Below are 55,362 nucleotides of genomic sequence, written 5' to 3' on the forward strand. Positions count from 1 at the left end.
TGTTGTCGGAAATGACGGTGGCGGATATTCGCAACAACCCGGTGATTTCCTATGAAGAGGACTGCGTCACGCGTCTGATTCAGGACGACGTCAACGAAACGGCTTATAACCGCATTAAGCACTGGAGCATCAGCGAGCTGCGTGAGCACGTGCTGAGCGATGAAACCTCGGTTGATGATATTGCCTTTACGCGTAAAGGGTTGACCTCGGAAGTGGTCGCGGCGGTGGCGAAGATCTGTTCTAACGCCGATCTGATCTACGGCGGCAAGAAAATGCCGGTTATCAAAAAGGCCAACACCACGATCGGTATTCCGGGCACCTTTAGCTGTCGTCTACAGCCGAACGATACCCGTGACGATGTGCAGAGTATTGCCGCACAAATCTACGAAGGACTCTCTTTCGGTGCCGGCGATGCGGTGATTGGCGTCAACCCGGTGACCGATGACGTGGAGAACCTAAGCCGTGTACTCGACACGGTTTATGGGGTGATCGACAAGTTCAACATCCCGACCCAGGGCTGCGTGCTGGCACACGTCACTACGCAGATTGAAGCTATTCGTCGCGGCGCGCCGGGCGGACTGATCTTCCAGAGTATCTGCGGCAGCGAAAAAGGCTTAAAAGAGTTCGGCGTGGAACTGGCCATGCTGGACGAAGCGCGTGCGGTGGGGGCGGAGTTTAACCGCATCGCCGGGGAAAACTGCCTGTACTTCGAAACCGGACAGGGTTCGGCGCTCTCCGCCGGGGCGAACTTCGGCGCGGACCAGGTGACGATGGAAGCCCGTAACTACGGTCTGGCGCGCCACTACGATCCGTTCCTGGTAAACACCGTGGTGGGCTTTATCGGGCCAGAGTATCTCTACAATGACCGGCAGATCATTCGTGCCGGCCTGGAAGACCACTTTATGGGCAAGCTGAGCGGCATCTCGATGGGCTGTGACTGCTGCTACACCAACCATGCCGATGCCGATCAGAACCTCAACGAAAACCTGATGATTCTGCTCGCCACTGCGGGCTGTAACTACATCATGGGTATGCCGCTTGGCGACGACATCATGCTCAACTACCAGACCACCGCTTTCCACGATACCGCGACCGTACGCCAGTTGCTGAATCTGCGCCCGTCGCCGGAATTTGAACGCTGGCTGGAAACAATGGGCATTATGGCAAATGGTCGCCTGACCAAACGGGCGGGCGATCCGTCACTGTTCTTCTGATGACGCGGGGATGACAAACAATGGATCAAAAACAGATTGAAGAAATTGTACGCAGCGTAATGGCGTCAATGGGACAGACCGAGCCGCAGACCGCCGCCCCGTCGGCGCAGTCCTGCGGCCAGTCACAGTGCGCGGCACCGTCCAGCGCAGAAAGCTGCGCGCTGGATCTGGGCTCCGCAGAAGCGAAAGCGTGGATTGGCGTGGAGAATCCGCACCGTGCCGAAGTGCTGACTGAACTGCGGCGCAGTACTGCGGCGCGCGTCTGCACCGGCCGTGCCGGTCCGCGTCCGCGCACTCAGGCGCTGCTGCGCTTTCTTGCCGACCACTCGCGCTCGAAAGACACCGTACTGAAAGAGGTGCCGGAAGAGTGGGTGAAAGCCCAGGGACTGCTGGAAGTGCGTTCGGAAATCAGCGATAAAAATCTCTACCTGACGCGCCCGGATATGGGGCGCCGACTGAGCCAGGAAGCCATTGACGCGCTGAAATCGCAGTGCGTCGCGAACCCGGATGTCCAGGTCGTGGTGTCTGACGGTCTGTCTACTGATGCGATCACCGCGAACTATGAAGAGATCCTGCCACCGCTGCTGTCCGGTCTGAAGCAGGCCGGGCTCAAGGTCGGGACACCGTTCTTTGTTCGCTATGGCCGCGTGAAGATTGAAGACCAGATCGGCGAAATCCTCGGCGCGAAGGTGGTGATTCTGCTGGTCGGTGAACGTCCGGGGCTGGGGCAATCAGAAAGTCTCTCCTGCTATGCGGTCTATTCACCGAAAGTGGCGACCACCGTTGAGGCCGACCGTACCTGTATTTCCAACATCCACCAGGGCGGCACGCCGCCGGTAGAAGCGGCCGCCGTGATCGTGGATTTGGCCAAACGTATGCTGGAGCAGAAAGCGTCCGGCATCAACATGACCCGTTAAGGAGGCATCATGCCAGCATTAGATTTGATTCGACCCTCGGTCAGCGCGATGCGCGTGATTGCTTCCGTGAACGACGGGTTTGCGCGCGAACTTAAATTACCGCCGCATATACGTAGCCTCGGTCTCATCACGGCAGATTCTGATGACGTCACGTATATTGCCGCAGACGAAGCGACAAAACAGGCGATGGTCGAAGTGGTATATGGTCGTTCGCTGTACGCCGGGGCGGCTCACGGGCCGTCACCGACGGCCGGTGAAGTATTGATCATGTTGGGGGGACCGAACCCGGCGGAAGTGCGCGCCGGTCTGGATGCGATGGTCGCCCATATTGAAGGCGGCGCGGCGTTCCAGTGGGCGAATGATGCAGAAAACACGGCGTTTCTGGCGCACGTGGTCTCGCGCACCGGTTCTTATCTCTCGTCAACGGCAGGCATTGCGCTGGGCGATCCGCTGGCTTATCTGGTGGCACCGCCGCTGGAAGCGACGTATGGCATTGATGCGGCGATGAAATCTGCCGATGTACAACTGGTGACCTACGTGCCGCCACCGTCGGAAACCAACTACTCGGCGGCATTTTTGACCGGCAGCCAGGCTGCCTGTAAAGCCGCCTGCAATGCCTTTGCCGATGCGGTTCTGGATATCGCCCGTAACCCTGTTCAGCGCGCGTAACGGAGGTCATCGATGATCAATGCACTGGGGTTACTGGAAGTGGAGGGCATGGTTGCCGCCGTTGACGCGGCGGATGCCATGCTGAAAGCCGCCAACGTCAACCTGCTGAGCCATGAAGTGCTTGACCCGGGCAAGGTGACGCTGGTGGTGGAAGGCGATCTGGCGGCGTGCCGCGCGGCGCTGGATGCCGGAAGCGCTGCGGCGCAGCGGACAGGTCGCGTCATCAGCCGCAAAGAAATTGGTCGGCCAGAAGACGACACCCAGTGGCTGATCGGCGGATTTAAGCGTGCGTCGAAACCCCCTGAGCAGAAGAACGCGCCGAAGCCTGAAGCGCCTGCACGGTCTGAGTACGCCGACGCGCTGTTGGCACAGCTCGCCACAGTGCGTCAGGGCATGACGGCAGGAGAAGTCGCTGCGCACTTTGGCTGGCCGCTTGAAGAGGCCAGAAACGCGCTGGAACAGCTCTTTACTGACGGGGCGTTGCGTAAACGCAGTAGTCGCTATCGCTTAAAAAATTAACCTGTCGGAGGGCCGGGCGTCTTACCAGGCGTCCGGCATAAAAGATCATGAAAAAGACCCGTTCAGCCAGTTTGCACCATCTTTATCATGAAGCGTTACCCGAAGACGTTAAACTCACGCCAAAGGTTGAAGTGGATAACGTTCACCAGCGGCGGACCACGGATGTTTATGAGCACGCCCTGACGATCACCGCCTGGCAGCAGATTTACGATCAGCTGCATCCGGGGAAATTTCATGGCGAATTCACGGAAATCCTGCTCGATGACATTCAGGTTTTTCGCGAATATACCGGGCTGGCGCTTCGTCAGTCTTGCCTGGTATGGCCGAACTCGTTCTGGTTTGGCATTCCGGCCAGGCGAGGGGAGCAGGGATTTATTGGCGCGCAGTGTCTTGGCAGCGCCGAGATTGCTACCCGCCCGGGCGGTACGGAGTTCGAGCTGAGCACGCCGGATGATTACACGATCCTCGGGGTAGTTATCTCGGAAGATGTGATTTCCCGACAGGCACAGTTTTTACATAATCCGGAGAGGGTGCTGCATATGCTGCGCAACCAGTCGGCGCTGGAGGTCAAAGAGCAGCACAAGGCGGCGCTGTGGGGCTTCGTCCAGCAGGCGCTGGCGACCTTTAGCGAGAACCCGGAGAATCTTCATCAACCCGCAGTGCGTAAGGTGCTGGGGGATAATCTGCTGTTGGCGATGGGGATGATGCTGGAGGACGCGCATCCCATCAACTCGGCGGAAAGTATCAGCCATCAGGGCTACCGCAAACTGCTCTCCCGGGCACGGGAGTATGTGCTGGAAAATATGTCGGAGCCGTTGACGGTACTCGACCTCTGCAACCAGCTCCACGTCAGCCGTCGTACGTTGCAGAATGCATTTCACGCCATTTTAGGCATTGGGCCGAATGCGTGGCTGAAGCGGATCCGCCTGAATGCGGTGCGGCGAGAATTAATCAGCCCGTGGTCGCAGAGTACCACGGTCAAGGATGCGGCAATGCAGTGGGGGTTCTGGCATTTAGGGCAGTTCGCCACCGACTACCAGCAACTGTTCGCCGAGAAGCCGTCGCTGACGTTGCACCAGCGAATGCGCCAGTGGATGTAGTGGCGTGCCTGATGGTGCTTCGCTTATCCGGCCTACAAAGCCAGGCTCCGTAGGCCGGATAAGGCGAAGCCGCCATCCGGCAATCACACCCACTCGCGTACCTGAATAAAATCGTGCAGGGCAGCCTCCGGGCTGTCGGCGTCCGGCTGCCAGTCATATTCCCAGCGCACCAGCGGCGGCATTGACATCAGAATGGATTCGGTGCGCCCGCCGGTTTGTAGCCCGAACAGGGTGCCGCGATCCCATACCAGATTAAACTCCACGTAACGACCACGACGATAGAGCTGGAAGTTACGCTCACGTTCACCCCAGCTCATCGCCTGGCGGCGCTCAACGATCGGCAGATACGCCTCGGTATAACCTTGACCAACGGCCTGCATGAAGGCAAAACAGCGGTCAAAATCTGGCGTGTTCAGATCGTCGAAAAAGAGCCCGCCGATGCCGCGCTGCTCGTTGCGATGTTTGAGGAAGAAATAGTCGTCGCACCACTTTTTGTAACGCGGATAGACATCGTCGCCAAACGGCTGGCACACATCGCGCGCGGTGCGATGCCAGTGAACGGCATCTTCTTCAAAGCCGTAGTAGGGCGTTAAGTCGAAGCCGCCACCAAACCACCAGACCGGATCGGCACCCGGCTTTTCGGCAATAAAAAAACGGACGTTGGCATGGCTGGTAGGAATATAAGGGTTGAGGGGATGCACGACCAGCGAGACGCCCATCGCTTCAAAACGGCGTCCCGCCAGTTCCGGGCGATGCGCGGTGGCTGACGCTGGCATAGCGTCACCGTGTACGTGCGAAAAATTGACCCCCGCCTGTTCGAAGATACCGCCGTTACGTAGCACCCGACTGCGTCCGCCGCCGCCCGCGTCACGCTGCCAGCTATCCTCAATAAACTCTGCGCCGTCAATGGCGGTGAGCTGCTGGCAAATGGCATCCTGCAGGTTCAGCAGGAACTGTTTTACGCGTAGAGCATCGGGTTTCATGATTAACGTTTCTTCGAGTGTGCTTTCTGATTATCAAACCAGTGGAAATAGCTGATCACGCCGTTGGCGATGGCGGTGGCAATCTTCTGGCGAAACGCCGTGGTGCCCAGCAGTCGCTCTTCTTCCGGGTTGGTGATGAACGACGTTTCCACCAATACCGAGGGGATTGACGGTGATTTTAGCACCACAAACGCCGCCTGTTCCGTATTGCGACTGTGCAATTTATGTACGGGTTTGATCTTCCTGAGAATATGCGACCCCAGCGTCAGGCTGTTTTTGATGGTATCCGTCTGCACCAGGTCAAATAACACCTGTTGCAACAGGTGATCTTTGTCGGTCGCTTTCTTGCCTGCCGCTTCGTCGGCGCGGTTTTCGCGATCGGAAAGGTATTTCGCCATGGCGCTACTGGCCCCGCGATTGGAGAGGGCAAACACCGACGCGCCCGCCGCGCTGGGATTGGTAAAGCCGTCGGCGTGGATCGACATAAACAGATCCGCGCCGTGCTTATGGGCGATTTCAACGCGATCGTACAGGGGGATAAAGGTGTCGCCCGAACGCGTCAGGCGGCAATAGATCCCCTGACTGCGTAAAATAGAACGCACATTTTTCGCAATCGCCAGCACGACGTGCTTTTCTTTGGAGCCGTTGCGGCCAATAGCGCCGGTGTCGATACCGCCGTGTCCGGGGTCCAGCACGACAATGCGCTTGCCGCCCGATTTTTTCGTGGGCTGACTGTGACCATTGCTGGTTTTCAGTGGGGCTTCTTTGGCTGTGGCGTTCGACATCCCTGTTAATGTCAGCGCCGCCAGTCCGGCTTTCAGCACCTGGCGGCGCGAGGTGAGAGTTTTTAGCGGTTTAAAAGTGCTCATACGGCCTGAGTTGTAAAAAAAATAATCCTGATGTTATATCGTATCGCGTAATCCGTTACGACGCTTGATGTTGAGAATTGTTTTACTTTTCATTTCAATACGTGACAATTCGCTATTATGCCATTTTTTCCGCCGTTTCGCGTCAGATATTGGCTAAATCAGTTGTTCACGCCATAATCACTATTTTTAAGGCTAAAAGGGTCTCAATACCATGGAGATACGCGTTTTTCGCCAGGAAGATTTCGAAGAGGTGATCACCCTCTGGGAGCGCTGCGATTTGCTGCGGCCGTGGAATGACCCGGAAATGGATATCGAGCGGAAGGTGAATCATGACGTCAGCCTGTTTCTCGTCGCGGAAGTGAACGGGGAAGTCGTGGGGACGGTGATGGGCGGTTACGACGGTCATCGCGGGTCGGCCTATTATCTCGGCGTGCATCCGGAATTTCGCGGTCGCGGCATCGCCAATGCGCTGCTTAACCGACTCGAGAAGAAACTCATTGCGCGCGGTTGCCCGAAGATTCAGATCATGGTGCGTGAAGATAACGATGTCGTGCTGGGGATGTATGAGCGACTCGGCTATGAGCATTCCGACGTGCTGTGTCTGGGAAAACGCTTGATCGAAGATGAAGAATACTGAGTTTCATCCCGCTGATTACGACAGTCACGGTCATTTGCGTCTGCCCTTTTTATTCTGGTTTGTGCTGCTGCTCCAGGCGCGAACCTGGGTGCTGTTTGTGATCGCGGGTTCCTCTCGCGAGCAGGGCACCGCGCTGCTAAATCTGTTTTATCCCGATCACGACAACTTTTGGCTGGGACTGCTGCCCGGCATTCCGGCGGTGCTGGCGTTTTTGCTGAGCGGGCGACGTTACTCCTTTGTGCGTCTGTGGCATGCGTTGCGACCGTTGCTGATCGCGGCTCAGGTGGCGCTGCTCTGTTGGCAGCCCGTGTTGTGGTTAAATGGCTCCCCTGTCAATGGCGTAGGTCTGGCGCTGGTGGTGGCGGATATCGTGGCGCTTTTGTGGCTATTGACCAACCGACGGCTGCGCGCCTGTTTTGCTCTGGAAAAAGAATAACGGAACTTTTTGCTGAAGCCGGACTCCAGGTAACGTTGAATATTAATGAAAGGAAGTGAGATGAAATCGCTGCGTATCATGTTATGTGCCATGCCGCTGGCGCTGACCGGCTGTTCGACGCTGTCGTCGGTAAACTGGTCTGCCGCTAATCCGTGGAACTGGTTTGGTTCATCGACAGAAGTGACCGAGCAGGGCGTTGGTGCACTCACGGCGTCGACGCCGCTGGATGAGCAGGCTATTGCCGATGCGCTGGACAGCGACTATCGCCTGCGTAGCGGCATGAAAACCGAGAACGGCAATGTGGTGCGCTTTTTCGAAGCCATAAACGGTGACAAGGTGGCGATGGTCATCCACGGTGAGCAGGGTCACATCAGCCGCATTGATGTCCTGGATAGCGAAATTCCTTCCGAGGCCGGTGTTGAGGTTGGCGCACCGTTTAGCGATCTCTACAGCAAAGCGTTTGGCCATTGTCAGCCTGCCGCTGGTGACGATCCCGGTACTGTGGAATGCAAAGCCGAAGGCAGCCAACATATTAGCTATCTCTTTACCGGTGAATGGAAGGGACCGGAAGGATTAATGCCGCCGGACGATACGCTGAAAGCGTGGAAGGTGAGCAAAATTATCTGGCGTCGTTAATTTGCGTCTGAACAAACCCTCGAGCATAAAAAGAGGGTAAAATAACGCCCATCAATGCCACGATTGCGTGGCATTCTCATTTTTCAGGAGGAATGATGTCTCAGGTTCAGAGTGGCATTTTGCCAGAACATTGCCGTGCGGCGATTTGGATTGAAGCGAATGTGAAAGGCGACGTTGACGCCCTGCGTGGGGCCAGCAAAGCGTTCGCCGATAAACTGGCGACCTTCGAAGCGAAATTCCCTGACGCTCATCTGGGCGCGGTTGTGGCGTTCGGCAACAAAACCTGGCGCGCCCTGAGCGGCGGGGTCGGGGCTGAAGAGCTGAAAGACTTCATCCCTTATGGTAAAGGTCTGGCTCCGGCCACGCAGTACGACGTGTTGATCCACATTCTTTCTCTGCGTCACGATGTCAACTTCTCTGTCGCCCAGGCGGCCATGGAAGCCTTTGGCGACTGCATTGAGGTACAAGAAGAGATCCATGGTTTCCGCTGGGTGGAAGAGCGTGACCTCAGCGGCTTTGTCGACGGCACAGAAAACCCGGCAGGTGAAGAAACGCGCCGCGACGTGGCGGTAATCAAAGACGGTGTGGATGCTGGCGGCAGCTACGTCTTTGTTCAGCGCTGGGAACACAATCTGAAGCAGCTCAATCGTATGAGCATTCACGATCAGGAGATGATGATCGGGCGTACCAAAGAAGCCAACGAAGAGATCGATGGCGACTCCCGTCCGGCCACATCGCACCTGAGCCGTGTGGATTTGAAAGAAGACGGTAAAGGGTTGAAAATTGTTCGCCAGAGCTTGCCATACGGGACGGCCAGCGGCACTCACGGTCTCTATTTCTGTGCTTACTGTGCGCGTTTGCACAATATCGAACAACAATTGCTGAGCATGTTTGGCGACACCGACGGCAAGCGTGACGCCATGCTGCGCTTCACCAGGCCGGTGACTGGCGGATATTACTTTGCGCCGTCGCTGGATCGTTTGCTGGCGCTGTAATGTTTGCCGGATGATGGCTTTGCCTTATCCGGCCGACAAATACAACGTCTGTTCCTGGAACTCCACGTAGGCCTGATAAGCGTAGCGCCATCAGGCGTGAATGCGTTGTTGTACCGGTTGATGGCTTCGCCTTATCCGGCACAACAGTGAAAAATACCAATCCCCGCCTTGGCGGGGATTATTTTTACCTAAGATTTACCTTAATTAGTGAGCTGTTACTCAGCACTTATCTGTTTTTACTGTATTTTCAGTGTTAATGGAGTGTGAGACTCCATTTTCACAAGGAGAGCATTGAAATGGGTAAACTCACGGGCAAAACAGCATTGATTACGGGCGCATCACAGGGCATTGGCGAAGGTATCGCCAAAGTATTTGCACGTCATGGCGCGAACTTAATCTTGCTGGATATCTCCGATGAGATTGAAAAGCTGGCCGATGAACTGGGTGGCCGCGGGCATCGCTGTACCGCAGTGATTGCGGATGTGACCAATCCCGCGTCTGTAGCAGCGGCGCTGAAGAAAGCGAAAGCGGTGGAAGGCCGCATCGACATTCTGGTCAACAATGCGGGCGTTTGCCGTCTGGGAAGCTTCCTCGACATGAGTGACGAAGACCGCGACTTCCACATTGATGTGAACATCAAAGGCGTCTGGAACGTGACCAAAGCCGTTCTGCCGGAGATGATCAAGCGTAAGGACGGGCGCATCGTGATGATGTCATCGGTTACCGGTGATATGGTGGCCGATCCGGGGGAAACCGCCTATGCGTTATCGAAAGCGGCAATCGTGGGACTGACCAAATCGTTGGCGGTTGAGTATGCCCAGGCGGGGATTCGCGTGAATGCGATTTGCCCGGGCTACGTGCGTACTCCGATGGCGGAAAGCATTGCGCAGCAGTCAAATCCCGCCGATCCGGAATCGGTACTGAGCGAAATGGCGAAGGCTATTCCGCTACGCCGACTGGCCTGTCCGCTGGAAGTGGGGGAACTGGCGGCCTTTCTCGCGTCCGATGAATCCAGCTATCTCACGGGCACGCAAAACGTGATTGATGGCGGCAGTACGCTGCCGGAGACCGTCAGCGTCGGGGTCTGACAACCGCATAGCCCCTTCTGACACTCAGGAGGGGTTTTCTCTTATTCCCTTTTCAACTTTCAAATCAGCAAACGGTATATAAAACCGTTACTCCTTTCACACTCGTTATAAATATTATGGCTATTAGAAAGTCATCAAATTTATAAGGGTGCGCAATGGCCGTTAACTTACTGAAAAAAAGATATCTGACGCTGATGGCGTCGCTGTTACTGGTCGGTCAGGCGCAGGCGACGGAGCTATTGAACAGCTCCTACGACGTCTCCCGAGAACTGTTTGCCGCCCTCAACCCGCCGTTTGAACAGCAGTGGGCGAAAGATAACGGTGGCGATAAGCTGACCATTAAGCAGTCGCACGCGGGCTCCTCAAAGCAGGCGCTGGCGATTTTGCAGGGGCTGAAAGCCGACGTCGTGACCTACAACCAGGTGACTGACGTGCAGATCCTGCATGACAAAGGCAAGCTGATCCCGGCCGACTGGCAAAGTCGTCTGCCGAACAACAGTTCACCGTTCTACTCCACGATGGGATTCCTGGTACGTAAAGGCAACCCGAAGAACATCCATGACTGGAACGACCTTGTCCGCACTGACGTGAAACTGATCTTCCCGAATCCGAAAACGTCTGGTAACGCGCGTTACACATATCTGGCCGCATGGGGTGCCGCTGATAAAGCGGACGGCGGCGATAAAGCCAAAACCGAACAGTTCATGACGCAGTTCCTGAAAAACGTCGAAGTGTTTGATACCGGCGGTCGCGGCGCCACCACCACGTTTGCCGAACGCGGACTGGGCGATGTACTGATAAGCTTCGAGTCTGAAGTGAACAACATTCGCAAACAGTATGAAGCGCAGGGTTTTGAAGTCGTTATCCCGAAAACCAATATTCTGGCCGAGTTCCCGGTCGCCTGGGTGGATAAAAACGTCCAGGCTAACGGCACCGAGAAAGCGGCGAAAGCCTACCTGAACTGGCTGTACAGCCCGCAGGCGCAAACCATCATCACGGACTACTACTATCGCGTGAACAACCCGGAAGTGATGGACAAGCTGAAAGACAAATTCCCGCAGACCGAACTGTTCCGCGTGGAAGATAAATTTGGCTCCTGGCCTGAGGTGATGAAAACCCATTTCACCAGCGGTGGTGAACTGGACAAACTGTTGGCGGCGGGGCGTAAGTAATGTTTGCAGTCTCCTCCCGACGCGTGCTGCCCGGCTTTACCTTAAGCCTGGGCACCAGTCTGCTGTTTGTGTGCCTGATTTTGCTGCTGCCGCTCAGTGCGCTGGTGATGCAACTGGCGCAGATGAGCTGGGCGCAATACTGGGAGGTGATCACCAATCCGCAGGTGGTCGCCGCCTATAAGGTGACGCTGCTGTCGGCGTTTGTGGCGTCGATTTTTAACGGCGTGTTTGGCCTGCTGATGGCGTGGATCTTAACCCGTTATCGTTTCCCGGGGCGGACGCTGCTGGATGCGCTGATGGATCTACCGTTTGCCCTGCCAACGGCAGTCGCAGGTCTGACGCTGGCCTCGTTGTTTTCCGTTAACGGTTTCTACGGCGAATGGCTGGCGAAGTTTGATATCAAGGTCACGTACACCTGGCTCGGTATCGCGGTGGCGATGGCGTTCACCAGTATTCCGTTCGTGGTGCGTACCGTGCAACCGGTGCTGGAAGAGTTGGGCCCGGAATACGAAGAAGCGGCGGAAACGCTGGGGGCCACGCGGCTGCAAAGCTTTCGCAAAGTGATACTGCCGGAACTGTCGCCGGCGCTGGTGGCGGGTATCGCGCTGTCGTTTACCCGCAGCCTCGGCGAGTTCGGCGCGGTGATTTTTATCGCCGGCAACATCGCCTGGAAAACGGAAGTCACCTCGCTGATGATTTTTGTCCGTTTGCAGGAGTTTGATTATCCTGCCGCCAGCGCCATTGCTTCGGTGATCCTCGCAGCATCGTTGCTGCTGCTGTTTTCGATTAACACCCTGCAAAGTCGCTTTGGCCGACGTGTGGTAGGTCACTAATGGCGGAAGTTACTCAATTGAAGCGTTATGACGCTCCCCGCATTAACTGGGGAAAATGGTTTCTGATTGGCACCGGCATGCTGGTGTCGGCATTCATCCTGCTGGTGCCGATGATCTACATCTTCGTCCAGGCGTTCAGCAAAGGGTTGCTGCCCGTGCTACAGAATCTGGCCGATCCGGATATGCTACATGCTATCTGGCTGACGGTGATGATCGCCCTGATTGCGGTGCCGGTGAACCTGGTGTTTGGCATTCTGCTGGCCTGGCTGGTGACCCGTTTTAACTTTCCAGGACGCCAGTTATTGCTGACGCTGCTGGATATTCCCTTCGCCGTCTCGCCGGTGGTAGCGGGGCTGGTATATCTGCTGTTCTACGGCTCCAATGGTCCGCTGGGCGGCTGGCTGGACGAGCATAACCTGCAAATAATGTTCTCCTGGCCGGGGATGGTGCTGGTCACTATCTTCGTCACCTGTCCGTTTGTGGTACGTGAGCTGGTGCCGGTGATGCTCAGCCAGGGCAGCCAGGAGGATGAAGCGGCGATTTTACTGGGCGCATCCGGCTGGCAGATGTTCCGTCGCGTGACGTTACCGAACATCCGCTGGGCGCTGCTGTATGGCGTGGTGCTGACCAACGCCCGTGCGATTGGCGAGTTTGGCGCGGTGTCGGTAGTGTCCGGCTCGATTCGCGGCGAAACCCTGTCGCTGCCGTTACAGATTGAATTACTGGAGCAGGACTACAACACCGTCGGCTCTTTTACCGCCGCCGCGCTGCTAACGCTGATGGCGATTGTTACCCTGTTTTTGAAGAGCATGTTGCAATGGCGCCTGGAAAATCAGGAAAAACGCGCGCAACAGGAGGAAAATCATGAGCATTGAGATTGCCAATATTAAGAAGTCTTTTGGTCGCACCCAGGTGCTGAACGATATCTCACTGGATATTCCTTCAGGTCAGATGGTTGCCTTGCTGGGGCCGTCCGGTTCCGGTAAAACCACGCTGCTGCGTATTATTGCCGGGCTGGAGCATCAGTCCAGCGGCCATATTCGCTTTCACGGCACCGACGTCAGCCGTCTGCATGCCCGCGAACGTAAAGTCGGTTTTGTGTTCCAGCACTATGCGCTGTTCCGCCATATGACCGTATTCGACAATATCGCCTTTGGCCTGAACGTCCTGCCGCGTCGTGAACGCCCCAATGCGGCGGCGATCAAAGCGAAAGTGACGAAACTGCTGGAGATGGTGCAACTGGCACACCTGGCGGATCGCTTTCCGGCACAGCTTTCAGGGGGGCAAAAACAGCGTGTCGCTCTGGCCCGTGCCTTGGCCGTTGAACCACAAATTCTGCTGCTGGATGAACCGTTCGGCGCCCTTGATGCGCAGGTGCGTAAAGAGCTGCGTCGCTGGTTGCGTCAACTGCATGAAGAGCTGAAATTCACCAGCGTCTTTGTGACACACGACCAGGAGGAGGCCACCGAAGTGGCAGACCGCGTGGTGGTGATGAGCCAGGGCAATATTGAACAGGCCGATGCGCCGGATCAGGTCTGGCGTGAACCGGCGACCCGCTTTGTGCTGGAATTTATGGGCGAAGTTAATCGTCTGCAGGGCACGATTCGCGGCGGACAGTTCCATGTTGGCGCGCACCGCTGGCCGTTGGGCTATACGCCTGCGTATCAGGGGCCGGTGGATCTGTTCCTGCGTCCGTGGGAAGTCGACATTAGCCGCCGTACCAGTCTGGATTCGCCGTTGCCGGTACAGGTCATCGAAGCCAGCCCGAAAGGGCACTACACCCAGTTAATCGTGCAGCCGCTCGGGTGGTATCACGAACCGCTGACGGTGGTCATGCAGGGGGATGATGCCCCGGTGCGCGGCGAACGTCTGTTTGTCGGCCTGCAAAACGCGCGGTTGTATAACGGTGAGCAGCGTATTGAAGGTATTGTGCAGTTTGAACGTGAACTGTTTGAACAATCAGCTTAATCATTTCGATCTTCTCTTTTAAAGGCTCACCCGGTGGGCCTTTTTTATTTTATAGCCTCTTCCCCCTCACGAATTATTAAGAAAACTGACGATAATGTCACAGCGAGTTACGCATCAGTGCCATTTTTGCGTAATGACTTGGCATCGCTATTACTGTCTAATAAAACGATACCGCAAGGATATCATGTCTGTTAAACGTAAAGATATAAGCTGCGTATCTTGGGGGAGTAATGGTTGATATCAAACAGTGTGAAGATTTTTTTCCCTCAGATGCTCATGCGTTTTGTGTTTTTATGCTAAACAACCAGTCAATGGCTGATTTGCACGGACATGAGTTTGATGAACTGGTGATTGTGCGTGGCGGCAGTGGTTTTCATATTGTTAACGATCATGCTGAGATGATCCGTCGCGGTGATTTCTTTTTTGTGACAGCGAATGATGTCCATTATTATGAGTCAACCAGTGAGCTTTGTCTTATTAATATTTTAATTCATCGGGGGCGTAATTTTAAATATATTAAAAATATCGATGATATGATTGATGCACTCAGTATTAGTACTCATCCTTTTAATGATCATTATCAGCCCCTGGTCGATGAGTTGTTGAATTCGGTAGTGATGCTGGCAGAAAGCATCAGCCAGCGTCGGGATGACGCTTTTGATGCGCTCTACTTTTCTGGTACGGAATCTTCATTCTTGAAAATATTAACCATTCTGTGCCAGTGTGTGATGGAATACAAAGGAATACCTATTGAAAGCAAAGGGAAATTTTATCTTCTGGATCAGGTCAGGCAAAAGTATGCGCAGGAGATCAACTGGAAAAGCGTCTGCGAAGAGAGCGGTATTGCCTTACGTACGCTGTACCGTTTTTTTCATGAAATGACCGGGCAAACCCCCGAGAAATTTCAACAGGTGTACCGTCTGTTAAAAGCACAAGAGTTATTGCGAACCACTGATATTCCTGTGAGTCGGATTGCGACATCGTGCGGGTTTTCTAATCCTACGCGTTTAACCGAGGCTTATCGCCGCTATTTTCGACGCACGCCTTCGCGGGAGCGACAGATGAGTTTATCTGTTCAGTCTGATTCATAATGATTTAACTGATTTTTGCCAGTAATGACTTAAAGGTGTTCAGACTTTGAGTTGGCTGACTTTTGCCTGGGGTACGAGAGTGATATTCAGCATTTTTCATTCAGGAGTCTGTTTATTCGTTAATTAACATAAATGGAGTAACTATAATGCCTGAGATAAAAAAGCAGAATCCCTGGTATATTGGTGTGATATCGGGGATGGCCTCCTATATTGATTCTGCAGCCATTGTCTCTAATGGTACTGCGCTGGTTATTTATCAAAAGTCGCTGGGAACGACATCAACTGAAATTGGCACGCTTTCTGGTGTATTGACATTGTGTATAGCTCTGGGCGCTTTTTTTGGTGGTCGCCTTGGCGATTATTACGGACGACGTAACGTTTTTATTATCACCATGGCAATGGTTCTGGCGGGTTCTTTATTATTAGCCTTTGGTCCGAGCTTCACGTTATTACTGATTGGCACTATTTTTGTCGGGCTGGCGACCGGGGCCGATCTGCCCGTCTCTCTGGCCACTATCTCAGAGGCGGCTTCAGATAAGAATCGGGGCAAAATTATCGGTCTGTCGAATTTACTCTGGTTTGCCGGTATTTGCTCGACCATGGCGCTTTCTGCCCTGATCGGTGGTTGGGGGAAGCCTGGCGCGCAAATTCTTTATCTGCATGTTGGCGTTGTCGCCGCGCTTCTGCTGATCTTGCGGTGGTCTTTGCCGGAGTCGCCCATGTGGTTGATCGCGCGTAAAGAGCGACTAAGTGGAAAAGCGACGGTGCGGGCGCAAAAGAATTCTTATGCGGATTTGCTTCGCGGAAAGTACCTGTGGCCCTTTGTGGCACTCTGCCTGTTCTATATGTTCACTAATCTTGCGGCTAATACCGGCGGCCAATTTGGGGCTTACGTGGCGGTGAATGTGGTGGGTATCACAGTTGAAAAGAACGCACTGTGGAATTTACTGCTGATGCCCGTGGGGATGCTATCTGGGCTGCTGTTTATGAAGATGGTGGACACCGAAAAAAGGATGCGGGTGTTTATTATCGGCGCCTGCTTTTTTGCCGGGGGCTTCTTTATGCCGGTATTGCTGCAATTTTCGCCGGTGTCGTGGTTCTGCTGTCTGCTGTTCACCGCGATGGGCAGCGGGATGGCGTTTGAAGGGATTATGAAGGTCTGGTCGCAGGAATCTTTCCCGACCATGCTGCGCGCCACGGCGCAGGGCGCGATTGTCGGCCTTGCGCGGCTGACCTGCGGCGTGCTGGCCTTTGTCACGCCGGTGCTGCTCGATGCAGGCCCGATTGTTCTCTACACCATCCTTTCCGCCGTTGTGGCTTCAGGCATGTTAATTGGCTGGTTTTGTTTTCATGGCAAATCACGCAATGAGTTTTTGAGTGAGTCAGAGACGATTCAGGAAGCCACCTCACAAACTATGCCGGTCCCCGTGCGTACCTCTGTCCCCCATTAATGTTATCCGCAAGGAGAATTGAATCATGCTGTCAGTCAGTCAACTTACTTTGAATGGAGAAACGGCGTTAACCGGCGTGGATAGGCTGCCGCTTATCGGCTGGAAGATGCAGAGTACGCAACGCAACGTTTTGCAGCGTTCATGGCACTTGCAGTGCAGTACCCGGGCTGATTTTTCAACGCTGGCTTTTGATAGCGGTGTTGTGAATAGCGAGACGTCGAATAATATCGAATTGAACGAATTCACGCTTCGGCCTTCTACGCGCTATTTTCTGCGGGTGCGTATTACCGCCAACGACGGCGATCGCAGCGAGTGGAGTCCGATGGCACAGTTCGTCACGGGGTTACTGGATTTCCCCTGGAAAGGGACGTTTATCTCAGCGGAAACGCCGCAGGACAAGGAGAACTCAAAAGCCACACTGCTGCGAAAAGTCTTTTCAGTGACGGCTGAAAAGAAGGTGGCTAGCGCTTATGTGCATGCCACGGCATTAGGCATTTATCAGCTCTTTCTGAATGGGCAGCGAGTGGGAACGGATGAACTCACGCCGGGCTGGACCAGCTATCGATACCACCTTTTGTACCAGACGTACGATATTACGGGGTTGTTGAACAGTGGGGAGAACGTAGTTGGTGCGGAGCTTGGGGCGGGCTGGTTCAAAGGGGATATGGGGTTCAGTCGCCACCGCAACTACTACGGGGAGCAGACGGCGTTATTGTGCCAACTGATGATTGAGTATGAAGACGGTTCTCAGCAGAGCGTGGTCAGCGACCTGTCATGGTGCGGCAGCGATTCTGCACGCCAGTTTGCCGAAATCTACGATGGTGAACGCTATGATGCCTCTCTGAATCTACAGGGCTGGCAGCGGCCGGACTTCAATGACTCGGCCTGGCGCAACGTTTCGGTGATTCCCTGGGAGAAAAACGCTCTGGTTGCCCAGGGGGCGGGCACCATCAAACAGATCGAACGTCTTCCTGTTGCTGCACTGATTGTGACGCCCCAGGGCGACAATGTGCTGGATTTCGGCCAGAACATGAGCGGTTGGGTGGAATTCCGGGTGAGGGGCAAGCCCGGTGACAACGTGGTGTTGCGTCATTTTGAGACGCTCGACGCCTGCGGCAATGTCTATCTCGACAATTTACGCAGCGCGAAGCAGCGTGTGGAATATACATTGAGCGGTGAGGGGGAAGAAGTCTGGCATCCTCGTTTTAGCTGGCAGGGATTCCGTTATGTGAAGGTTGAGGCGTACCCGGGCGAGCTCAACCCGAACAATTTTACCGCCATTGTCATTCATTCTGCGATGCAGGCAACCGGGCAGTTTGCCTGCTCAAATCCGGACCTGAATCAGCTTCACCACAATATTCTTTGGGGGTTGAAAAGCAATTTCGTCGATGTACCGACCGATTGTCCGCAGCGCGATGAACGTCTGGGCTGGACGGGCGACGCGCAAATCTTCTGTCGTACGGCCAGCTATCTGATGCAAACTCGTACCTTTTTTGCCAAATGGCTGACGGATCTGAAGTATGACCAGACGCCAGAAGGCGGGGTGCCGCATGTGATCCCGGATATTCTGACCGGGCATTGCCGTCAGGATAAATTCCTCGCAGAAGGTGGAACGCACTCAGCGACAGGCTGGGCGGATGCCGCCGTGATCAATCCGTGGACGATGTATCTGATGTACGGCGACAAGCGCATCCTGCAAAATCAGTATGCCAGTATGAAAGGTTGGGTCGATTTTATGCAGGCTCATGCTGACAATGATATCTGGCGCTATAAGCTACAGTTTGGTGACTGGGTGGCGCTGGATGCGCAGGAAGGCAGCTACTTCGGCGCCACGCCGGAAGACCTGCTGTGTACAGCCTGGTATGCTTTGTCGACGTCATTGTTTGCTAAGGCGGCAGAGGTGTTGGGCCACGAAGACGATCATCGATATTACAGCGCACTACAGGCCAGAATTGTGAAACGCTTCCATGCGCGTTTCTTCACGCCAGAAGGCAATCTGACGGCGCAGACGCAAACGGCGCACATTGTCGCGCTTTGTTTCGATCTGACGCCCGTAGCCCTTCGTCAGCGCGTGGCGAACAGGTTAGTCGCGTTGCTCAATGAGCACGACGGGCATCTGGTGACAGGTTTTCTGGGTACACCGTATTTCTGCCATGCGCTAAGTCAGAATGGTCGGGCAAAAGAAGCCTGGGCGCTGTTGCTGAAAGACGACTTCCCGTCCTGGTTGTATCAGGTGAAAGCCGGGGCGACGACGGTATGGGAACATTGGGATGGCATCAAGCCAGACGGTTCCATGTGGAGTGCGGACATGAACTCATTTAATCATTACGCCTACGGCGCAGTGGGCGAATGGTTGTATCGAACTGTCGCAGGGATTGAGGCTGATGAATCAGCGCCTGGCTTTAAGCATGTGATAATTTCGCCGCTGCCCGGTGGCCAACTGAGCTGGGTTCAGGCAACTTATGAATCAATTTACGGTGAGATTGCCGTAAAATGGCAGGCTATCAAGGGCAAGGTTGCCATGACTTTCCGCATTCCGGCGAATACCACTGCAACGGTGAAATTGCAGGCGGTAAAAGAGATCGAAAATTCAGACGGACTGGCATTTCGTCGCTCAGACGCGGGCTGGTCTGCAACGGCAGGTTCTGGTGAGTACCGTATCGACTATTTACCCGATGATTCAGTAGACCTGACTTTCACAGACTGATAGCTTTATTGCATCCTGATGTTGCCGGGTGACGCTCCGCTTACCCGGCATTTTTATTGGAATGCAGAAGTGACGACATTAGAAAACACCATTGGCAACACTCCTTTAGTCAAGCTCCAGCGCCTGACGCCGGACAACGGCAGTGAAATCTGGGTCAAACTGGAAGGTAATAACCCGGCAGGATCGGTGAAAGATCGCGCCGCGTTATCGATGATTGTTGAAGCGGAAAAACGCGGCGAGATTAAACCTGGCGACGTGTTAATTGAGGCCACCAGCGGGAACACCGGCATTGCGCTGGCCATGATTGCCGCGTTGAAGGGCTATCGCATGAAGCTGCTGATGCCGGACAACATGAGCCAGGAGCGTCGTGCGGCGATGCGCGCCTACGGTGCTGAGCTGGTTCTGGTCACCAAAGAGCAGGGGATGGAAGGAGCGCGTGATTTAGCGCTGGAAATGGCCCAGCGCGGCGAAGGTAAGCTGCTGGACCAGTTCAACAACCCTGATAACCCGTACGCGCACTACACCACCACAGGGCCGGAAATCTGGCAGCAAACGTCCGGACGCCTCACCCATTTTGTCTCCAGTATGGGGACTACCGGCACCATCACCGGGGTTTCCCGCTTTCTGCGCGAGCAGGCCAGCGCGGTCACCATTGTGGGGCTGCAACCGGAAGAGGGCAGCAGTATTCCGGGGATTCGCCGCTGGCCAGCGGAATACATGCCGGGCATTTTTAACGCTCAGCTTGTCGACCTGGTCGTGGATATTCACCAGCGGGAAGCGGAGAACACCATGCGTGAACTGGCCGTGCGTGAAGGGATCTTCTGTGGCGTCAGTTCAGGCGGTGCAGTCGCTGGCGCGATACGCATTGCGAAAGTGAATCCAGGCGCGGTGGTGGTGGCGATTATTTGCGATCGCGGCGATCGTTATCTCTCTACCGGTGTGTTTGGCGAAGAGCACTTCAGCCAGGGCGCAGGGATTTAATCATCTGCCTGGCCCGGCCATGGCCGGGCTATGTGGACTAACTCTGGCGTTTTTTCACCAGCAGATCCAGGAACTGCCAGAGCTTTTCATTCATCTCCCGGTAATCCCATTCGCGCATTTCCGCTTTCGAGCGAATAAAGCGCTTCCCTTTGGCTTCTGCCAGCTCCTGTTCAGAGTGCTGGATCAGCCCTTCCACCGCCTCGGCGGTAAATTCCATGTGGCACTGGAAGCCATAGACGAAATTGCCGTACTGCACTATCTGCCGTGGACACCCAACGCTTGCGGCAAGTACCGTTGCTTGATCGGTAAGCCCTGGCATGTCGTTGTGCCAGTGACCGACGGTGAGCGGAGATCCGAAGTGGGCAAGCAGCGGATGCTGCTTCCCTGCTTCGCTCAGGGTGATCGGATAGTGACCAATCTCTTTCTCCGGGCTCTGGCAGACTCTGGCTCCCAGCGCCTCGCCAATCAGCTGTGAGCCCAGGCAGATCCCGACTACAATACGACCCGCCGAGATGGCCTGGTTAATCAGATGCTGTTCGGCCAGAGAATCAAAGTAAGGGCACTCAGCGAGCGTGGTGCGGGGTGATTGTGGGCCGCCAAAAACGACGAGCATATCAAAGCCATCGGCGTTAGCCGGAACGGGTTCGCTGTCGTAGACGCGAGTCCAGGTGATGCTGTAGCCACGCGCTTCGGCCCACGGCAAATAAGCACCGGCCGATTCAAACGATTCGTGAATGATAAAATGGACGTGCACGGTGCTCTCCTGTTATTGGCCCAGCGCCTGATGAATGTGGGCGGCCAGGCGGTTGATGTCGTTGTCGTTGAGTGTGGAAAGGGTAATGCGCAGACCCTGTGCGGGCGTGTTGACGCCGAAGGCTTCGCCTTCACGCACCAGCCAGCCGAATTTCGCCAGCGCGAATGCGGTGTTCTGACTGGCTTCGGCGAGCGGTAGCCACAGGTTCAGGCCATCGCCGGGGAAAAAGTGGCTGATGCCTTGCGTGCGCAGCGCCTCAGCCAGTTTACGCTGTTGATCGGCATAAAACTGGCGGGTTTCCGTGAGGGTTTGCTGCCAGATGGGGTCTGCCAGACAGGCGTAAACCAGATCCTGCAAAATGTGGCTAACCCACTGACTGCCGGCGTTAAGGCGCAGGCGTAGCTTTGCCGAAGTAGCGGGATCGCTGGCGACAATGGCAAGACGCAGGTCCGGGCCCAGCGCTTTCGACATTGAGCGAACGACCGACCAGTGGAGCGTTTCTGCTGCAATCACCGGATGCCATGCGGAGGCTGAAAGCAGGGCAAAGTGGTCGTCAACAATCACCAGTACCTGCGGATATCGCGCAAGGATAGCCTGTAACGCACCAGCGCGTGCGGCGCTTAAACTGCATCCCGTCGGGTTGTGCGCCCGTGGCGTCACGATCACCGCGCGTGCACCTTTGCTCAGCGCCTGTTCGAGTCCTTCGGGGAGCATCCCTTCGCTATCGACGCTCACCGGACTGGCGCTGAATCCGGCGTATCGCAGCATGTTGATGCTGCTTAAAAAACAAGGGTCCTCAACGACCACGCTATCGCCCGGCAGCAGATGGGCGCTCAGCAGGCGTTCAATGGCATCAATTGCGCCGCTGGTGATATCAATTTCGCCCGCAGTGGGAACGGCATTCTGCATCCACCGTGTCGCCCAGCGCGTTAGCTCCGGTGTCACCGGCGCGTCGCCGTACAGGCGGTGGCCGTGATGGAGAGTCGCAAAGTAGCGACTCAGGTCGGGTAGACGAGTCGGATCAGGATTCCCGCTGGAGAGGTCGTGCAGTGGTGTATGGGGGTCGCCGCCCTCCCGCGCGATGGGCGTAGTAGCGCTTTTTATGACGGTACCGTTGCGGCCACGACTTTGCGCCAGTCCGGAAGTGACCAGGCGTTTGTAGGCCGCCGCGACGGTATTGCGATTGACGTTGAGCTGCGCGGCCAGTTCCCGCACCGGCGGCAGTGTTTCACCCGCAGACAACACGCCACTGGTGACGTGCTGACGTATACTGTCAAAGATTTCGCTGGCGGTTTTTCCGTCGATCATTATTGACCTATGACAAAATGAATTTTAGCATATGACGATAATAGTGAGGCACCAGCCCGCTGTCCAGTGAGAGGAGAAGTCTATGGGGCAGGAGAGTGATATTCAGTCAGTGCTCTTCGACGATAAGCATCGGGCGTTACAGACCGATATTGTCGCCGTTCAGTCACAGGTGGTGTATGGCAGCGTCGGCAACAGCATCGCTGTTCCTGCCATCAAAGCAAAGGGTTTGCGGGTGACGGCGGTGCCTACCGTCCTGTTCAGTAATACTCCGCACTATGACACGTTCTATGGGGGCGTGATTCCGGCTGACTGGTTCAGTGGCTATTTGCAGGCGCTCAATGAGCGCGATGCGCTGCGCGAGTTAAAGGCGGTGACGACCGGTTACATGGGGAGCGCGGAGCAAATTGCGCGACTGGCGCAGTGGCTGAAAACCGTGCGTGAATCGCATCCTGATATTCCTGTTCTGGTCGATCCGGTGATTGGCGATACCGACAGCGGGATGTATGTGAAAGCCGAGATTCCGGATGCTTATCGCCGCCATCTGCTGCCGCTGGCGCAGGGGCTGACGCCGAATGTTTTTGAGCTGGAGATGCTCAGCGGCATGCCGTGCCGCACGCTGGAGGAGGCTGTCGTCGCGGCGAGATCGCTGCTGACCGACACGCTGAAGTGGATTGTGATCACCAGCGCGCCAGGACAGGACAGCGACACCATTACTGTGGCGGTGGTGACGGCGCAAACGCAGGATGTGATTGAACATCTGCGTGTAGAAACCGATCTGAAAGGGACCGGCGATCTGTTTTGTGCCGAGTTGATTAGCGGCATTGTGCTGGGAAAATCACTGACGCAGGCAACGCGACAGGCTGCGGAACGCGTGCTGGAGGTGATGACCTGGACGCAGCAATGCGGTTGTGACGAACTGATACTGCCTCCGGCAGGGGAGGCGCGATGAAGAGCTATCGGCTGGTGGTGCGCCAGCAGGGACGCATAGTAGGGCATTTTGAGACCAGCGGGCTGAATGCGCTGGAGGATGTCTGCGTGGCGCGCGCGATGTTTGGCATTACGGGTGGCTATCAGTGCGAACTGTTGGTTTCTGATTCAGAAAAGCGGATGCTGGAGAGCGGGCCGGAAGGGATGAAAATCCTGATGCGGGAAAAGTGTTATCGTCCGGTGACCTCGCCATTGTGACCGCAGCACCGATGCCGGATGGCGGCGCAAACGCCTTATCCGGCCTACAGGTCTAACTCCGTGGTGAAAAATCGCGTCGGCCTGATAAGCGCAGCATCGATGCCGGATGGCGGCGCAAACGCCTTATCCGGCCTACAGGTCTAATTCCGTGGTGAAAAGTCGTGTAGGCCTGATAAGCGCAGTACCGATGCCGGATGGCGGCGCAAACGCCTTATCCGGCCTACAGGTCTAACGCCGTGGTGAAAATCTCGTCGGCCTGATAAGCGCAGCGCCGATGCCGGATGGCGGCGCAAACGCCTTATCCGGCCTACAGGTCTAACTCCGCGGTGAAAAGTCGCGTAGGCCTGATAAGCGCAGCGCCGATGCCGGATGGTGGCGCAAACGCCTTATCCGGCCTGGCGGCCCAACTCCGTGGTGAAAAATCGCGTAGGCCTGATAAGCGCAGCACCGATGCTGGATGGCGGCGAAAACGCCTTATCCGGCCTACAGGTCTAACTCCGTGGTGAAAAATCGCGTAGGCCTGATAAGCGCAGCGCCATCAGGCAGGCCGGAAGCATCGTTGGTGGATGACGTGTATAAAAAAATGGCGCCAGAAGGCGCCATTTTTTCCTGCGGCAAGAATTATTTCTTGATGCGGATAACCGGGGTTTCACCCACAGTCACGCTACCGGACAGTTTGATCAGTTCTTTGATTTCGTCCATGTTGGAGATAACAACCGGAGTCAGGGTAGACTTGGCTTTTTCTTCCAGCAGCGGCAGATCGAATTCAATAACCGGGTCACCCACTTTCACACGCTGGCCTTCTTCGGCGATGCGCTTAAAGCCTTCGCCTTTCAGCTCAACGGTGTCGATACCGAAGTGAACAAACAGTTCGATACCGCTATCGGATTCGATAGAGAACGCATGGTTGGTCTCAAAGATTTTGCCGATGGTACCGTCAACCGGTGCAACCATCTTGTTACCGGTTGGTTTGATAGCGATGCCATCACCCACGATTTTTTCAGCAAAAACGACATCCGGTACGTCTTCGATGTTGACGATCTCGCCAGAGAGCGGTGCAACAATCTCAATAGTTCCGGTGTCTTTCTTATCATCAGAAACCAGAGACTTCAGTTTATCGAACAAACCCATGATCTTCTCCTAAGCAGTAAATTGGGCCGCATCTCGTGGATTAGCAGATTGTTTTTTCTTCAATGAACTTGTTAACCAGCGTCATTAACTCGTCCGTTGTCGGTTGAGCAAGAGCCTGCTCTGCTAACACCTTCGCATCTTCGAAGTTCGTGTTACGGATAATCTTCTTAATGCGCGGGATAGAAATGGCGCTCATAGAGAATTCGTCCAGACCCATCCCCAGCAACAGAAGTGTAGCACGTTCGTCGCCTGCAAGCTCACCGCACATGCCAGTCCATTTACCTTCAGCATGAGAAGCATCAATAACTTGCTTGATAAGCGTCAGGACAGATGGCGACATTGGCTGGTAGAGATGTGAAATCATATCATTACCACGGTCAACTGCCAGGGTGTACTGCGTTAAATCATTGGTGCCGATACTAAAGAAATCAACTTCTTTGGCTAAATGACGAGCAATCGTTGCCGCAGCCGGTGTTTCCACCATCACGCCAATCTCAATGGTTTCGTCAAATGCTTTACCTTCGTCGCGCAGTTCCTGTTTGTAGATTTCGATCTCTTTGCGCAGTGCGCGAACTTCTTCAACAGAGATGATCATCGGGAACATAATGCGCAGTTTACCGAAAGCAGACGCGCGCAGGATAGCGCGAACCTGATCGCGCAGGATCTCTTTACGATCCATTGCGATGCGCACGGCACGCCAGCCCAGGAACGGGTTCTCTTCTTTCGGGAAATTCATGTACGGCAGTTCTTTGTCGCCGCCGATGTCCATGGTACGCACGATCACGGCCTGGGAGCCACAGGCTTCAGCCACGGCTTTGTACGCCGCAAACTGTTCTTCTTCAGTCGGCAGCGCGTCGCGGTCCATAAACAGAAATTCAGTACGATACAGACCAACGCCTTCCGCACCATTGCGCTCTGCGCCTTCGACGTCACGCACGGTACCGATGTTGGCGCACACTTCAACCTGATGGCCATCCAGCGTGATTGCCGGCAGGTCTTTCAGTTTAGCCAGTTCCGCTTTTTCAGTGGCAACCTGCTCCTGAACGGCGCGCAGTTTTTCAATTTCTTCGTTGGTCGGGTTGACGTAAACCTGGTTGTTTACGGCATCCAGAATCAGATAGTCGTCGTTTTTCACCTGAGAGGTGACGCTACCGGTACCCACGATAGCCGGCAGTTCCAGAGAACGCGCCATGATAGAGGTGTGGGAAGTCCGGCCACCCGCGTCGGTAATGAAACCCAGCACCTTCTGCAGGTTCAGCTGTGCGGTTTCGGACGGGGTCAGATCGGCGGCAACCAGGATCACTTCGTCCTTGATTGCGCTCAGGTCGATAATTGCCAGCCCTAGGATGTTGCGCAGCAGGCGCTTACCGATATCACGTACGTCAGCCGCACGTTCTTTCAGGTATTCATCATCCAGTTCTTCCAGGGCAGTGGCCTGACCTTCGATAATTTCATGCGCAGCTGCGTCAGCCGTCATGTGTTTATCTTTAATCAGGGCTATGATTTCCTGCTCCAGCTCCTCATCTTCGAGCAGCATAATGTGCCCCTCGAAAATGGCTTCTTTTTCTTCACCGAACGTTTCACCAGCTTTCGTTTTGATCGCTTCTAACTGTGCAGATGCCTTGGCACGACCGCTCAGAAAACGTTCAACTTCCTGATCAACCTTGTCGGCAGAAATTTTTTTCCGGTCAATGACGATTTCGTCTTCTTTCAGCAAAAGTGCTTTGCCGAAAGCGATACCCGGGGATGCTAAAATGCCTGAAATCATAACCCTACCTTACTTGTGACTGATTTTTAAAAGAACCCGGAAAAACTTATTCCAGTTCCGCCATCAGCTTGACCAGATGTTCAACCGCTTTCTGCTCGTCTTCACCTTCTGCAGAGATAGTCACGACGGTACCCTGAGTCAGACCCAGAGTTTGCAGTTTAAACAGGCTTTTCGCGCTGGCGCTTTTGCCGTTGGAAGTCACAGTAATCTCAGAAGTGAAGCCTTTCGCTTCTTTAACAAACTGAGCAGCAGGGCGGGTGTGCAGACCGTTCGGAGCGGTAATGGTAACTTCTTGCTGGAACATTGTATTTCCCCAACTTATAGGTTTAGTGTTGTGGAACTAAAGTCTAGCCTGGCGGTTTGACTTTAGCCTGTATTGTTAGCGCCGGCGTAAACGGGCGCGACACACCAGGTGTTTTACGCAATCCGTTGCAGTCAACCTCTGGCCGCTGACGTTTCGCTCGTCATTAAACATTATGCCGCTAAATCAAGACTTGAACCAAATCATAAAATCGATTCAGCCAGCAGTTTTCCTGTAACGATTAATTTCGCGCTTCAAAATAATTAATCAGGTTAAATACCAGACCTGGCGGGGTGAAGCAATGGCAGGTGGGGCTAAAGTTTGAAGCAGGCCACAAAAAAGCACCTGAAAAGGTGCTTTTTTACGCGTTTTTAACATGCTGGCATTACTGTTGCAATTCTTTCTCTGTGAAGAGATCGGCAAACAGTGCTGTGCTCAGATAACGCTCACCCGATGACGGTAGGATAACCACAATATTCTTGTTGGTAAAGGTTTCATCTTCCTGAAGTTTAAGTGCGGCAGCGACTGCGGCTCCTGAGGAGATACCGGCAAGAATGCCTTCTTCTTCCATCAGACGGCGAGCGGTGGAGATCGCCTCTTCGTTGGTGATGGCGACCACTTTATCGATCAGTTTCAGATCCAGGTTACCTGGAATAAAACCGGCACCAATACCCTGAATTTTGTGCGGACCTGGCTTCAGCTCTTCGCCAGCCAGCGCCTGAGCAATAACCGGGGAATCCGTCGGCTCAACGGCTACGGTAATCAGGTCGGCTTTGCCTTTGGTACCCTTAATATAGCGGGTGACGCCGGTCAGCGTACCACCAGTACCTACGCCGGAGATAAAGACGTCAACCTGCCCATCGGTATCTTCCCAGATTTCCGGGCCGGTGGTTTTTTCGTGAATTTCCGGGTTAGCCGGGTTGCTGAACTGCTGAAGCAGCAGATATTTCGCCGGATCGCTGGCGACAATTTCTTCTGCTTTCTGAATTGCGCCTTTCATACCTTTAGCGCCTTCGGTCAGCACCAGATTGGCACCCAGCGCTTTCAGCAGCTTGCGACGCTCGATACTCATGGTTTCGGGCATGGTCAGCGTCAGCTTGTAGCCACGCGCAGCGGCGACATAGGCCAGTGCGATACCGGTGTTGCCGCTGGTGGGCTCAACCAGTTCGACGCCTGGTTTCAGCACGCCGCGTTTTTCAGCATCCCAAATCATATTGGCACCGATACGGCATTTCACGCTGAAGCTCGGGTTACGTGATTCCACCTTCGCCAGAATGCGTCCGTTACCGATACGGTTCAGTCGAACCAGCGGCGTATGACCGATAGTCAGCGAGTTGTCTTCAAAAATCTTACTCATGGCCTGTCCTTAACTGTATGAAATTGGGATACCTTCCCAGCATACCCTTCAGGCTGAGATGGGGAAGTAAAGATTTCGCATATCTATATGCTGTGGAGAAATAATGGGGATCAGTATGGAATAAGAGGTGGTATAAGCCACCTCTCGTTTACACATTTTTGCATTACTTCCATAACGCGTGCTTAGCACGATAGCAATCTACCCACATCGCCGTAGCGCCACAGACTGCCACCGGCATGATGAAGAGATTGAGTATCGGGATCAGAGTAAAGAGGCTGGTGAGCGCACCAAACTGCATATTGATGACCTTACGACTGCGCAGGGCGGTACGCATCTCTTTAAACGGCACTTTATGGTTATCAAAAGGGTAATCGCAATACTGAATCGCCAGCATCCAGGCACTGAACAGGAACCACAACACGGGGGCGACGGTTTGCCCGATACCGGGAATAAAATAGAGGATCAGCAGCACAATGGCGCGCGGCAAATACCAGGCGAGCTTTTGCCATTCGCGTTTCATAATGCGCGGCACATCTTTCATGATGCCCAGAACCCCGGTATCCGGCGGCGTTGCGCCGGTCAGACGCGCTTCCAGTTGCTCCGCCAGTAGCCCGTTAAACGGTGCGGCAATCCAGTTGGCCAGGGTCGAGAAAAAGTAACCAAACACCAGCAGTACAGAAAGGACGGCGATGGGCCACAGCAAATAGCTCAGCCATTGCAACCAGTCGGGGACGTGACGCATTAATGACGGGATCCAGACATCCAGTTGTGTGAATAACCACCAGAATGCACTGCCCATCAGCAGGATGTTTACCAGTAGCGGTAAAATGACATAGCGACGGATCCCCGGCTGCGAAACCAGTTTCCATCCCTGAGCAAAGTAGTAAAAACCGCTACGTGGTGCAGTGACAGATGATGACACCATAGTCAGGACAGGCTCCTTTTAGTATAAGTCCTAAGTGAACACGGGTATCTTACCGGGTTATCACATGCAGAACAGTTCAGAAATGTTCGAAAAAACAGCAAAAAGCACAATTTCGTTCATCTTTATGCTGTGAAAGCTAAGAGTACACTTGCACTTGACGTAATCGGCAAATACTCTTAGTGAGTAAATGTTTGCCGTGGTGGCAAGGTGTTAGAACAACAGAGAATATAATGATGCAGGATTTGCGTCTGATATTAATCATTGTTGGCGCGATCGCCATAATCGCTTTACTGGTACATGGTTTCTGGACCAGCCGTAAAGAACGATCTTCTATGTTCCGCGATCGTCCACTGAAACGCATGAAATCAAAACGCGACGACGACTCGTATGACGATGATGTTGAAGCTGACGAAGGCGTCGGTGAAGTTCGTGTTCACCGCGTGAATCATGCCTCTGGCAATCCGCAGGAGCATGAAGCTCCTCGCCAGTCGCCGCAACACCAGTACCAGCCGCCTTATGCGTCGGCTCAACCGCGTCAGCCGGTTCAGCAACCGCCTGAAGCGCCGGTACAGCCGCAGCATGCCCAGCGTCCGCCGCAACAGCCGGTACAGCAACCCGCGCCGCAACAGTCCGCTCAGCCGCGACCGGTGCAGCAACCTGCGCCACAGCAACCTGTCCATCCGTCGCAGCCGGTTCAACAACAGCCCATCGCGCCGCAGGTTCAGCCTGTTCAGCCGACTGCGCCACAGCCGTCGCAGCAGGCCTTCCAGCCCGCAGAACCCGTGGTCGAGCCGCAGCCTGAACCCGTCGTTGAAGAGGCGCCAGCTCCGGAAAAACCGCAGCGTAAAGAAGCGGTGATCATCATGAACGTCGCCGCCCATCATGGCAGCGAGTTGAACGGTGAAGTGCTGCTCAATAGCATTCAGCAGGCCGGTTTCAAATTTGGCGACATGAATATCTTCCATCGTCATCTGAGTCCGGATGGCAGTGGCCCGGCGTTGTTCAGCCTGGCGAATATGGTTAACCCGGGTACGTTTGATCCAGAAATGGTCGACTTCACCACGCCGGGCGTGACCATCTTCATGCAGGTGCCGTCTTATGGCGATGAACTGCAAAACTTCAAATTGATGCTGCAATCCGCACAGCACATTGCCGATGAAGTCGGCGGCGTGGTGCTCGACGATCAGCGTCGGATGATGACGCCGCAAAAATTGCGCGAGTATCAGGACCGTATCCGCGAAGTGAAAGACGCGAACGCCTGATACACTCAAGGCACGACAACTTCCTTTCTGAACCCCCGCCTGTCGGGGGTTTTTTATCATTGATGGTGCGATATGGAATCAATCGAACAACAACTGACTGAACTGCGAACCACGCTTCGCCATCATGAGTATCTTTACCATGTAATGGATGCGCCAGAAATCCCGGATGCAGAATACGACCGCCTGATGCGCGAACTGCGTGAACTGGAAGCGCAGCACCCGGAACTGATCACCCCGGATTCTCCGACCCAGCGCGTGGGCGCTGCGCCGCTGGCGTCTTTTAGCCAGATTCGTCATGAAGTGCCGATGTTGTCGCTGGACAACGTCTTTGATGAAGAGAGTTTCCTGGCATTTAATAAACGCGTCCAGGACCGTCTTAAGAGCAGCGATAAGGTGACCTGGTGCTGCGAACTGAAGCTGGACGGTCTGGCGGTCAGTATCCTCTACGAAAACGGGGTGCTGGTAAGCGCTGCAACCCGTGGCGATGGCACGACCGGTGAAGACATTACCTCAAACGTGCGGACGATCCGCGCCATTCCGTTAAAACTTCGCGGCGATAACATTCCGACGCGTCTGGAAGTGCGTGGCGAGGTGTTTTTGCCGCAGGCGGGTTTTGAAAAGATCAATGACGATGCTCGTCGGACGGGCGGTAAGCTGTTTGCTAACCCGCGTAACGCGGCGGCGGGTTCGCTGCGCCAGCTCGACCCGCGTATCACCGCGAAGCGACCGCTCACTTTCTTCTGCTATGGCGTTGGCGTGCTGGAAGGCGGCGAACTGCCCGATACCCATCTGGGCCGCCTGCTCCAGTTTAAAGCGTGGGGGCTGCCGGTCAGCGATCGCGTGACCCTGTGCGACTCCCCGGAAGCCGTGCTGGCGTTTTACCACAAAGTGGAAGAGGACCGTCCGACGCTGGGCTTCGACATCGACGGCGTTGTGATTAAGGTCAACTCGATGGCGCTTCAGGAGCAACTGGGCTTCGTCGCGCGCGCGCCGCGCTGGGCGGTGGCCTTTAAATTCCCGGCGCAGGAGCAGATGACCTTTGTTCGTGACGTGGAGTTCCAGGTGGGACGTACCGGAGCGATTACGCCCGTTGCGCGCCTTGAACCTGTTCAGGTTGCGGGCGTGCTGGTGAGTAATGCCACGCTGCATAACGCTGATGAAATCGAGCGTCTCGGGCTGCGTATTGGCGATAAAGTGGTGATTCGCCGTGCTGGCGATGTCATCCCGCAGGTGGTCAACGTGGTGCTTTCCGAACGTCCGGACGACACGCGGCCAGTGGAATTTCCGACGCATTGCCCGGTATGCAATTCCGACGTCGAACGCGTGGAAGGTGAAGCGGTCGCTCGCTGTACCGGTGGCCTGATTTGCGCCGCGCAGCGTAAAGAGTCCCTCAAGCATTTCGTCTCTCGACGGGCGATGGACGTGGACGGGATGGGTGACAAAATTATCGACCAACTGGTTGAGAAAGAGTATGTCCACACGCCGGCGGACTTGTTCAGGCTGACAGCCGGTAAACTGACCGGTCTCGACCGGATGGGGCCGAAGTCGGCGCAAAACGTGGTGGATGCGCTGGAAAAATCGAAAGAGACGACCTTTGCGCGCTTCCTGTATGCGCTAGGGATCCGGGAAGTGGGCGAGGCTACTGCGGCAGGGCTGGCGGCCTTTTTCGGTACGCTGGACGCGCTGGAAGCCGCGTCTATTGACGAACTGCAAAAAGTTCCGGACGTGGGCATTGTGGTCGCTACCCATGTGTTTAACTTTTTTGCCGAAGAGAGCAATCGCGAGGTGATCGCACAACTGCTGGCGGAAGGCATTCGCTGGCCCGCGCCGGTGGTTATCAATGCGGATGAAATCGACAGTCCTTTCGCCGGGAAAACGGTCGTTCTGACGGGGAGTCTGAGTCAGATGTCGCGCGATGATGCCAAAGCGCGGCTGGCGGAACTCGGGGCGAAAGTGGCGGGCAGCGTCTCGAAGAAGACCGATCTGGTCATTGCCGGTGAAGCGGCAGGTTCCAAGCTGGCAAAAGCGCAGGAGTTGGGGATTGCGGTCATTGACGAAGCGGAAATGCTCCGCCTGCTGGGTGTCTGAGATGGAGAAAGAGCAGCTCGTTGAGATTGCCAACACGGTGATGCCGTTTGGTAAATACAAAGGGCGTCGGCTGATCGATGTGCCGGAAGAGTATCTGCTGTGGTTTGCCCGCAAGGATGAGTTCCCGGCGGGTAAACTGGGCGAACTGATGCAAATCACGCTGCTGATCAAAACCGAAGGGCTGAGCCAACTGGTTCAGCCCCTGAAACGTCCGCTTTAAGCTTTTGCGGCGCGGCTGTCCTGCTGCGCCTGTAACTGTTCGGCCTGGCGCTTATAGCGACGCGCCAGTACCGCACAGACCATCAACTGGATCTGGTGGAAAATCATCAGCGGCAATACCATCATCCCAATGACGGACGTCGGAAAGAGGATGTTGGCCATGGGTACGCCGTTCGCCAGACTCTTTTTCGACCCGCAGAAGACAATCGTGATTTCGTCGGCCTTGTTGAAGCCGCATTTGCGCGCCACAAAGATGTTTACGGCAATCACGATGGCGAGCAGCACAATGCTGACTACGACGATAAACAGCAGCGATCCCCAGCCCACTTTGTGCCAGATCCCGTTAACCACGGCTTCGCTGAAGGCCGAATAGACCACCAGCAGAATCGACGTTTGATCCGTCTTCGCAATCCATTTTTTATTTCGCGCAACCCATTTGCCGATCCACGGACGGGAAAGGTGTCCGAGCACAAACGGCAACAGCAGTTGCAGCATGATTTTGCCGACCTGCTCCAGACTGCCTTCTGCGCCGTGAATGTTCATCACCACGCCGACCAGCAGCGGGGAGAGGAAAATCCCCAGCAGGCTGGAGGCCGACGCTGAACAGACTGCCGCCGCAACGTTCCCTCCTGCCAGCGACGTAAAGGCAATCGCCGACTGCACCGTGGCGGGCAAAATGCACAGATACAGGAAACCGGTGTACAGCATTGGGTCAACGTTGACGGGCGCCCACCAGGCAAACAGTACACCGAGTACCGGGAACAGAATGAAGGTGCTGCACATCACCCACAGGTGCAAACGCCAGTGACTGCCGCCAGCGATAATGGCTTCGCGCGAGAGCTTCGCCCCGTGCATAAAGAACAGGAGCGCAATGGCGGCGGTGGTAATGCCTTCAACGACAGGAACAAAATCTCCCTCAGCTGGAAAAAATGAGGCCAGCAGGACGACCGCAACCAGGGTCAGGGTAAACGGATCAAGGATTCGAAAAATATTCATAAATACTCCAGGAATTCGGTGTCCTCATTTTGCGTTTTTCATTTTGAGAAATAAAATTGATTTATTGCATCTATATATGAATTGAGTTGATGAATTATTCTCTGCGTCAATTACGTGTGTTTGTTACCGTTGCTCAGGAGCGAAGTTTCAGCCGGGCCGGTGAGTTTATTGGTCTGAGCCAGTCGGCCGTCAGTCACAGTATCAAAGAACTGGAGCGCCAGACAGGGGTGAAGTTACTGAACCGCACGACGCGTGAAGTCGTGCTGACGGATGCCGGGCAACAACTGGCGGGCCGCCTGGAGCGGCTGCTGGATGAACTTCATATCACGCTACGGGAAGCGGGCAGGGTGGGCACGCAACTCGCCGGTACTGTCCGCGTGGCGGCAAGCCAGACTATCTCCGCCCATCTCATTCCGCAGTGCATTGCGCAAAGCAATCAGCGTTATCCGGCGATCGACTTTGTCCTCCACGATCGACCGCAGCAGTGGGTGCTGGAGAGTATCCGTCAGGGGGAAGTGGATTTTGGTATTGTGATTGATCCCGGTGCCGTGAGCGATTTGCAGTGTGAAGCAATACTGTCCGAACCCTTCCTTCTGCTCTGCCATCAGGCGCATCCGCTGGCGCAACAGGCGTGGGTGAGCTGGCAGGATCTCCAGCAGGAACGCCTGGTGTTGCAGGATTATGCGTCGGGAAGTCGGCCGCTTATTGACGCGGCGCTCGCGCATTTTGCGATAGAAGCCAATATTGTGCAGGAGATTGGTCATCCGGCGACGCTGTTTCCGATGGTGGAAGCGGGGATAGGCATTAGCATTTTGCCTGCGCTGGCCTTACCGCTTCCGCAGGGGAGTCATTTGCAGGTGAAGCGCCTGACGCCGGTGGTGGAACGACAGTTGATGCTGGCGCGGCGCAAAAATCGCTCGCTGTCGACGGCAGCCCAGGCGCTGTGGGAGGTGGTTCGCACCCAGGCGAATGAATTAACGGATTTACGTGCACAGGATCCGCTCTATCAGATATAGACATCAATCTGATGATCGTCGGAAGGATAATTAACGCCTTCTGCTTTAACCTGCGTTTGATCCTGCTTTTGCTGCGCCTCTTCGGCCTGCTGGCGCTGTAACTGTGCCAGCTGTGCCTGTAACACTTTGATCTGCGTCTGGATCAATTCCTGCTGCTTCTTCTTCTCTTCGGCACTGCCGCTGCCGTCCGGCACTTCTTTTAGCTTCTGCGTCAGTTGGGTGATTTTCTCTGCAATCTGCGCGATTTGTGCAGAGAGGCTGTTACCGGCGGCGGCTTTTGCCCCACTGCCGCCGCTTTGTACGGAAGGGGTTGAGACGTTAATGGTGGTCATCGTGGTTTCCTTTTGCCATTAAAACTACGATATCGGCACAAGTCAGCAGACCTTCAGTACTCCCTGCCATTTCTGGCAGGGACGCTTTTTCTTACCCAACGATTCTGATTTGCCATATCAATATATATTTACTATCGATCGGCAGGGAAAACTGTATTGGTAATCGATTGCGTGCTCTGGTTATAACCATTACCTCTCTCACTCAATGAGTGATTAGCCGATTATAAGGACATCTCATGACCGACTCCCACTTTTCCCAGAATCCCTGGAACAGCGCTGATATTATTCGCGGCTACAAGCCTGACTTCACGCCGCGCGTCGCCTTTATCCTTGGTTCGGGTTTAGGCGCGCTGGCTGAGCAGATAGAAGACGCGGTGGCGATTTCCTACGAGAAGCTGCCGGGTTTTCCGGTGAGTACCGTTCACGGGCATGCGGGCGAGTTAGTGCTTGGCCATCTGGCCGGGGTTCCCGTTGCCTGTATGAAAGGGCGCGGGCACTTCTACGAAGGACGTGGCATGACCGTGATGACCGACGCTATTCGCACGATGAAGCTGCTGGGTTGCGAACTGCTGTTCTGCACCAACGCGGCGGGTTCTCTGCGTCCGGAAGTGGGGCCAGGGAGCCTGGTGGCACTGAGCGACCATATTAATACCATGCCGGGAACGCCGATGGTTGGGCCGAACGATGAACGCTTTGGTGAGCGTTTCTTCTCGCTGGCCAATGCTTACGACGCCGACTATCGCGCGGTTTTGCAGAGCGTCGCGGCCGACGAAGGTTTCGCGCTGAGCGAAGGGGTGTTTGTTTCCTATCCGGGGCCTAACTTTGAGACAGCAGCAGAGATCCGCATGATGCAGATTATCGGTGGTGATGTGGTGGGGATGTCGGTGGTACCTGAAGTCATCACCGCCCGCCATTGCGGACTGAAAGTGGTTGCCGTGTCGGCGATCACCAATCTAGCGGAAGGCCTGGGTGATGTGAAACTCTCGCATGCGCAAACCCTGGCGGCGGCTGAACTTTCACGACAGAACTTTATCGACCTGATTTGCGGGTTCCTGCGCAAACTGGCCTGAAACAGAGAATAATAATGACCCCGCCAGCAGGCGGGGTTCGTACTCTACGGCAAGGAAGAGAAAAATGGGTATTGCGTCCCGATTAAAGATCATGTCGTTTATGCAATATTTTATCTGGGGAAGCTGGCTGGTGACCCTGGGCTCATACATGATTAACACCCTTCATTTTACCGGTGCCAATGTGGGTATGGTGTACAGCTCAAAAGGGCTGGCGGCGATTATTATGCCCGGTATTATGGGGATTATTGCTGACAAGTGGCTGCGTGCGGAGCGCGCTTATATGTTCTGTCATCTGCTCTGCGCAGGCGTGTTGCTCTACGCGACCACGGTGACTGACCCGGACACCATGTTCTGGGTGATGTTGATCAACGCAATGGCCTTCATGCCGACCATTTCTCTCTCCAACAGCGTCTCCTATTCCTGTCTGGCGCAGGCAGGGCAGGATCCGGTAACGGCATTTCCTCCTATCCGCGTTTTCGGCACGATTGGCTTTATCGTTGCAATGTGGACCGTGAGCCTGATGGGATTGGAACTGAGCAGCGCGCAGCTGTACATTGCGTCCGGCGCATCACTGCTGTTGGCTATCTATGCACTCACGCTGCCAAAAATACCGGTGGCCGAGAAGAATGCGAGCGCGTCGCTTGCCAGTAAGCTGGGGCTGGATGCGTTCGTGTTGTTTAAAAATCCGCGGATGGCGATCTTCTTCCTGTTCGCCATGATGCTGGGTGCCGTGCTGCAAATTACCAACGTTTTCGGTAATCCCTTCCTGCACGACTTTGCCCGCGATCCGCAATTTGCCGATAGCTTTGTGGTGAAATACCCGTCCATCTTACTGTCCGTCTCGCAGATGGCGGAAGTGGGTTTTATTCTGACCATTCCGTTTTTCCTCAAACGTTTTGGCATCAAAACGGTCATGCTGATGAGTATGCTGGCGTGGACATTGCGCTTTGGTTTCTTTGCTTTTGGCGACCCGTCACCGTTCGGTTTCGTCCTGCTGCTGATGTCGATGATCGTCTACGGCTGTGCATTCGACTTCTTCAACATTTCTGGCTCCGTCTTCGTTGAGCAGGAAGTGGAATCTCGGATCCGTGCCAGCGCGCAGGGGTTGTTTATGACGATGGTCAACGGCGTCGGGGCGTGGGTCGGTTCCATCCTGAGCGGTATGGCGGTGGATTACTTCTCTGTGGAGGGTGTGAAGGACTGGCAAACTATCTGGCTCGTCTTTGCGGCGTATGCCCTGGCGCTGGCGGTGATTTTCGCGCTGTTCTTTAAGTATAAGCATGAGCCTGAAAAACTGACTCAGCACTCGCTGGCCCGTTAATCCTCCTTTGCGGCGGGCGAGTGTTGCCCGCCGTTCCAGTTCTACGATGCAATGTGGTAACCTGGCGCATCACTCTTCCCCTCAGGAGCGCATTACCCATGGAACGCACGCATCGTATCGATCTCAAGTTACTGCGTTATTTTCTTGCCGTCGCCGAAGAGTTGCATTTTGGACGCGCCGCGGCTCGTCTGAATATGTCGCAGCCTCCGCTGAGCATTCATATTAAGGAGCTGGAACAGGAGCTTGGCACGCTGTTGTTTATCCGGCATTCCCGCAGCGTGGCGTTGACCCATGCGGGGAAAATCCTGATGGAAGAGTCGCGGCGTCTGCTTTCCAGTGCTAATCAGGTACTGGCACGAGTCGAACAGATTGGGCGCGGTGAAGCAGGGCGGATCGAACTGGGGGTGATCGGCACCGCGATGTGGGGAAAAATGCGCCCGGTCATGCGGCGATTCCTGAAGGCGAATCCCAACGTTGAGGTGTTGTTTCGCGAAAATATGCCGGCAATGCAGATGGCTATGCTGGAGCGACGTGAACTGGATGCCGGTGTCTGGCGAATGGCGATTGACCCCGCGCCTGGATTTACCAGCCTGCGGCTGCATGAATCCTCTTTTCTGGTTGCGATGCCGGAAGAACATCCGCTGACGGCCCGTGAGGCCGTGCCGTTAGCCGCACTGCGCAATGAATATTTCGTCACCATGCCGTCCATTCACACAGACTGGGCGTTTCTGCAACGCGTTTGTCAGAGCGCCGGATTCTCTCCAATGATTATTCGTGAAGTGATGGAGCCGCAAACCGTACTGGCGATGATTAGCATGGGGATCGGCATTACGCTGATTGCAGACAGTTACGCACAAATGAACTGGCCGGGAGTGGTGTTCCGTCCATTAGAAGAGCGTATTCCGGCTGATTTGTACATTGTGTATGACCAGCAGCAGGCGACACCCGCACTGGAACATATGATCGACGCCTTAACGGCGTAACGGAGAACCGTAGGCCTGATAAGCGAAGCGCTATCAGGTAAGCAGGTTTGAGCTTTGTGAATCCTGATATCGCCGGATGGCGACTGACGTCTTATCCGGCCTACGCGGTTTAACTGAGCAGTGTAGGCCTGATAAGCGAAGCGCCATCAGGCTGGAATCGTGACATTCTGCGCATAGCAAAAAGGCGCCTTTAGGGCGCCTTTCTACATTGGTGGGTCGTGCAGGATGACTCGCTTCGCTCGCCCTTCGGGCCGTCGCCGCCAGCGGCTCCGTTGTTTCGCTACGCTCAACACCGAACCTGCTGCAGGTTCGAATCATTAAATTCTGCGCATAGCAAAAAGGCGCCTTTAGAGCGCCTTTCTACATTGGTGGGTCGTGCAGGATTCGAACCTGCGACCAATTGATTAAAAGTCAACTGCTCTACCAACTGAGCTAACGACCCGAAGTGGTGGGTGATGACGGGATCGAACCGCCGACCCCCTCCTTGTAAGGGAGGTGCTCTCCCAGCTGAGCTAATCACCCACTTCGGTACTTCACAATAAGAAATTTAGCTGGTGAGAAAGTGGTGGGTGATGACGGGATCGAACCGCCGACCCCCTCCTTGTAAGGGAGGTGCTCTCCCAGCTGAGCTAATCACCCACTTCTCAATTTCTTATCTACACGGCGGAGACTACATAAAGTAGTTGGTGGGTGATGACGGGATCGAACCGCCGACCCCCTCCTTGTAAGGGAGGTGCTCTCCCAGCTGAGCTAATCACCCCCGCTGTGTGGAGTCGCATTATAGGGAGAGTTGAAAATGAGTCAACGCCTTTTCTAAAGAAATTGTTCGTTCGTCGTAATTTTAAACAAAACGATAGCGAAACGGTCTCTGACGCATGATTTCTAAACAAAAACGTCTATGCGCGGCGTTTACCCGGTAACAACATTGAGGATTTACCTCACAGTGATAGAATATCGGCCATTCCATTTTCCCCGGATTTGCCGGTTGTCGGCATCTTTATAAACGTAAGGCCATTTCATGAAAATCAAAACTCGCTTCGCGCCAAGCCCGACAGGTTATCTGCACGTCGGTGGTGCGCGTACTGCCCTCTATTCCTGGCTTTTTGCACGTAATCACGGCGGTGAGTTTGTGCTGCGTATTGAAGACACCGATCTCGAACGTTCCACGCCGGAAGCGATCGAAGCCATTATGGATGGGATGAACTGGCTGAGCCTGGAATGGGACGAAGGTCCGTACTTCCAGACTAAGCGTTTCGATCGTTATAACGCAGTGATTGATGAGATGCTGGAAGCGGGCACAGCCTATAAATGCTACTGCTCCAAAGAGCGTCTGGACGCACTGCGTGAAGAACAGATGGCGAAGGGCGAAAAGCCGCGTTACGACGGTCGCTGCCGTCATGGTCATGAACATCACGCAGATGACGAGCCTTGCGTTGTCCGTTTTGCCAACCCGCAGGACGGTTCTGTCATTTTTGACGACCAGATCCGTGGCCCGATCGAATTCAGTAATCAGGAGCTGGACGATCTGATTATCCGCCGTACCGACGGTTCCCCGACCTATAACTTCTGTGTTGTGGTGGACGACTGGGATATGGAGATCACCCACGTGATTCGTGGTGAAGACCATATCAACAATACTCCGCGCCAGATCAACATCCTTAAAGCGCTGAACGCACCGGTGCCGGTGTATGCCCACGTTTCCATGATCAACGGCGACGATGGTAAAAAACTGTCCAAACGTCACGGTGCGGTGAGCGTTATGCAGTATCGTGATGACGGTTATCTGCCGGAAGCCCTGTTGAACTACCTGGTGCGTCTGGGCTGGTCCAGCGGCGATCAGGAAATCTTCACCCGTGAAGAGATGATAAAGCTGTTCTCCCTCGGTGCGGTCAGCAAATCCGCCAGCGCGTTCAATACGGAAAAACTGCAGTGGCTGAACCATCACTACATTAACTCGCTGGCACCGGAGTATGTGGCAACGCATCTGCAGTGGCACATCGAGCAGGAAAACATCGACACGCGCAATGGTCCACAGCTGGCTGATCTGGTGAAACTGTTGGGCGAGCGTTGCAAGACTTTGAAAGAGATGGCGCAGAGCTGCCGTTACTTCTACGAAGACTTTGCCGAGTTTGATGCTGATGCTGCGAAGAAACACCTGCGTCCGGTTGCGCGTCAGCCGCTGGAAGTCGTGCGCGACAAACTGGCTGCCATTACCGAGTGGACGGCTGAAAATGTGCACCATGCCATTCAGGCGACCGCCGATGAGCTTGAAGTGGGGATGGGCAAAGTTGGTATGCCGCTGCGCGTTGCGGTAACCGGTGCGGGCCAGTCTCCTGGCTTAGACGTAACGGTACATGCGATTGGTAAAACCCGAAGCATCGAGCGTATCAATAAAGCACTGGCTTTTATTGAAGAGCGTGAAGCGCAGCAGTAAGCGATCGGTGCATTAGCGGAACGGCAGGGGTGACTCTGCCGTTTTTATTTGTGTCACTCAGAATCGTTCAGACCCAGGCGCGTAAGAAAACCGCGGATGCCTTCGCGTGAAAGAAACAGCGCTAACTTTTCCCGTTCCTCTTCGGACATATTTTCCACGGCATCAATAATCTGGCGATAGGCATGACTGCGTATGGCAGGGTTGTATTCAGCCAGCGACTCTTCAGCCTGATAAAATGAAGAATGGTGACGAAACGCCGGGATGTTCAGAATAAATTCTCGCACGCGCGTGTCGATATGAACGAGCCTTGCCCGACCACCTTTAACACCTGGAAATTTTTCCGTTTCCCATTTTTGCTCACGGATCCAGCGATTCACGGTTTGTTTAGCCACACCGAGACAATCCGCCAGTTCTTCGGTGGTCATTTTGCTGCGTAATCTTTTCATATTATTTGCTGTCGCGGATCCCTAAGCGTTGTAATAAACCGGTAATCCCTTCCCGCAGTAGCAAAGAGGTAAAGTGTTTTTGTTCGGCTGGTGTCATCTCTTTCACCAGTTTGACCAGTAGCGCTTCCAGTGAGGCATCGCCTGGGGGCGAGAAGGTGTCAGACAGCCCTTCCGCCGAGCGTTCTGCGCTACGGATATATTCACGAACCTGTTCGTTAACATGCACCAGTCGTGCTTTACCGCCCTGGACGCCTGGTTTTGGTGATGTCGCCCAACCCTCTTTTCGTACCCACTTATTGATGGTCTGTCGGCTGTAACCCGTCAGATTAGCGAGTTCTTCTGGCGTCATCCGCTCCTTGAACATAAAGATTCCCTGAATAGTCGTATGGTTAATTAGTGGTTCATTTTATAGCACCATTTTAGTGGAAACCGTGACGTGTTTAACTACTGAATGCGAGTTGTTACGCATTGCTATTCAGTTGTCTGCTTTTTCAGCGATTAGAATCGGCGTTTTCAATTTGCCGTTGACACATGCGAAGGGAATTCATATGATGCCGCCCGTCAACTCGACAAGCTTTACGTAATGGGGCTATAGCTCAGCTGGGAGAGCGCTTGCATGGCATGCAAGAGGTCAGCGGTTCGATCCCGCTTAGCTCCACCAAAAATTGAACCCAACAATTTTGGTACGTAAACGCATCGTGGGGCTATAGCTCAGCTGGGAGAGCGCTTGCATGGCATGCAAGAGGTCAGCGGTTCGATCCCGCTTAGCTCCACCAAATTCAGAACCCTCGCTGTAAAGCGGGGGTTTTTTTATCTCTGCATACCTTCCATTTTTGTAATACAGTTGCTGATAAGCCAGAGTCTTTTCTGCAAATTGTGACATGTGTTTCTGGTGGGCATAGGTTTGCTTCGCGATGCGAATAAACTTATTATTAATGTGATTAATAGTTCGTTCCGTGAGAGCAGTCAATCCATGCCAGTCAAGCGCAACCTGATAAATAATATAAGAATATTCGCTCTTGCGATCGTGCTCTCCATCGCAGCCATCCAGTTTTCGCGTTTGATTTCCCCGCTTGCGATTGTGGATTCCAGTTATATCTATCTTTCGTGGTTGCCGCTGTGCGTCCTGCTGTCGATGATGTTTCTTTTCGGCAGGCGCGGTGTTCTGCCCGTCATGTTAGCGTTGTATATTACTAACCTCTGGAATCTTCATCTGCCGTTTGCCCAGGGGGCAGTACTTCTGTTTTGCCAGATGTTTGTTGTGGTGGGTGTTTGCGCTATTGCTCGCTGGCAATTGGGTTCGCGCTGGCGCTGTGGGCTACCCAATCGCAATATCTGGCGCCGCGTCATTTTGTTCGGTTTTATTACCCCTGTGGGCATCAAAATCAGCATGTATCTGGCGGGTCATTATCTCGACTTTCCGGTGGCCGTCTCGACGTTCTTTGGTACTGCAGCCGCTATTTTCACGATTGTCGATATTCTAAGCCTGATCTCCGCGGTGCTAATTTTCACCATGCTTTTTTATTACCCGATGCGGATGATCGTGAGTCCACACTATGCCCGAACATTCTGGCGTAGAGATATCGCCCCCTGTTTCAAGAAGGAAATTCGCTTATTTACCTTGTGCTGGCTCGCTGTCATCGCTGTTTTGCTCATCCTGATGTGCACCCCGTATGACAATGATTACATCGCCGGGTATCTGGTTCCTGTTTTCTTTATCATTTTCACCTCCGGCGTGGGCAAGCTGACTTACCCTTTTTTGAACCTGAGCTGGGCGGTCTCAACGCTGTTCTTGCTGACCTACAACCGCAATTTTTTACAGGGCGTCGGGTCGGAGTATTCGTTGGCCTTCGTCCTGTCGGTACTGGTTTCGTTCAGTATTTGTCTGCTCTATATGATGCGTATCTACCAGCGTAGCGAATGGTTAAATCGTCGTTGGCATCAGCAGGCGCTTACCGATCCTTTAACTCGCTTGCCGAATCTGCGCGCGCTGGAACAGTTCCTGCAAAAAGGGGCCGGGCAGAGCGTCTGCTGTCTGCGCCTGGAGAATATGGAGTTTCTCAGTCGTCATTACGGCATGCTGATGCGCGTACATAGCAAACGCACGGTGCACCGTATGCTGCAACCGTTGATGCTTGAGAATGAAAAAATCTTCCAGTTGCCCGGCAGTGAATTATTGCTGGTGCTCAATGGGTCGGAGGTGGACGCCCGCCTGCAACATATGCTCGACCTGTTGAACAGTCGTAAAATTTACTGGAACAACACCGGGCTGGACATGGGCTATGGCGCATCCTGGGGACAATGGGACGGTAAGCAGGAGACGTTGCAACCGCTGTTGGGTCAGTTGAGTTGGCTGGCGGAACAGTCCTGCGCAAATCACCGGGTGCTGGCACTGACTCACAGCCAGGAAGTGGCGACAGGTCAGACAACCGAACGGGTTCTGCTGCTCAATAAAATACGTAAAGCACTCGATGGCGGCGATCTTCTGCTTTACGCGCAGCCTATCCGCGACGCTCAGGGCAAAGGGTACGATGAAATTCTCGCGCGGCTGAAAAGCGATGAAGGCATCATGACCCCGGATCAATTTATCCCGCTAATAGCACAGTTTAACCTCAGCGCCCGCTTTGATCTGCAGGTAGTTGAAGCCTTGCTGAACTGGTTATCGGAGCATCCTTCTACTGAGCCAGGGCCGCTTTTTTCGGTCAATTTAATGCCGCTGACCTTGCTGCAAAAAGAGACGGCGCCGCGCATCATTCGCCTGTTTACCCGTTATGGCATCGCGCCGGAAACGGTGATCATTGAGATAACGGAAGAGCAGGCGTTTTCCAATTCGGAAACCAGCATGCAAAACATCGAACAGTTGCACAGGTTTGGCTTCAGGATTGCGATTGATGATTTTGGAACCGGCTATGCCAATTATGAGCGTCTGAAACGCCTGCAGGCTGACATCATCAAAATCGATGGCGTGTTCGTAAAAGATATTATGACCGATTCGCTGGATGCGATGATCGTGAAGTCGATAACCGATCTGGCAAAAGCAAAGTCCTTAAGCGTGGTGGCGGAATATGTAGAAACGCCTGCGCAGCGGGAGCTGCTGTTAAGCCTGGGGGTGAACTACCTGCAAGGGTATTTGATTGGACGACCGAGGCCGTTAGGGGAATAACAGGGATAAAAAAACGGGGATGCGCTCCCCGTTTTTATGTCAGTGCTGTCTTACAGAACCAGTGCGGCGATAGATGCCGACAGAACGCTCACCAGCGTAGAGCCGTAAACCAGCTTCAGACCGAAGCGGGACACGACGTTACCTTGCTCTTCGTTCAGGCCTTTAATCGCGCCCGCGATGATACCGATAGAAGAGAAGTTGGCGAAGGAAACCAGGAACACTGAGAGGATACCTTCAGCGCGCGGAGAGAGCGTGGAGGCGATTTTCTGCAGGTCCATCATCGCAACGAATTCGTTGGAAACCAGTTTGGTCGCCATGATGCTGCCCACCTGCAGCGCTTCGCTGGACGGCACACCCATCACCCAGGCAATCGGATAGAAGATGTAGCCCAGGATGCCCTGGAAGGAGATGCTGTAGCCGAACCAGCCGGTCACGGTAGCGAACAGGGCGTTCAGCGCGGCGATCAGGGCGATGAAACCGATCAGCATGGCCGCAACGATAATCGCAACTTTGAAGCCAGCCAGGATGTATTCACCCAGCATTTCGAAGAAGCTCTGGCCTTCGTGCAGGTTGGACATCTGGATGTTTTCTTCGCTGGCGTCAACGCGGTACGGGTTGATCAGCGACAGTACGATAAAGGTGCTGAACATGTTCAGAACCAGCGCCGCAACGACATATTTTGGCTCCAGCATGGTCATGTACGCGCCGACGATAGACATGGAAACGGTGGACATTGCCGTTGCAGCCATGGTGTACATGCGGTTGCGGGACATTTTGCCGAGAATGTCTTTATACGCGATAAAGTTCTCAGACTGGCCAAGGATCAGCGAGCTGACGGCGTTGAAGGATTCCAGTTTGCCCATACCGTTGACTTTGGATAACAGGAAGCCAATAGAACGGATGATAATCGGCAGCACGCGAATATGCTGCAGAATACCGATCAACGCTGAAATGAAGACGATAGGGCACAGGACTTTCAGGAAGAAGAAGGCCAGGCCTTTGTCGTTCATGCTGCCAAAGACGAAGTTCGTCCCTTCATTGGCGAATCCGAGCAGTTTTTCAAACATTTCGGAAAAGCCTCTAACGAAGCCGAGGCCGACGTCAGAGTTCAGGAAGAACCACGCCAGTAACACTTCGATAACAAGCAGTTGAACGACATAACGAATGCGAATTTTTTTACGGTCACTGCTTACCAGCAATGCGAGGATCGCAACAACGGCAAGTGCCAGGACAAAATGAAGGACGCGGTCCATATTTGCTCCAAATATGAGGCAGGTTAAATTTCCGTGCACATTCTATGCAACGCGTGCAAAGAAAACGAGATCTAACACACACTATAATCAGGACCTGTGACGAGATTCAAAAATAGTGATCCGGCATACACTTCTGTTATGTCTAATTCGAAAGTAAATAGTTAAGTTGTTGTGCTAATATAATAACAATTATTAAACATGCTGCGCGCATTTCCTGTACCCGCACTCGTTATCGTTCCCGCCTGTCAGAGAAATCAAGGTTACCTCTATTACATGCACTTGATAACCATTCTCATCAGGCATAACATAAAACATAGCACAGGCTATGTTTCAGAGGCAGAAAATGACAAACGATCGCGTTGAGAGTAGCAGTGGAAGAGCAGCGCGCAAGTTAAGGCTCACATTAATGGGGCCGGCGTTCGTTGCGGCTATCGGGTATATCGACCCGGGCAACTTCGCGACGAATATTCAGGCCGGTGCCAGCTTTGGTTATCAACTGCTGTGGGTTGTGGTCTGGGCAAACCTGATGGCGATGCTTATCCAGGTCTTGTCAGCCAAACTGGGCATTGCCACGGGTAAGAATCTGGCTGAACAAATTCGCGATCGCTACCCGCGTCCGGTGGTCTGGTTCTATTGGGTACAGGCGGAGATCATCGCGATGGCGACCGATCTTGCTGAATTTATCGGTGCGGCAATAGGATTCAAACTGATCCTCGGCGTTTCGCTATTGCAGGGAGCGGTATTGACCGGGATCGCCACCTTCCTGATCCTGATGCTCCAGCGGCGCGGGCAAAAGCCGCTGGAAAAAGTGATCGGCGGCCTGCTGCTGTTCGTCGCCATGGCCTATATTGTTGAACTGATATTTTCCCAACCCAACTTTGCGCAGTTGAGTAAAGGCATGATGATCCCCAGCTTGCCTGACTCTGAAGCGGTGTTTCTGGCTGCCGGGGTGCTGGGCGCAACCATCATGCCGCACGTTATCTACCTACACTCTTCGTTAACGCAACATCTGCACGGCGGTACTCGTCAGCAGCGCTATGCGGCGACAAAATGGGATGTGGCTATCGCCATGACCATTGCGGGGTTCGTCAATCTGGCGATGATGGCGACGGCTGCCGCAGCGTTTCACTTTAGTGGTCATACGGGTATTGCCGATCTGGATCAGGCCTATCTGACGCTGGAGCCGTTATTAAGCCACGCGGCGGCAACGGTATTCGGGCTGAGCCTGGTGGCGGCGGGACTGTCGTCAACGGTGGTGGGAACGCTGGCGGGGCAGGTTGTGATGCAGGGATTTGTCCGCTTTCATATCCCCTTGTGGGTGCGTCGTACCATCACCATGATGCCGTCATTTATCGTTATTCTGATAGGTCTTGACCCGACGCGTATTCTGGTGATGAGCCAGGTGCTGTTAAGCTTCGGTATCGCACTGGCGCTGGTGCCGCTGCTGATTTTTACCAGCGACAGTAAACTGATGGGCGATCTGGTGAATGCTCGCTGGGTTAAACAGATTGGCTGGATGATTGTGGTGCTGGTGGTGGCGCTGAATCTGTGGCTACTGGTTGGCACGGCGCTGGGTTTGTAACCGGTAATGAAAAAGCCCGAGGCCTGCGCATCGGGCTTTCAACAAAAATGGAATTAATGACGGTGTCCGTGACCTTTGCCGCGACCCCGGTGGTCGTCGCGATCGCGCCAGCCTTCCCGGTATCCGCGCTCATAAGCATTACGCTTATCCCAGCCACGGTGATAGCCATTGTCATGTCGCCACCAGCGATTTTTACGCCATTCATAATTGCGATGCCAGTAGTCACGGTCACGCCAGTGTCCGCCGTCCCAGTAGTTACCGTAATTATCGCGATCGCCAATTTGTAATTTTATCGATGGCAACAGGGTGATTTCGCCCGCGTTTGCGGCAAGCGGTGTAAAAGCCAGTAAGGCTGCCGCCAGAATCAGTGACCTGAACATTCTTTATCTCCTTCACGATCGAAGCCGTAGTCGGCCTGTTAACGTAATATTACGGGGCCGTAAAGCCCCATTTCATCGCCTTAACTCTTAAATCATGAATGAGAGCACGAATTGCTAAAAATGCAGTTAACGCGTGCTGTTCAGAATGTTGTCGATATCGGCGCACTCCTGGTCGGTGAAATGACGATTGGCCAGCATGCCGACCGCATCTTCAATCTGCGTGGTTTTACTGGCGCCAATCAGCACCGAGGTGACGTTATCGTTACGCAGTACCCACGCGAGCGCCATCTGCGACAGTTTTTGCCCGCGTTTTTCGGCCAGCGTATTGAGCTGGCGTACGGTTTCCAGTTTCCCGGCGGTGAGCTGATCCGGATTCAGAAAACGGCTTCCGCTCGCGGCTCTGGAGTCAGCCGGGATCCCATTCAGGTAGCGATCGGTGAGTTGTCCTCCTGCCAGCGGTGAAAACGCGATACTTCCCACCCCTTTTTCCTGCAACATCTCCAGCAGTTCGTCCTCTACCCAGCGTTCAAACATCGAATATTTAGGCTGATGAATCAGACACGGTGTGCCCAAATCATTGAGGATATCGATAGCTTCGCGGGCGCGGTCGGCAGGGTAATTGGAGAGCCCCACATACAGCGCTTTTCCCTGGCGCACGATGTGGTCCAGTGCTTTCATCGTCTCCCGCAGGGGCGTTTCAGGGTCGGGACGGTGGTGGTAGAAAATATCCACATATTCGAGCCCCATTCGCTTCAGACTTTGGTCAAGGCTGGCAATCAGATATTTGCGGGATCCCCAGTCGCCGTAAGGACCTTCCCACATGGTATAACCCGCTTTGGTGGAGATTATCAGCTCATCGCGCCACGGCAAAAAATCTTCCTGAAGGAGACGACCAAAGTTACGTTCCGCTGAACCCGGCGGGGGGCCGTAGTTATTTGCGAGGTCGAAGTGGGTGATCCCCAGATCAAACGCGCGCTGAAGCAGGGCCCGGCTGTTTTCCACCTGGGTGGTATCGCCGAAGTTATGCCACAGACCAAGCGAGATAGCGGGTAGCTTCAGACCGCTCTGACCGCAGCGGCGAAATGCCATCCTCTGATAGCGATTTTCATCAGGCTGGTAAACCATTTTCTTCCCTCGCAGTGAATTCAGCTCTCAAGTGTATACGTTTACACTCATCATTTTTCAATGACATTTTCACCCCGGCCACTGTAAATTCTGCTTTCCACCCTCATCGCCGCCGCTTTCTGGACAGCCCCGACGCTTCTTCAATACTCAACATGAGGTTACCGTCAGAAGGAAAGCTGTCATGCAAACCCCTTATACCGTTGCGGATTACCTGCTCGACAGAATTGCCGGGTGCGGCATCGGGCATCTGTTTGGCGTACCGGGCGATTACAATTTGCAGTTTCTTGACCATGTGATCGATCATCCGCACGTGCGCTGGGTCGGGTGCGCAAACGAGCTTAATGCCGCCTATGCGGCGGACGGTTACGCGCGGGTCGCTGGAGCAGGCGCGTTGCTGACCACGTTCGGCGTGGGTGAACTCAGTGCGATGAATGGCCTGGCGGGCAGCTATGCGGAATATGTCCCCGTTTTGCATATTGTTGGCGCCCCGTGTAGCGGCGCGCAGCGTCGGGGCGAACTGATGCACCACACGCTGGGCGACGGCGATTTCCAGCACTTCTACCGTATGAGCCAGTCCCTCTGTGCTGCCAGTGCGCTGCTGGATGAGCAAAACGCCTGTTACGAGATTGACCGCGTCCTGTGCGCGATGTTGACCGCCCATCGCCCGGGTTACCTGATGCTGCCTGCTGATGTAGCAAAACGCCCCGCATTGCCTCCCTCGGCGGAGCTGGCTCTCTCTGGGCCGGAATGGCAGGAGAACGTGGTGACGGCATTTCGCTACCATGCACGACAAATGCTGATCAACAGTCCACGCGTTGCGCTGCTGGCAGATTTTCTCGCCCACCGCTTTGGTCTACAACCGGTCCTGCAACGCTGGATGGTTGAGACGCCCATGGCCCACGCCACGCTGTTGATGGGGAAGGGGCTTTTCGACGAACAGCAACCGGGGTTTGTCGGCACTTACAGCGCGGGGGCCAGCAGTGACGATGTCCGCCAGGCGATAGAACAGGCGGATACCACGATTTGTGTGGGAACCCGATTCGTCGATACGCTGACTGCCGGTTTTACCCAGCAACTGGCGCTGGAACGTACCATTGAGGTTCAGCCGCAGGCATCGCGGGTGGGAGGAACCTGGTTCAGTGGTCTGTCTATGGAACAGGCGGTCACCACGTTGCGTGAGCTGTGTCTGGAGCTCTCTTTTGCGCCGCCGCCCGCTAAATCTGCGGCCGTGCAGCCGCACATCGAAAGAGGGGCGCTGACCCAGGAGAACTTCTGGCATACCGTGCAGCAGGCGCTGGCACCTGGCGATCTAATCCTCGCCGATCAGGGAACGGCGGCGTTTGGGGCCGCGTCTTTGTCGCTGCCTACGGGGGCGGAACTGATAGTACAACCGCTCTGGGGTTCGATAGGCTACTCGCTGCCCGCAGCGTTTGGCGCACAAACGGCGGCACCTGGACGTCGGGTTATTCTGATAACCGGCGACGGCGCAGCGCAACTGACGATCCAGGAAATAGGCTCCATGCTGCGTGACGGGCACACGCCGGTGATCCTGGTGCTCAATAACGACGGGTATACCGTTGAGCGAGCGATCCACGGGGAGAAACAGCGGTACAACGATATTGCTTCCTGGAACTGGACGCAGATCCCACGGGCATTCAGCCTTGCGGATCAGGCTGAATGCTGGCGGGTGACTCAGGCCATCCAACTCGAGGAGGTACTGGCCCGGCTGGAGCATCCACAGCGGCTCTCGCTAATTGAAGTTGTGCTACCGAAAGCCGACTTACCCACGCTGCTACGCAAGGTCACCCAGGCGCTGGAATCGCGTAACAGCGGATGACTATTTATCTTCCCGGTTGGCGACCATCATCGGCTTGCCCGCCAGTAACAGCCAGGCCGGAAGCATGACAATACACAGTAGCGGCAGCAGGGTGGTGTCCGGCACCACCACTGCGGCCATAAACAGGCTGAGCCAGCCGTCACGGGTGACGACCAGCACGAGTCCCAGAATCGCGCAGGAGACGGTAATGGCCGCCGGAACGGCTTCAACGTGGGCATGCAACATCAGCCCTAACGCTACGCCAATAAATACCGCCGGGAAGATTCGCCCTCCGCGAAAACCGCTGGCCGCCGCAATGACCAGCGCGGCGAGTTTAATCACCGCTAACATGAAGAAATCCGTTGTGCCGAGCGTCTGGCTGAACGCCATTTGCTGCATTTCATCCAGACCTTTAAACAACGTTAGCGGTCCTCCCACCACGCCGAGTATCCCTAAAAGGAAGCCGCCGACGCCAAGGAGCACCACCGGGTTTTTCAGGCGATGCAGTAAAGCGTGCAACCGGGGTAAGCACCAGACCGCCACCATCCCCGCCGCAATAGCAATCGCCGCCACCACGGCTCCGGAGAAAATGTCCACAATGCGCATCTGGGTGTAGTGGGCGATAGGGAGCGAGAAATGCGGATGAAAGAACAGGCTGGTGGTCAGCGAACCTGCCGCCGCCGCCATTAACGGCGCAAAGAGCCGATCCCATAAAGGGGTGTCATTAGAGCCGCTCAGGGTTTGCGAGAAAATCAATGCGGCGGCGACCGGTGTGCCAAACAGGGCGCCGATGGTGCCAGCAGAGGCCAGAATGGTCCAGTCGAGTGCGCCAATCCGCGGGAATAGCCGACGACCCAGGGCAACGGCTAACGCGATGTTAACAGCCATAATCGGATGCTCGGGACCGAGGCTGACCCCACCCGCCAGACCCAACACCAGCGCGATGATCAAGCCTGGCAACGCGGCAGGAGAAATCGGCGCACCGATCAGCGGTTCGGTGGCCGGATCCGGGCCGGCATGTCCGGTGCTGTAGCGAATCACCAGACCAACCATAACCCCGGTTAGCGTCAGGATGAGCAGGATCCAGACGGAAGAATCGGCAGCGATCCCCAGACTGCCCGGCAGACGTTGCCAGAGTATGCTCTGCAAGAGGGACGCAAACTTCATGACCACAATCAGGACTAAACTGGATGCGCCCCCCAGGATCAACGCGGGAAGCGACAATAACAACATGGTTCTGGCTCGCGGATGGAGCATGTTTTTTTCCTTAATGCCGTGTCTTGCGCTCAGTTTGCCGCGTCAGCCGGATGGCATCGCTGCAAATGGTGCTGAAACGATAAAGTTATTGTGTGACCTGGATCGATATTTTCAGGGGACTCGCTTTTCTGACATTGTTGTTATGCCCCCGTATATTTACAGTGTGGCAACGACTTATTTTGACTTTAGCGGAGCAGTAGAAGAATGACAAAGTATGCTTTAGTAGGTGATGTCGGCGGCACCAACGCCCGTCTTGCTCTGTGTGATATCGACAGCGGTGAGATCTCGCAGGCCAAAACCTATTCCGGTCTGGACTATCCCAGCCTGGAAGCTGTCGTGCGAGTTTACCTCGATGAGCACAAGGTTAACGTGAACGCTGGCTGTATCGCGATTGCCTGCCCGATTACGGGGGACTGGGTCGCGATGACCAACCATACCTGGGCATTTTCTATTGCGGAGATGAAAAAGAATCTTGGTTTTAGCCATCTGGAAATCATTAATGATTTCACCGCGGTGTCGATGGCGATCCCGATGCTGAAAAAAGAGCATCTGATCCAGTTTGGCGGCGCGGAACCGGTGGAGGGTAAACCTATTGCGGTTTATGGTGCGGGCACCGGTCTGGGAGTATCGCATCTGGTCCATGTCGATAAGCGTTGGGTCAGCCTGCCGGGCGAGGGCGGTCACGTAGATTTCGCGCCGAACAGTGAAGAAGAGGCGATCATCCTGGAAGTCCTGCGTGCCGAGATTGGTCACGTTTCTGCGGAACGCGTACTGTCTGGTCCAGGGCTGGTGAACTTGTACCGCGCCATCGTCAAATCCGACGGACGTCTGCCGGAAAATTTGCAGCCAAAAGATATTACCGAACGCGCCCTGGCCGACAGTTGCACTGACTGTCGCCGCGCGCTGTCGCTGTTTTGTGTGATCATGGGACGTTTCGGCGGCGATCTGGCGCTAACGCTAGGCACCTTTGGCGGCGTCTACATCGCCGGTGGCATCGTGCCGCGTTTCCTGGAATTCTTCAAAGCGTCGGGCTTCCGTGGTGGTTTTGAAGATAAAGGGCGCTTTAAGGCCTACGTGCAGGATATTCCGGTGTATCTGATCGTTCACGATAATCCTGGCCTGCTTGGCTCTGGCGCGCATTTGCGCCAGACGTTAGGCCAGATCCTGTAAGCCACGTTAAACAGACAAACCGCGTACCTCACGCGGTTTTTTTCACCCATTTGATTAAGGAACCGACAGAATGAAAACGGTAGAACGCAAAAACTACCCTGAATTAGGTGATGTTAACGCGCCTTACGTTCATGCGGTGAAATACAATGGGACGCTCTATATTTCGGGGCTGACCGCCTTTGGCACGCCGGCTCAGCGCGGTGGTATCGCAGAACAGGCGGAAGAGATATTTGCTCAGATAAAGAAAGTGACCGCCGCAGAAGGCATCGATTTTTCCGCGCTGATAAAAGTGACTATTTTCATTACCTCATTTGATGAAATTAACACGTTGCGTGAGGTCCTTTACCGGCACTACGGTGAATATCTGCCTGCCAGTTCCCTCGTTGAAGTCAGCCGTCTTTTTTCACCCGATCTCAGAATCGAAATTGAGACAGTGTTCGCACTCTGATTCAGGATTTATGGCTGAACAGCATTCGTAGTCTTGGTCCGATCATGACGATACCGGTGAAACGTGTCTGCCAACTGGTATCGCCTCAAATATTGCAGGTATAATTCCACCTATCATTCACCAGACTCAGAAGCAAAGATGACGAAACTTACCTTACAAGAGCAGATGCTCAAAGCGGGTTTAGTAACCAGCAAAAAGATGGCGAAAGTCCAGAGAACGGCTAAAAAATCACGCGTGCAGGCTCGCGAGGCAAGAGAGGCGGTCGAAGAAAATAAAAAGGCGCAGCTTGAGCGTGACAAACAGCTCAGCGAGCAGCAAAAACAGGCGACGCTGGCGAAAGAGTTTAAAGCCCAGGTGAAGCAACTGATTGAAATGAACCGGATCACTGTCGCAAAAGGCGACATTGGCTTTAACTTCACCGATAACAATCTCATCAAAAAAATCGAAGTGGATAAGCTAACCCAGGCGCAGTTGATCAATGGACGTCTGGCCATTGCGCGTCTGGCTACCGATAACAGCGACGAGAGCGAATACGCGATTATCCCGGCCAGCGTCGCCGATAAAATTGCGCAGCGCGATGCAAACAGCATCGTATTACACAGCGCGCTGAGTCAGGAAGAGCAGGATGAAGACGATCCGTATGCTGATTTTAAAGTGCCTGATGATTTGATGTGGTAAGACGCATTCAGAACGGCGCGGGGTGATGAGCATTGATGTGCTCCCCGCTGATGGGGTGAACAAAGCGCAGTTCGCTGGCGTGAAGCATCAGACGCGAAGCCTGTTCTGTACCGGGCAGCAGGCGGCCGCCATACAGGTCGCAGCCCAGAATGGGGTGCCCCACTCTCTGGCAGTGAATGCGTAGCTGATGCGTGCGTCCGGTCTCCGGCGTGAGTTGGACCCGCGTCAACGGCATCATGGTCCCATCGGCCAGTTGCCAGACAACGCGCTCAACGACCTGATAGCGAGACCGCGCGGGTTTGCCCTTGAGCGGGCAAATCGTCATCCGCGGGAACAGGGCTGGATCTTTGGCAATCGGTGCGTCGATCGTCCCCTCGTCAGCGTCCAGATGTCCGCAGAGCAGTGCGCTGTAAACTTTACTGACGGTGCGCTGGCTGAACTGGTGGCAGAGTGCGGCATTGATCGCCTTATTACGCGCCACCACCATCAGTCCGGACGTACCGAAATCCAGGCGGTGAACCAGCGTGCAGCCAGGAAATTGCTGAACCAGCCGATAGTGTACCGAATCGAGATTTTGCGGATGCTTTCCTGAAAGACTGAGCAGCCCGGCGGGTTTGTTGATCAACACCAGGTGATCGTCCTGATAGAGCGTCTCTATCTCGTCGTCGCACGGTGGGGCAATAAAGGTATCAATAATCGTAGACATCAGGCTGCCCGGCGGGAAAGTGGGTGCGGATGATAACCTATTTTCTGCTGACCGGCGAATGACGGCGACTTCACTTTCCCTCGCATCCCTGAAATTTATCATCCAGACTTAACCCAAAGACGTGGTCTGCGCAGGCATTGTGCTTTACACTGCGCGCTGCAAAAAATTGAGTAGATTAACCAGACGGTAATGGCGATGAACGGAACAATCACAACGTGGTTTAAAGATAAAGGTTTTGGATTTATCAAAGATGAGAACGGCGATAACCGCTATTTTCATGTGATTAAGGTTGCCAACCCTGAGCTGATTAAGAAAGATGCGGCGGTAACCTTTGAGCCAACGACCAATAACAAAGGTCTTTCCGCGTATGCGGTGAAGGTCGTGCCGGACAGCAAATATATCTATATCGCGGGCGAGCGGCTAAAGCTCACCTCGATTAAGTCATTCGTGGTGTTCAGCGAAGAAGTCCCGGCCGATACGCCGATTGATAAAGAAAATGCGGTGCTCTCTGTTGGACTGCTGATGAGTAGCATCAGACCGAAAACCGCGGAAAAAGCGGGTGAAATGCGCACGGTGAAAAAACTGGCGATCACCACCTTCCAGGGCACGACGCTGATCTTCT

The 55,362-nt window shown here is 54.4% G+C and carries 54 protein-coding genes, 6 tRNA genes and 1 other RNA gene (2 of these 61 only partly in view); 38 read left to right on the forward strand and 23 right to left on the reverse strand.

The window, feature by feature from the left end; genetic code table 11:
- The 5 genes in view from eutB to eutR are tightly spaced (at most 47 nt apart) and all read left to right on the forward strand, a layout consistent with a single transcriptional unit that may run on beyond the window.
- Positions 1-1,214, forward strand: partial view of an ethanolamine ammonia-lyase subunit alpha gene (gene eutB, locus ACERJC_RS19460; RefSeq protein WP_152403049.1) — the 3' portion only. The gene continues 148 nt to the left of window position 1, outside the view; 1,214 of the gene's 1,362 nt are visible here — the last part of the coding sequence; the start codon falls outside the window, past its left edge; its stop codon occupies positions 1,212-1,214.
- Positions 1,215-1,234: 20 nt separating this feature from the next.
- The gene (gene eutC, locus ACERJC_RS19465) at positions 1,235-2,131 is read left to right on the forward strand and encodes an ethanolamine ammonia-lyase subunit EutC (protein ID WP_373672291.1); all 897 of its coding nucleotides are present in this window, start codon (positions 1,235-1,237) and stop codon (positions 2,129-2,131) included.
- Positions 2,132-2,140: 9 nt separating this feature from the next.
- On the forward strand, positions 2,141-2,800 hold the full coding sequence (gene eutL, locus ACERJC_RS19470) for an ethanolamine utilization microcompartment protein EutL (protein WP_046484833.1): 660 nt from the start codon (positions 2,141-2,143) through the stop codon (positions 2,798-2,800).
- A gap of 12 nt (positions 2,801-2,812) precedes the next feature.
- Positions 2,813-3,319 carry an ethanolamine utilization microcompartment protein EutK gene (gene eutK, locus ACERJC_RS19475; protein WP_371894530.1) on the forward strand — a complete coding sequence of 169 codons (507 nt, stop codon included), beginning with the start codon at positions 2,813-2,815 and terminating at the stop codon, positions 3,317-3,319.
- Between the two features lie 47 nt (positions 3,320-3,366).
- Positions 3,367-4,419, forward strand: coding sequence for an HTH-type transcriptional regulator EutR (eutR, locus tag ACERJC_RS19480; protein ID WP_373672292.1), 1,053 nt, complete (start codon positions 3,367-3,369; stop codon positions 4,417-4,419).
- Between the two features lie 83 nt (positions 4,420-4,502).
- Here the strand turns inward: eutR and hemF are convergent, their stop codons facing one another.
- Both hemF and amiA read right to left on the reverse strand, forming a co-directional pair.
- The gene (hemF, locus tag ACERJC_RS19485; protein ID WP_152403055.1) at positions 4,503-5,402 is read right to left on the reverse strand and encodes an oxygen-dependent coproporphyrinogen oxidase; all 900 of its coding nucleotides are present in this window, start codon (positions 5,400-5,402) and stop codon (positions 4,503-4,505) included.
- A 2-nt stretch (positions 5,403-5,404) separates the two neighbouring features.
- Positions 5,405-6,271, reverse strand: coding sequence for an N-acetylmuramoyl-L-alanine amidase AmiA (gene amiA / locus ACERJC_RS19490; RefSeq protein ID WP_373672293.1), 867 nt, complete (start codon positions 6,269-6,271; stop codon positions 5,405-5,407).
- 211 nt (positions 6,272-6,482) lie between these two features.
- On the opposite strand from amiA, the gene ACERJC_RS19495 reads away from it, so the two are divergent.
- The 13 genes from ACERJC_RS19495 (at position 6,483) to cysM (ending at position 20,266) form a co-directional block, all read left to right on the forward strand.
- On the forward strand, positions 6,483-6,908 hold the full coding sequence (locus ACERJC_RS19495) for a GNAT family acetyltransferase (protein ID WP_042317665.1): 426 nt from the start codon (positions 6,483-6,485) through the stop codon (positions 6,906-6,908).
- Entirely contained in the window at positions 6,895-7,344 is a 450-nt protein-coding gene (locus ACERJC_RS19500; protein WP_373672294.1) for a DUF2919 domain-containing protein, read from the forward strand. The genes ACERJC_RS19495 and ACERJC_RS19500 overlap by 14 nt, the downstream gene beginning before the upstream one ends.
- Before the next feature lie 60 nt (positions 7,345-7,404).
- Complete coding sequence (locus ACERJC_RS19505; RefSeq protein WP_373672295.1) at positions 7,405-7,980, forward strand: RpoE-regulated lipoprotein; 576 nt, start codon at positions 7,405-7,407, stop codon at positions 7,978-7,980.
- Positions 7,981-8,075: 95 nt separating this feature from the next.
- Positions 8,076-8,975 carry a Dyp-type peroxidase gene (locus tag ACERJC_RS19510; RefSeq protein ID WP_373672338.1) on the forward strand — a complete coding sequence of 300 codons (900 nt, stop codon included), beginning with the start codon at positions 8,076-8,078 and terminating at the stop codon, positions 8,973-8,975.
- A 296-nt stretch (positions 8,976-9,271) separates the two neighbouring features.
- Complete coding sequence (gene ucpA, locus ACERJC_RS19515; protein ID WP_178827397.1) at positions 9,272-10,063, forward strand: SDR family oxidoreductase UcpA; 792 nt, start codon at positions 9,272-9,274, stop codon at positions 10,061-10,063.
- A gap of 155 nt (positions 10,064-10,218) precedes the next feature.
- The gene (cysP, locus tag ACERJC_RS19520) at positions 10,219-11,235 is read left to right on the forward strand and encodes a thiosulfate/sulfate ABC transporter substrate-binding protein CysP (protein WP_152403067.1); all 1,017 of its coding nucleotides are present in this window, start codon (positions 10,219-10,221) and stop codon (positions 11,233-11,235) included.
- Positions 11,235-12,068 carry a sulfate/thiosulfate ABC transporter permease CysT gene (cysT, locus tag ACERJC_RS19525; protein ID WP_152403069.1) on the forward strand — a complete coding sequence of 278 codons (834 nt, stop codon included), beginning with the start codon at positions 11,235-11,237 and terminating at the stop codon, positions 12,066-12,068. Before cysP ends, cysT begins: the two co-directional genes overlap by 1 nt.
- Positions 12,068-12,943 (forward strand): sulfate/thiosulfate ABC transporter permease CysW, encoded by an 876-nt coding sequence (gene cysW, locus ACERJC_RS19530; protein ID WP_152403072.1) that lies wholly within the window; start codon positions 12,068-12,070, stop codon positions 12,941-12,943. The genes cysT and cysW overlap by 1 nt, the downstream gene beginning before the upstream one ends.
- Entirely contained in the window at positions 12,933-14,036 is a 1,104-nt protein-coding gene (cysA, locus tag ACERJC_RS19535) for a sulfate/thiosulfate ABC transporter ATP-binding protein CysA (RefSeq protein WP_286632799.1), read from the forward strand. The genes cysW and cysA overlap by 11 nt, the downstream gene beginning before the upstream one ends.
- 230 nt (positions 14,037-14,266) lie before the next feature.
- Positions 14,267-15,127 carry a helix-turn-helix domain-containing protein gene (locus ACERJC_RS19540; protein WP_178824139.1) on the forward strand — a complete coding sequence of 287 codons (861 nt, stop codon included), beginning with the start codon at positions 14,267-14,269 and terminating at the stop codon, positions 15,125-15,127.
- A gap of 146 nt (positions 15,128-15,273) precedes the next feature.
- Positions 15,274-16,578, forward strand: a complete 1,305-nt coding sequence (locus tag ACERJC_RS19545; RefSeq protein ID WP_373672296.1) for an MFS transporter — start codon at positions 15,274-15,276, stop codon at positions 16,576-16,578.
- A 25-nt stretch (positions 16,579-16,603) separates the two neighbouring features.
- On the forward strand, positions 16,604-19,285 hold the full coding sequence (locus tag ACERJC_RS19550; protein WP_373672297.1) for a glycoside hydrolase family 78 protein: 2,682 nt from the start codon (positions 16,604-16,606) through the stop codon (positions 19,283-19,285).
- 69 nt (positions 19,286-19,354) lie between these two features.
- A complete protein-coding gene (cysM, locus tag ACERJC_RS19555; protein ID WP_373672298.1) occupies positions 19,355-20,266 on the forward strand; it encodes a cysteine synthase CysM in 912 nt (303 codons plus the stop codon).
- A 37-nt stretch (positions 20,267-20,303) separates the two neighbouring features.
- On the opposite strand, the gene ACERJC_RS19560 is transcribed toward cysM, so the two are convergent.
- Positions 20,304-21,020 (reverse strand): type 1 glutamine amidotransferase, encoded by a 717-nt coding sequence (locus tag ACERJC_RS19560; RefSeq protein WP_373672299.1) that lies wholly within the window; start codon positions 21,018-21,020, stop codon positions 20,304-20,306.
- Between the two features lie 12 nt (positions 21,021-21,032).
- Entirely contained in the window at positions 21,033-22,328 is a 1,296-nt protein-coding gene (gene ptsJ, locus ACERJC_RS19565; RefSeq protein ID WP_373672300.1) for a MocR-like B6 salvage transcription factor PtsJ, read from the reverse strand.
- 82 nt (positions 22,329-22,410) lie between these two features.
- Here ptsJ and pdxK point away from each other — a divergent pair, with 82 nt between their 5' ends.
- Both pdxK and ACERJC_RS19575 read left to right on the forward strand, forming a co-directional pair.
- Entirely contained in the window at positions 22,411-23,277 is an 867-nt protein-coding gene (gene pdxK, locus ACERJC_RS19570; protein ID WP_373672301.1) for a pyridoxine/pyridoxal/pyridoxamine kinase, read from the forward strand.
- Entirely contained in the window at positions 23,274-23,513 is a 240-nt protein-coding gene (locus ACERJC_RS19575; protein ID WP_152403088.1) for a cytoplasmic protein, read from the forward strand. The genes pdxK and ACERJC_RS19575 overlap by 4 nt, the downstream gene beginning before the upstream one ends.
- A 621-nt stretch (positions 23,514-24,134) precedes the next feature.
- Here ACERJC_RS19575 and crr read toward each other — a convergent pair.
- The 5 genes from crr to cysZ all read right to left on the reverse strand — a co-directional run bounded on the left by crr (position 24,135) and on the right by cysZ (position 28,995).
- Positions 24,135-24,644: a PTS glucose transporter subunit IIA gene (crr, locus tag ACERJC_RS19580; protein ID WP_000522253.1), complete on the reverse strand. Its 510-nt coding sequence runs from the start codon at positions 24,642-24,644 to the stop codon at positions 24,135-24,137.
- 40 nt (positions 24,645-24,684) lie between these two features.
- On the reverse strand, positions 24,685-26,412 hold the full coding sequence (ptsI, locus tag ACERJC_RS19585; protein WP_371894540.1) for a phosphoenolpyruvate-protein phosphotransferase PtsI: 1,728 nt from the start codon (positions 26,410-26,412) through the stop codon (positions 24,685-24,687).
- Positions 26,413-26,458: 46 nt separating this feature from the next.
- Positions 26,459-26,716 carry a phosphocarrier protein Hpr gene (ptsH, locus tag ACERJC_RS19590; RefSeq protein ID WP_000487600.1) on the reverse strand — a complete coding sequence of 86 codons (258 nt, stop codon included), beginning with the start codon at positions 26,714-26,716 and terminating at the stop codon, positions 26,459-26,461.
- Positions 26,717-27,098: 382 nt separating this feature from the next.
- Complete coding sequence (gene cysK, locus ACERJC_RS19595; protein ID WP_046483505.1) at positions 27,099-28,070, reverse strand: cysteine synthase A; 972 nt, start codon at positions 28,068-28,070, stop codon at positions 27,099-27,101.
- Positions 28,071-28,233: 163 nt separating this feature from the next.
- The gene (gene cysZ / locus ACERJC_RS19600; protein WP_286632805.1) at positions 28,234-28,995 is read right to left on the reverse strand and encodes a sulfate transporter CysZ; all 762 of its coding nucleotides are present in this window, start codon (positions 28,993-28,995) and stop codon (positions 28,234-28,236) included.
- A 230-nt stretch (positions 28,996-29,225) separates the two neighbouring features.
- Between cysZ and zipA the strand changes: the two genes are divergently transcribed.
- The 3 genes from zipA to ACERJC_RS19615 all read left to right on the forward strand — a co-directional run bounded on the left by zipA (position 29,226) and on the right by ACERJC_RS19615 (position 32,565).
- Positions 29,226-30,257: a cell division protein ZipA gene (gene zipA / locus ACERJC_RS19605; RefSeq protein WP_373672302.1), complete on the forward strand. Its 1,032-nt coding sequence runs from the start codon at positions 29,226-29,228 to the stop codon at positions 30,255-30,257.
- Positions 30,258-30,329: 72 nt separating this feature from the next.
- Positions 30,330-32,345, forward strand: a complete 2,016-nt coding sequence (ligA, locus tag ACERJC_RS19610) for an NAD-dependent DNA ligase LigA (RefSeq protein ID WP_152403096.1) — start codon at positions 30,330-30,332, stop codon at positions 32,343-32,345.
- 1 nt (position 32,346) lies between these two features.
- Positions 32,347-32,565, forward strand: a complete 219-nt coding sequence (locus ACERJC_RS19615) for a DUF3820 family protein (protein WP_042317684.1) — start codon at positions 32,347-32,349, stop codon at positions 32,563-32,565.
- Here the strand turns inward: ACERJC_RS19615 and ACERJC_RS19620 are convergent.
- Positions 32,562-33,560, reverse strand: a complete 999-nt coding sequence (locus ACERJC_RS19620; protein WP_152403098.1) for a bile acid:sodium symporter family protein — start codon at positions 33,558-33,560, stop codon at positions 32,562-32,564. The genes ACERJC_RS19615 and ACERJC_RS19620 overlap by 4 nt on opposite strands.
- A gap of 89 nt (positions 33,561-33,649) precedes the next feature.
- Here ACERJC_RS19620 and ACERJC_RS19625 point away from each other — a divergent pair, with 89 nt between their 5' ends.
- On the forward strand, positions 33,650-34,576 hold the full coding sequence (locus ACERJC_RS19625; RefSeq protein WP_373672303.1) for a LysR family transcriptional regulator: 927 nt from the start codon (positions 33,650-33,652) through the stop codon (positions 34,574-34,576).
- Here the strand turns inward: ACERJC_RS19625 and ACERJC_RS19630 are convergent.
- The gene (locus tag ACERJC_RS19630) at positions 34,567-34,908 is read right to left on the reverse strand and encodes a FlxA-like family protein (protein WP_373672304.1); all 342 of its coding nucleotides are present in this window, start codon (positions 34,906-34,908) and stop codon (positions 34,567-34,569) included. The two genes, ACERJC_RS19625 and ACERJC_RS19630, sit on opposite strands and share 10 nt — an antisense overlap.
- A gap of 236 nt (positions 34,909-35,144) precedes the next feature.
- Between ACERJC_RS19630 and xapA the strand changes: the two genes are divergently transcribed.
- The 3 genes from xapA (at position 35,145) to ACERJC_RS19645 (ending at position 38,282) form a co-directional block, all read left to right on the forward strand.
- Entirely contained in the window at positions 35,145-35,978 is an 834-nt protein-coding gene (gene xapA / locus ACERJC_RS19635; RefSeq protein WP_373672305.1) for a xanthosine phosphorylase, read from the forward strand.
- 64 nt (positions 35,979-36,042) lie between these two features.
- Entirely contained in the window at positions 36,043-37,299 is a 1,257-nt protein-coding gene (locus ACERJC_RS19640) for a nucleoside permease (protein ID WP_152403107.1), read from the forward strand.
- 98 nt (positions 37,300-37,397) lie between these two features.
- Positions 37,398-38,282, forward strand: a complete 885-nt coding sequence (locus ACERJC_RS19645; protein WP_373672306.1) for a LysR family transcriptional regulator — start codon at positions 37,398-37,400, stop codon at positions 38,280-38,282.
- A gap of 209 nt (positions 38,283-38,491) precedes the next feature.
- On the opposite strand, the gene ACERJC_RS19650 is transcribed toward ACERJC_RS19645, so the two are convergent.
- From ACERJC_RS19650 to ACERJC_RS19670, 5 genes are all read right to left on the reverse strand, one after another.
- Positions 38,492-38,626: non-coding RNA, RtT sRNA (locus ACERJC_RS19650), on the reverse strand.
- Positions 38,627-38,648: 22 nt separating this feature from the next.
- Positions 38,649-38,724 (reverse strand) — tRNA-Lys (locus ACERJC_RS19655).
- 4 nt (positions 38,725-38,728) lie between these two features.
- A tRNA-Val gene (locus ACERJC_RS19660) sits at positions 38,729-38,804 on the reverse strand.
- 41 nt (positions 38,805-38,845) lie between these two features.
- A tRNA-Val gene (locus ACERJC_RS19665) sits at positions 38,846-38,921 on the reverse strand.
- A gap of 45 nt (positions 38,922-38,966) precedes the next feature.
- Positions 38,967-39,042, reverse strand: a tRNA-Val gene (locus ACERJC_RS19670).
- A gap of 258 nt (positions 39,043-39,300) precedes the next feature.
- Here ACERJC_RS19670 and gltX point away from each other — a divergent pair.
- Positions 39,301-40,716 carry a glutamate--tRNA ligase gene (gltX, locus tag ACERJC_RS19675; RefSeq protein WP_373672307.1) on the forward strand — a complete coding sequence of 472 codons (1,416 nt, stop codon included), beginning with the start codon at positions 39,301-39,303 and terminating at the stop codon, positions 40,714-40,716.
- Between the two features lie 53 nt (positions 40,717-40,769).
- Here gltX and ACERJC_RS19680 read toward each other — a convergent pair whose 3' ends face one another.
- Both ACERJC_RS19680 and ACERJC_RS19685 read right to left on the reverse strand, forming a co-directional pair.
- On the reverse strand, positions 40,770-41,162 hold the full coding sequence (locus tag ACERJC_RS19680) for a MerR family transcriptional regulator (RefSeq protein ID WP_178827896.1): 393 nt from the start codon (positions 41,160-41,162) through the stop codon (positions 40,770-40,772).
- A gap of 1 nt (position 41,163) precedes the next feature.
- On the reverse strand, positions 41,164-41,526 hold the full coding sequence (locus ACERJC_RS19685) for a MerR family transcriptional regulator (protein WP_042317698.1): 363 nt from the start codon (positions 41,524-41,526) through the stop codon (positions 41,164-41,166).
- A gap of 221 nt (positions 41,527-41,747) precedes the next feature.
- Here ACERJC_RS19685 and ACERJC_RS19690 point away from each other — a divergent pair.
- The 3 genes from ACERJC_RS19690 to ACERJC_RS19700 all read left to right on the forward strand — a co-directional run bounded on the left by ACERJC_RS19690 (position 41,748) and on the right by ACERJC_RS19700 (position 44,325).
- A tRNA-Ala gene (locus ACERJC_RS19690) sits at positions 41,748-41,823 on the forward strand.
- Between the two features lie 39 nt (positions 41,824-41,862).
- Positions 41,863-41,938 (forward strand) — tRNA-Ala (locus ACERJC_RS19695).
- 197 nt (positions 41,939-42,135) lie between these two features.
- Positions 42,136-44,325, forward strand: coding sequence for a bifunctional diguanylate cyclase/phosphodiesterase (locus ACERJC_RS19700; RefSeq protein ID WP_178823360.1), 2,190 nt, complete (start codon positions 42,136-42,138; stop codon positions 44,323-44,325).
- 50 nt (positions 44,326-44,375) lie between these two features.
- Here ACERJC_RS19700 and nupC read toward each other — a convergent pair whose 3' ends face one another.
- Positions 44,376-45,578 carry a nucleoside permease NupC gene (gene nupC, locus ACERJC_RS19705; RefSeq protein WP_042317699.1) on the reverse strand — a complete coding sequence of 401 codons (1,203 nt, stop codon included), beginning with the start codon at positions 45,576-45,578 and terminating at the stop codon, positions 44,376-44,378.
- Positions 45,579-45,851: 273 nt separating this feature from the next.
- On the opposite strand from nupC, the gene ACERJC_RS25535 reads away from it, so the two are divergent.
- A complete protein-coding gene (locus tag ACERJC_RS25535) occupies positions 45,852-45,941 on the forward strand; it encodes a hypothetical protein (RefSeq protein ID WP_444861458.1) in 90 nt (29 codons plus the stop codon).
- A complete protein-coding gene (locus ACERJC_RS19710; protein ID WP_373672308.1) occupies positions 45,922-47,160 on the forward strand; it encodes an Nramp family divalent metal transporter in 1,239 nt (412 codons plus the stop codon). The genes ACERJC_RS25535 and ACERJC_RS19710 overlap by 20 nt, the downstream gene beginning before the upstream one ends.
- A 53-nt stretch (positions 47,161-47,213) precedes the next feature.
- Here ACERJC_RS19710 and ypeC read toward each other — a convergent pair whose 3' ends face one another.
- Positions 47,214-47,540, reverse strand: a complete 327-nt coding sequence (gene ypeC, locus ACERJC_RS19715; RefSeq protein WP_061074882.1) for a DUF2502 domain-containing protein YpeC — start codon at positions 47,538-47,540, stop codon at positions 47,214-47,216.
- A 126-nt stretch (positions 47,541-47,666) separates the two neighbouring features.
- Positions 47,667-48,665 carry an L-glyceraldehyde 3-phosphate reductase gene (gene mgrA / locus ACERJC_RS19720; RefSeq protein ID WP_373672309.1) on the reverse strand — a complete coding sequence of 333 codons (999 nt, stop codon included), beginning with the start codon at positions 48,663-48,665 and terminating at the stop codon, positions 47,667-47,669.
- Between the two features lie 181 nt (positions 48,666-48,846).
- Between mgrA and ACERJC_RS19725 the strand changes: the two genes are divergently transcribed.
- Positions 48,847-50,502 carry an alpha-keto acid decarboxylase family protein gene (locus tag ACERJC_RS19725; protein WP_373672310.1) on the forward strand — a complete coding sequence of 552 codons (1,656 nt, stop codon included), beginning with the start codon at positions 48,847-48,849 and terminating at the stop codon, positions 50,500-50,502.
- On the opposite strand, the gene ACERJC_RS19730 is transcribed toward ACERJC_RS19725, so the two are convergent.
- Complete coding sequence (locus ACERJC_RS19730) at positions 50,503-51,738, reverse strand: ion channel protein (protein WP_373672311.1); 1,236 nt, start codon at positions 51,736-51,738, stop codon at positions 50,503-50,505. It lies immediately after the preceding gene.
- 204 nt (positions 51,739-51,942) lie between these two features.
- On the opposite strand from ACERJC_RS19730, the gene glk reads away from it, so the two are divergent.
- From glk to ACERJC_RS19745, 3 genes are all read left to right on the forward strand, one after another.
- Positions 51,943-52,908 (forward strand): glucokinase, encoded by a 966-nt coding sequence (gene glk / locus ACERJC_RS19735; RefSeq protein ID WP_152403129.1) that lies wholly within the window; start codon positions 51,943-51,945, stop codon positions 52,906-52,908.
- A gap of 70 nt (positions 52,909-52,978) precedes the next feature.
- Positions 52,979-53,356, forward strand: a complete 378-nt coding sequence (locus ACERJC_RS19740) for a RidA family protein (protein ID WP_286631287.1) — start codon at positions 52,979-52,981, stop codon at positions 53,354-53,356.
- Between the two features lie 138 nt (positions 53,357-53,494).
- Positions 53,495-54,034, forward strand: a complete 540-nt coding sequence (locus tag ACERJC_RS19745; RefSeq protein WP_152403144.1) for a DUF2058 domain-containing protein — start codon at positions 53,495-53,497, stop codon at positions 54,032-54,034.
- Between the two features lie 7 nt (positions 54,035-54,041).
- Here the strand turns inward: ACERJC_RS19745 and ACERJC_RS19750 are convergent, their stop codons facing one another.
- Complete coding sequence (locus ACERJC_RS19750; RefSeq protein ID WP_373672312.1) at positions 54,042-54,740, reverse strand: RluA family pseudouridine synthase; 699 nt, start codon at positions 54,738-54,740, stop codon at positions 54,042-54,044.
- A gap of 189 nt (positions 54,741-54,929) precedes the next feature.
- On the opposite strand from ACERJC_RS19750, the gene ACERJC_RS19755 reads away from it, so the two are divergent.
- A protein-coding gene (locus ACERJC_RS19755) for a cold-shock protein (RefSeq protein ID WP_152403149.1) crosses the window boundary here: on the forward strand, positions 54,930-55,362 show its 5' portion. 50 nt of this gene lie beyond the right edge of the window; only the first 433 of its 483 coding nucleotides appear in the window; its start codon is at positions 54,930-54,932; its stop codon lies beyond the right edge, outside the window.

Origin of the sequence: Citrobacter telavivensis (genome assembly GCF_041807075.1) — a bacterium.
GTDB lineage: Bacteria > Pseudomonadota > Gammaproteobacteria > Enterobacterales > Enterobacteriaceae > Citrobacter_A > Citrobacter_A telavivensis.

What these genes read in the sequence shown, in the direction of transcription:
- eutC (WP_373672291.1), top strand. Translation starts at nt 1,235, where the DNA reads ATGGATCAAAAACAGATTGAAGAAATTGTACGCAGCGTAATGGCGTCA.
- eutL (WP_046484833.1), top strand. Translation starts at nt 2,141, where the DNA reads ATGCCAGCATTAGATTTGATTCGACCCTCGGTCAGCGCGATGCGCGTG.
- eutK (WP_371894530.1), top strand. Translation starts at nt 2,813, where the DNA reads ATGATCAATGCACTGGGGTTACTGGAAGTGGAGGGCATGGTTGCCGCC.
- eutR (WP_373672292.1), top strand. Translation starts at nt 3,367, where the DNA reads ATGAAAAAGACCCGTTCAGCCAGTTTGCACCATCTTTATCATGAAGCG.
- hemF (WP_152403055.1), bottom strand. Translation starts at nt 5,402, where the DNA reads ATGAAACCCGATGCTCTACGCGTAAAACAGTTCCTGCTGAACCTGCAG.
- amiA (WP_373672293.1), bottom strand. Translation starts at nt 6,271, where the DNA reads ATGAGCACTTTTAAACCGCTAAAAACTCTCACCTCGCGCCGCCAGGTG.
- ACERJC_RS19495 (WP_042317665.1), top strand. Translation starts at nt 6,483, where the DNA reads ATGGAGATACGCGTTTTTCGCCAGGAAGATTTCGAAGAGGTGATCACC.
- ACERJC_RS19500 (WP_373672294.1), top strand. Translation starts at nt 6,895, where the DNA reads ATGAAGAATACTGAGTTTCATCCCGCTGATTACGACAGTCACGGTCAT.
- ACERJC_RS19505 (WP_373672295.1), top strand. Translation starts at nt 7,405, where the DNA reads ATGAAATCGCTGCGTATCATGTTATGTGCCATGCCGCTGGCGCTGACC.
- ACERJC_RS19510 (WP_373672338.1), top strand. Translation starts at nt 8,076, where the DNA reads ATGTCTCAGGTTCAGAGTGGCATTTTGCCAGAACATTGCCGTGCGGCG.
- ucpA (WP_178827397.1), top strand. Translation starts at nt 9,272, where the DNA reads ATGGGTAAACTCACGGGCAAAACAGCATTGATTACGGGCGCATCACAG.
- cysP (WP_152403067.1), top strand. Translation starts at nt 10,219, where the DNA reads ATGGCCGTTAACTTACTGAAAAAAAGATATCTGACGCTGATGGCGTCG.
- cysT (WP_152403069.1), top strand. Translation starts at nt 11,235, where the DNA reads ATGTTTGCAGTCTCCTCCCGACGCGTGCTGCCCGGCTTTACCTTAAGC.
- cysW (WP_152403072.1), top strand. Translation starts at nt 12,068, where the DNA reads ATGGCGGAAGTTACTCAATTGAAGCGTTATGACGCTCCCCGCATTAAC.
- cysA (WP_286632799.1), top strand. Translation starts at nt 12,933, where the DNA reads ATGAGCATTGAGATTGCCAATATTAAGAAGTCTTTTGGTCGCACCCAG.
- ACERJC_RS19540 (WP_178824139.1), top strand. Translation starts at nt 14,267, where the DNA reads ATGGTTGATATCAAACAGTGTGAAGATTTTTTTCCCTCAGATGCTCAT.
- ACERJC_RS19545 (WP_373672296.1), top strand. Translation starts at nt 15,274, where the DNA reads ATGCCTGAGATAAAAAAGCAGAATCCCTGGTATATTGGTGTGATATCG.
- ACERJC_RS19550 (WP_373672297.1), top strand. Translation starts at nt 16,604, where the DNA reads ATGCTGTCAGTCAGTCAACTTACTTTGAATGGAGAAACGGCGTTAACC.
- ptsJ (WP_373672300.1), bottom strand. Translation starts at nt 22,328, where the DNA reads ATGATCGACGGAAAAACCGCCAGCGAAATCTTTGACAGTATACGTCAG.
- pdxK (WP_373672301.1), top strand. Translation starts at nt 22,411, where the DNA reads ATGGGGCAGGAGAGTGATATTCAGTCAGTGCTCTTCGACGATAAGCAT.
- ACERJC_RS19575 (WP_152403088.1), top strand. Translation starts at nt 23,274, where the DNA reads ATGAAGAGCTATCGGCTGGTGGTGCGCCAGCAGGGACGCATAGTAGGG.
- crr (WP_000522253.1), bottom strand. Translation starts at nt 24,644, where the DNA reads ATGGGTTTGTTCGATAAACTGAAGTCTCTGGTTTCTGATGATAAGAAA.
- ptsI (WP_371894540.1), bottom strand. Translation starts at nt 26,412, where the DNA reads ATGATTTCAGGCATTTTAGCATCCCCGGGTATCGCTTTCGGCAAAGCA.
- ptsH (WP_000487600.1), bottom strand. Translation starts at nt 26,716, where the DNA reads ATGTTCCAGCAAGAAGTTACCATTACCGCTCCGAACGGTCTGCACACC.
- cysK (WP_046483505.1), bottom strand. Translation starts at nt 28,070, where the DNA reads ATGAGTAAGATTTTTGAAGACAACTCGCTGACTATCGGTCATACGCCG.
- cysZ (WP_286632805.1), bottom strand. Translation starts at nt 28,995, where the DNA reads ATGGTGTCATCATCTGTCACTGCACCACGTAGCGGTTTTTACTACTTT.
- zipA (WP_373672302.1), top strand. Translation starts at nt 29,226, where the DNA reads ATGATGCAGGATTTGCGTCTGATATTAATCATTGTTGGCGCGATCGCC.
- ligA (WP_152403096.1), top strand. Translation starts at nt 30,330, where the DNA reads ATGGAATCAATCGAACAACAACTGACTGAACTGCGAACCACGCTTCGC.
- ACERJC_RS19615 (WP_042317684.1), top strand. Translation starts at nt 32,347, where the DNA reads ATGGAGAAAGAGCAGCTCGTTGAGATTGCCAACACGGTGATGCCGTTT.
- ACERJC_RS19620 (WP_152403098.1), bottom strand. Translation starts at nt 33,560, where the DNA reads ATGAATATTTTTCGAATCCTTGATCCGTTTACCCTGACCCTGGTTGCG.
- ACERJC_RS19625 (WP_373672303.1), top strand. Translation starts at nt 33,650, where the DNA reads ATGAATTATTCTCTGCGTCAATTACGTGTGTTTGTTACCGTTGCTCAG.
- ACERJC_RS19630 (WP_373672304.1), bottom strand. Translation starts at nt 34,908, where the DNA reads ATGACCACCATTAACGTCTCAACCCCTTCCGTACAAAGCGGCGGCAGT.
- xapA (WP_373672305.1), top strand. Translation starts at nt 35,145, where the DNA reads ATGACCGACTCCCACTTTTCCCAGAATCCCTGGAACAGCGCTGATATT.
- ACERJC_RS19640 (WP_152403107.1), top strand. Translation starts at nt 36,043, where the DNA reads ATGGGTATTGCGTCCCGATTAAAGATCATGTCGTTTATGCAATATTTT.
- ACERJC_RS19645 (WP_373672306.1), top strand. Translation starts at nt 37,398, where the DNA reads ATGGAACGCACGCATCGTATCGATCTCAAGTTACTGCGTTATTTTCTT.
- gltX (WP_373672307.1), top strand. Translation starts at nt 39,301, where the DNA reads ATGAAAATCAAAACTCGCTTCGCGCCAAGCCCGACAGGTTATCTGCAC.
- ACERJC_RS19680 (WP_178827896.1), bottom strand. Translation starts at nt 41,162, where the DNA reads ATGAAAAGATTACGCAGCAAAATGACCACCGAAGAACTGGCGGATTGT.
- ACERJC_RS19685 (WP_042317698.1), bottom strand. Translation starts at nt 41,526, where the DNA reads ATGTTCAAGGAGCGGATGACGCCAGAAGAACTCGCTAATCTGACGGGT.
- ACERJC_RS19700 (WP_178823360.1), top strand. Translation starts at nt 42,136, where the DNA reads ATGCCAGTCAAGCGCAACCTGATAAATAATATAAGAATATTCGCTCTT.
- nupC (WP_042317699.1), bottom strand. Translation starts at nt 45,578, where the DNA reads ATGGACCGCGTCCTTCATTTTGTCCTGGCACTTGCCGTTGTTGCGATC.
- ACERJC_RS25535 (WP_444861458.1), top strand. Translation starts at nt 45,852, where the DNA reads ATGCACTTGATAACCATTCTCATCAGGCATAACATAAAACATAGCACA.
- ACERJC_RS19710 (WP_373672308.1), top strand. Translation starts at nt 45,922, where the DNA reads ATGACAAACGATCGCGTTGAGAGTAGCAGTGGAAGAGCAGCGCGCAAG.
- ypeC (WP_061074882.1), bottom strand. Translation starts at nt 47,540, where the DNA reads ATGTTCAGGTCACTGATTCTGGCGGCAGCCTTACTGGCTTTTACACCG.
- mgrA (WP_373672309.1), bottom strand. Translation starts at nt 48,665, where the DNA reads ATGGTTTACCAGCCTGATGAAAATCGCTATCAGAGGATGGCATTTCGC.
- ACERJC_RS19725 (WP_373672310.1), top strand. Translation starts at nt 48,847, where the DNA reads ATGCAAACCCCTTATACCGTTGCGGATTACCTGCTCGACAGAATTGCC.
- ACERJC_RS19730 (WP_373672311.1), bottom strand. Translation starts at nt 51,738, where the DNA reads ATGCTCCATCCGCGAGCCAGAACCATGTTGTTATTGTCGCTTCCCGCG.
- glk (WP_152403129.1), top strand. Translation starts at nt 51,943, where the DNA reads ATGACAAAGTATGCTTTAGTAGGTGATGTCGGCGGCACCAACGCCCGT.
- ACERJC_RS19740 (WP_286631287.1), top strand. Translation starts at nt 52,979, where the DNA reads ATGAAAACGGTAGAACGCAAAAACTACCCTGAATTAGGTGATGTTAAC.
- ACERJC_RS19745 (WP_152403144.1), top strand. Translation starts at nt 53,495, where the DNA reads ATGACGAAACTTACCTTACAAGAGCAGATGCTCAAAGCGGGTTTAGTA.
- ACERJC_RS19750 (WP_373672312.1), bottom strand. Translation starts at nt 54,740, where the DNA reads ATGTCTACGATTATTGATACCTTTATTGCCCCACCGTGCGACGACGAG.